This window comes from Bacteroidales bacterium (assembly GCA_013141385.1).
Classification (GTDB): Bacteria; Bacteroidota; Bacteroidia; order Bacteroidales; family Tenuifilaceae; genus UBA8529.
In genome coordinates this window covers 173,015-230,685 of the sequence record JABFRB010000001.1, presented here as the reverse complement: position 1 = coordinate 230,685, position 57,671 = coordinate 173,015, and the positions used below count along the sequence as shown (strand labels likewise).

The 57,671-nt window shown below is 34.8% G+C and carries 51 protein-coding genes (1 of these 51 cut by a window edge); 31 read left to right on the top strand and 20 right to left on the bottom strand.

The window, feature by feature from the left end:
* Positions 1-113: 113 nt before the first annotated feature.
* Complete coding sequence (locus HOO91_00885; protein NOU16100.1) at positions 114-548, bottom strand: response regulator; 435 nt, start codon at positions 546-548, stop codon at positions 114-116.
* Positions 549-803: 255 nt separating this feature from the next.
* Between HOO91_00885 and HOO91_00880 the strand changes: the two genes are divergently transcribed.
* Entirely contained in the window at positions 804-4,070 is a 3,267-nt protein-coding gene (locus HOO91_00880; protein ID NOU16099.1) for a PAS domain S-box protein, read from the top strand.
* Positions 4,071-4,115: 45 nt separating this feature from the next.
* Positions 4,116-4,673 carry a manganese efflux pump gene (locus tag HOO91_00875; GenBank protein ID NOU16098.1) on the top strand — a complete coding sequence of 186 codons (558 nt, stop codon included), beginning with the start codon at positions 4,116-4,118 and terminating at the stop codon, positions 4,671-4,673.
* Between the two features lie 188 nt (positions 4,674-4,861).
* On the opposite strand, the gene HOO91_00870 is transcribed toward HOO91_00875, so the two are convergent.
* The 8 genes from HOO91_00870 to nusB form a co-directional block, all read right to left on the bottom strand.
* Complete coding sequence (locus tag HOO91_00870; GenBank protein NOU16097.1) at positions 4,862-6,565, bottom strand: M3 family oligoendopeptidase; 1,704 nt, start codon at positions 6,563-6,565, stop codon at positions 4,862-4,864.
* A 70-nt stretch (positions 6,566-6,635) separates the two neighbouring features.
* Positions 6,636-7,079, bottom strand: coding sequence for a DUF5606 domain-containing protein (locus HOO91_00865; protein ID NOU16096.1), 444 nt, complete (start codon positions 7,077-7,079; stop codon positions 6,636-6,638).
* Between the two features lie 169 nt (positions 7,080-7,248).
* Positions 7,249-7,968: a DnaJ domain-containing protein gene (locus tag HOO91_00860; protein NOU16095.1), complete on the bottom strand. Its 720-nt coding sequence runs from the start codon at positions 7,966-7,968 to the stop codon at positions 7,249-7,251.
* Between the two features lie 4 nt (positions 7,969-7,972).
* On the bottom strand, positions 7,973-8,560 hold the full coding sequence (locus HOO91_00855) for a dephospho-CoA kinase (protein ID NOU16094.1): 588 nt from the start codon (positions 8,558-8,560) through the stop codon (positions 7,973-7,975).
* Positions 8,560-9,558, bottom strand: a complete 999-nt coding sequence (locus tag HOO91_00850) for a YbbR-like domain-containing protein (GenBank protein ID NOU16093.1) — start codon at positions 9,556-9,558, stop codon at positions 8,560-8,562. The genes HOO91_00855 and HOO91_00850 overlap by 1 nt, the downstream gene beginning before the upstream one ends.
* An 82-nt stretch (positions 9,559-9,640) precedes the next feature.
* Positions 9,641-9,952, bottom strand: a complete 312-nt coding sequence (gene yajC / locus HOO91_00845) for a preprotein translocase subunit YajC (GenBank protein ID NOU16092.1) — start codon at positions 9,950-9,952, stop codon at positions 9,641-9,643.
* Positions 9,953-10,024: 72 nt separating this feature from the next.
* Complete coding sequence (locus tag HOO91_00840; protein ID NOU16091.1) at positions 10,025-10,462, bottom strand: DUF1573 domain-containing protein; 438 nt, start codon at positions 10,460-10,462, stop codon at positions 10,025-10,027.
* 179 nt (positions 10,463-10,641) lie between these two features.
* Positions 10,642-11,628 (bottom strand): transcription antitermination factor NusB, encoded by a 987-nt coding sequence (nusB, locus tag HOO91_00835; protein NOU16090.1) that lies wholly within the window; start codon positions 11,626-11,628, stop codon positions 10,642-10,644.
* A gap of 394 nt (positions 11,629-12,022) precedes the next feature.
* Here nusB and HOO91_00830 point away from each other — a divergent pair, with 394 nt between their 5' ends.
* Positions 12,023-12,394, top strand: a complete 372-nt coding sequence (locus HOO91_00830; GenBank protein NOU16089.1) for a PUR family DNA/RNA-binding protein — start codon at positions 12,023-12,025, stop codon at positions 12,392-12,394.
* Positions 12,395-12,436: 42 nt separating this feature from the next.
* Here the strand turns inward: HOO91_00830 and HOO91_00825 are convergent, their stop codons facing one another.
* Positions 12,437-13,183, bottom strand: a complete 747-nt coding sequence (locus tag HOO91_00825; GenBank protein ID NOU16088.1) for a hypothetical protein — start codon at positions 13,181-13,183, stop codon at positions 12,437-12,439.
* Positions 13,184-13,417: 234 nt separating this feature from the next.
* Here HOO91_00825 and feoB point away from each other — a divergent pair, with 234 nt between their 5' ends.
* Complete coding sequence (feoB, locus tag HOO91_00820) at positions 13,418-15,919, top strand: ferrous iron transport protein B (protein ID NOU16087.1); 2,502 nt, start codon at positions 13,418-13,420, stop codon at positions 15,917-15,919.
* 6 nt (positions 15,920-15,925) lie between these two features.
* The gene (locus tag HOO91_00815) at positions 15,926-16,078 is read left to right on the top strand and encodes a FeoB-associated Cys-rich membrane protein (protein ID NOU16086.1); all 153 of its coding nucleotides are present in this window, start codon (positions 15,926-15,928) and stop codon (positions 16,076-16,078) included.
* Between the two features lie 14 nt (positions 16,079-16,092).
* On the opposite strand, the gene HOO91_00810 is transcribed toward HOO91_00815, so the two are convergent.
* The 4 genes from HOO91_00810 to HOO91_00795 form a co-directional block, all read right to left on the bottom strand.
* Positions 16,093-17,220 carry an ATP-binding protein gene (locus HOO91_00810; GenBank protein NOU16085.1) on the bottom strand — a complete coding sequence of 376 codons (1,128 nt, stop codon included), beginning with the start codon at positions 17,218-17,220 and terminating at the stop codon, positions 16,093-16,095.
* A gap of 264 nt (positions 17,221-17,484) precedes the next feature.
* A complete protein-coding gene (creD, locus tag HOO91_00805) occupies positions 17,485-18,822 on the bottom strand; it encodes a cell envelope integrity protein CreD (GenBank protein NOU16084.1) in 1,338 nt (445 codons plus the stop codon).
* Between the two features lie 66 nt (positions 18,823-18,888).
* The gene (locus HOO91_00800; GenBank protein NOU16083.1) at positions 18,889-19,188 is read right to left on the bottom strand and encodes a transcriptional regulator; all 300 of its coding nucleotides are present in this window, start codon (positions 19,186-19,188) and stop codon (positions 18,889-18,891) included.
* Positions 19,160-19,828 carry a hypothetical protein gene (locus tag HOO91_00795; GenBank protein NOU16082.1) on the bottom strand — a complete coding sequence of 223 codons (669 nt, stop codon included), beginning with the start codon at positions 19,826-19,828 and terminating at the stop codon, positions 19,160-19,162. Before HOO91_00795 ends, HOO91_00800 begins: the two co-directional genes overlap by 29 nt.
* Before the next feature lie 205 nt (positions 19,829-20,033).
* Between HOO91_00795 and HOO91_00790 the strand changes: the two genes are divergently transcribed.
* The 8 genes from HOO91_00790 (at position 20,034) to HOO91_00755 (ending at position 30,445) form a co-directional block, all read left to right on the top strand.
* The gene (locus tag HOO91_00790) at positions 20,034-20,453 is read left to right on the top strand and encodes a hypothetical protein (protein NOU16081.1); all 420 of its coding nucleotides are present in this window, start codon (positions 20,034-20,036) and stop codon (positions 20,451-20,453) included.
* 151 nt (positions 20,454-20,604) lie between these two features.
* The gene (locus HOO91_00785; protein NOU16080.1) at positions 20,605-24,447 is read left to right on the top strand and encodes an efflux RND transporter permease subunit; all 3,843 of its coding nucleotides are present in this window, start codon (positions 20,605-20,607) and stop codon (positions 24,445-24,447) included.
* A gap of 41 nt (positions 24,448-24,488) precedes the next feature.
* A complete protein-coding gene (locus HOO91_00780; protein NOU16079.1) occupies positions 24,489-25,916 on the top strand; it encodes a TolC family protein in 1,428 nt (475 codons plus the stop codon).
* 18 nt (positions 25,917-25,934) lie between these two features.
* The gene (locus tag HOO91_00775; protein NOU16078.1) at positions 25,935-27,548 is read left to right on the top strand and encodes an efflux RND transporter periplasmic adaptor subunit; all 1,614 of its coding nucleotides are present in this window, start codon (positions 25,935-25,937) and stop codon (positions 27,546-27,548) included.
* Between the two features lie 28 nt (positions 27,549-27,576).
* A complete protein-coding gene (locus HOO91_00770; protein ID NOU16077.1) occupies positions 27,577-27,783 on the top strand; it encodes a heavy-metal-associated domain-containing protein in 207 nt (68 codons plus the stop codon).
* Between the two features lie 274 nt (positions 27,784-28,057).
* Positions 28,058-28,282: a hypothetical protein gene (locus HOO91_00765; GenBank protein NOU16076.1), complete on the top strand. Its 225-nt coding sequence runs from the start codon at positions 28,058-28,060 to the stop codon at positions 28,280-28,282.
* Between the two features lie 25 nt (positions 28,283-28,307).
* Positions 28,308-29,285, top strand: a complete 978-nt coding sequence (locus HOO91_00760; protein ID NOU16075.1) for a cysteine synthase family protein — start codon at positions 28,308-28,310, stop codon at positions 29,283-29,285.
* Between the two features lie 14 nt (positions 29,286-29,299).
* Positions 29,300-30,445 (top strand): PLP-dependent transferase, encoded by a 1,146-nt coding sequence (locus HOO91_00755; protein NOU16074.1) that lies wholly within the window; start codon positions 29,300-29,302, stop codon positions 30,443-30,445.
* Positions 30,446-30,645: 200 nt separating this feature from the next.
* On the opposite strand, the gene HOO91_00750 is transcribed toward HOO91_00755, so the two are convergent.
* Together HOO91_00750 and HOO91_00745 are read right to left on the bottom strand one after the other, a co-directional pair.
* Positions 30,646-31,725: a glycosyltransferase family 2 protein gene (locus HOO91_00750; GenBank protein NOU16073.1), complete on the bottom strand. Its 1,080-nt coding sequence runs from the start codon at positions 31,723-31,725 to the stop codon at positions 30,646-30,648.
* 604 nt (positions 31,726-32,329) lie between these two features.
* Positions 32,330-33,370, bottom strand: a complete 1,041-nt coding sequence (locus HOO91_00745) for a nucleoid-associated protein (GenBank protein ID NOU16072.1) — start codon at positions 33,368-33,370, stop codon at positions 32,330-32,332.
* A gap of 232 nt (positions 33,371-33,602) precedes the next feature.
* Between HOO91_00745 and HOO91_00740 the strand changes: the two genes are divergently transcribed.
* The 10 genes from HOO91_00740 to HOO91_00695 all read left to right on the top strand — a co-directional run bounded on the left by HOO91_00740 (position 33,603) and on the right by HOO91_00695 (position 44,722).
* Entirely contained in the window at positions 33,603-34,316 is a 714-nt protein-coding gene (locus tag HOO91_00740) for a 4Fe-4S dicluster domain-containing protein (GenBank protein ID NOU16071.1), read from the top strand.
* Positions 34,313-35,386 carry a heterodisulfide reductase subunit B gene (locus tag HOO91_00735; protein NOU16070.1) on the top strand — a complete coding sequence of 358 codons (1,074 nt, stop codon included), beginning with the start codon at positions 34,313-34,315 and terminating at the stop codon, positions 35,384-35,386. Before HOO91_00740 ends, HOO91_00735 begins: the two co-directional genes overlap by 4 nt.
* Positions 35,387-35,458: 72 nt before the next feature.
* Positions 35,459-36,475: a CoB--CoM heterodisulfide reductase iron-sulfur subunit A family protein gene (locus HOO91_00730; protein NOU16069.1), complete on the top strand. Its 1,017-nt coding sequence runs from the start codon at positions 35,459-35,461 to the stop codon at positions 36,473-36,475.
* A gap of 3 nt (positions 36,476-36,478) precedes the next feature.
* A complete protein-coding gene (locus HOO91_00725; GenBank protein NOU16068.1) occupies positions 36,479-36,808 on the top strand; it encodes a (4Fe-4S)-binding protein in 330 nt (109 codons plus the stop codon).
* A gap of 5 nt (positions 36,809-36,813) precedes the next feature.
* Positions 36,814-38,673, top strand: coding sequence for a (Fe-S)-binding protein (locus HOO91_00720; protein NOU16067.1), 1,860 nt, complete (start codon positions 36,814-36,816; stop codon positions 38,671-38,673).
* A 2-nt stretch (positions 38,674-38,675) separates the two neighbouring features.
* Positions 38,676-39,860 (top strand): PLP-dependent transferase, encoded by a 1,185-nt coding sequence (locus HOO91_00715; protein ID NOU16066.1) that lies wholly within the window; start codon positions 38,676-38,678, stop codon positions 39,858-39,860.
* 486 nt (positions 39,861-40,346) lie between these two features.
* Positions 40,347-41,039 (top strand): hypothetical protein, encoded by a 693-nt coding sequence (locus HOO91_00710; GenBank protein ID NOU16065.1) that lies wholly within the window; start codon positions 40,347-40,349, stop codon positions 41,037-41,039.
* A gap of 3 nt (positions 41,040-41,042) precedes the next feature.
* Complete coding sequence (locus tag HOO91_00705) at positions 41,043-41,777, top strand: DUF3307 domain-containing protein (protein ID NOU16064.1); 735 nt, start codon at positions 41,043-41,045, stop codon at positions 41,775-41,777.
* Between the two features lie 192 nt (positions 41,778-41,969).
* Positions 41,970-42,737, top strand: a complete 768-nt coding sequence (gene mtgA / locus HOO91_00700; protein ID NOU16063.1) for a monofunctional biosynthetic peptidoglycan transglycosylase — start codon at positions 41,970-41,972, stop codon at positions 42,735-42,737.
* 17 nt (positions 42,738-42,754) lie between these two features.
* Positions 42,755-44,722: a tetratricopeptide repeat protein gene (locus HOO91_00695; GenBank protein NOU16062.1), complete on the top strand. Its 1,968-nt coding sequence runs from the start codon at positions 42,755-42,757 to the stop codon at positions 44,720-44,722.
* Between the two features lie 52 nt (positions 44,723-44,774).
* Here HOO91_00695 and HOO91_00690 read toward each other — a convergent pair whose 3' ends face one another.
* On the bottom strand, positions 44,775-46,055 hold the full coding sequence (locus HOO91_00690) for an MATE family efflux transporter (protein NOU16061.1): 1,281 nt from the start codon (positions 46,053-46,055) through the stop codon (positions 44,775-44,777).
* A 501-nt stretch (positions 46,056-46,556) separates the two neighbouring features.
* On the opposite strand from HOO91_00690, the gene HOO91_00685 reads away from it, so the two are divergent.
* The 3 genes from HOO91_00685 to HOO91_00675 all read left to right on the top strand — a co-directional run bounded on the left by HOO91_00685 (position 46,557) and on the right by HOO91_00675 (position 49,860).
* On the top strand, positions 46,557-47,072 hold the full coding sequence (locus HOO91_00685) for a hypothetical protein (protein ID NOU16060.1): 516 nt from the start codon (positions 46,557-46,559) through the stop codon (positions 47,070-47,072).
* Between the two features lie 246 nt (positions 47,073-47,318).
* On the top strand, positions 47,319-49,115 hold the full coding sequence (locus HOO91_00680; protein ID NOU16059.1) for a tetratricopeptide repeat protein: 1,797 nt from the start codon (positions 47,319-47,321) through the stop codon (positions 49,113-49,115).
* A gap of 1 nt (position 49,116) precedes the next feature.
* Positions 49,117-49,860, top strand: coding sequence for a response regulator (locus HOO91_00675; protein NOU16058.1), 744 nt, complete (start codon positions 49,117-49,119; stop codon positions 49,858-49,860).
* A gap of 154 nt (positions 49,861-50,014) precedes the next feature.
* Here HOO91_00675 and HOO91_00670 read toward each other — a convergent pair whose 3' ends face one another.
* A complete protein-coding gene (locus tag HOO91_00670) occupies positions 50,015-50,845 on the bottom strand; it encodes a hypothetical protein (GenBank protein ID NOU16057.1) in 831 nt (276 codons plus the stop codon).
* Positions 50,846-51,330: 485 nt separating this feature from the next.
* Between HOO91_00670 and HOO91_00665 the strand changes: the two genes are divergently transcribed.
* The 5 genes from HOO91_00665 to HOO91_00645 all read left to right on the top strand — a co-directional run bounded on the left by HOO91_00665 (position 51,331) and on the right by HOO91_00645 (position 54,903).
* Positions 51,331-51,684, top strand: a complete 354-nt coding sequence (locus HOO91_00665) for a hypothetical protein (GenBank protein NOU16056.1) — start codon at positions 51,331-51,333, stop codon at positions 51,682-51,684.
* Positions 51,685-51,991: 307 nt separating this feature from the next.
* Positions 51,992-53,308 carry an ATP-binding protein gene (locus HOO91_00660; GenBank protein NOU16055.1) on the top strand — a complete coding sequence of 439 codons (1,317 nt, stop codon included), beginning with the start codon at positions 51,992-51,994 and terminating at the stop codon, positions 53,306-53,308.
* The gene (locus HOO91_00655) at positions 53,286-54,140 is read left to right on the top strand and encodes an RloB domain-containing protein (GenBank protein NOU16054.1); all 855 of its coding nucleotides are present in this window, start codon (positions 53,286-53,288) and stop codon (positions 54,138-54,140) included. Before HOO91_00660 ends, HOO91_00655 begins: the two co-directional genes overlap by 23 nt.
* 248 nt (positions 54,141-54,388) lie before the next feature.
* Entirely contained in the window at positions 54,389-54,643 is a 255-nt protein-coding gene (locus tag HOO91_00650) for a type II toxin-antitoxin system Phd/YefM family antitoxin (GenBank protein NOU16053.1), read from the top strand.
* Positions 54,643-54,903, top strand: a complete 261-nt coding sequence (locus HOO91_00645; protein NOU16052.1) for a Txe/YoeB family addiction module toxin — start codon at positions 54,643-54,645, stop codon at positions 54,901-54,903. The genes HOO91_00650 and HOO91_00645 overlap by 1 nt, the downstream gene beginning before the upstream one ends.
* A 207-nt stretch (positions 54,904-55,110) precedes the next feature.
* Here HOO91_00645 and HOO91_00640 read toward each other — a convergent pair whose 3' ends face one another.
* Positions 55,111-56,142, bottom strand: a complete 1,032-nt coding sequence (locus tag HOO91_00640; protein ID NOU16051.1) for a hypothetical protein — start codon at positions 56,140-56,142, stop codon at positions 55,111-55,113.
* Positions 56,143-56,437: 295 nt separating this feature from the next.
* Positions 56,438-57,671, bottom strand: the final stretch of a protein-coding gene (locus HOO91_00635) for a hypothetical protein (GenBank protein NOU16050.1). It continues 2,738 nt past the right edge of the window; 1,234 of the gene's 3,972 nt are visible here — the last part of the coding sequence; the start codon falls outside the window, past its right edge; the stop codon is at positions 56,438-56,440.

Sequence of the window (57,671 nt, the reverse complement as noted above, 5' to 3'; positions counted from 1 at the left end):
GCTAAAAAACGAGGAGGTTCTCTATACATTCCAAATCCAAATAATAACAAATGAATAAATATTGTTATTTAAACAAAAGGTCTGTACAATAATAGTAAGGTGAACTTTATAAATCAATTTGAATAGAGCTGATCTTTTGTAACTTCTTTTGTAGTAACCTTATTTAGGTGATTATTGATTGTTTCTAAAAGCACCTCGTAATTTATTGGTTTAGGAATATACCCAGAACAACCCGATTCAAAACAACGCTCCTTGTCCCCATAAACAACACAGGCTGTTTGAGCAATAATTGGTATATCTGGGGCAATCTGCTTAATAAAAGTGGTAGCCTGAAATCCACTAATACCTTTCATTTTAATATCCATTAAGATGATATCAATACCTCTGGTCATCTTTACTATTTCTATTGACATCTCGCCACTTTCTGCGAAAAGTAACTTTGCACCAGTTTTGGAAAGTATAATCTCTAAAAGCATTGAACTTGCAGGATCATCCTCAACAATTAAAAAAAGTTTGTCCTTCCAGTTATAATTATTATTACCCGACATAATGATAATATATAGGCACTGAAATTAGAATAAAAAAATCAATTGGCAATCAATATCCTATTGATTTTATATTTTACTACTCAAAATAAATTTAAATTTGACTTCCGCTTTAATTTGATATAAATTACTTAACGTTTCATGTCACTGATTTCTAAAACTTAGCAAAGCGAATATATTACGAATTGTTTAACTTTTATCACGTTAAAAACAAAAGTCATATAGATATGTTTATTTATAAAATAATAATACAACACCATGAACGTTAAAAGTGAATGGCTTAGCATTTCATCAATTAAAGAGTATTTCTTTATAGCTTTACTATTTATTTTTGCATCGATTATTAGTACTCTTGCAGTTAATAAATCATCATTACCTTTTTACTGTGCCCTTACAACAGGTTTAATGGCAGGAGTGATGATTACTAGGGGAGTAAAATCGATAGTTGGTTTCTTTTTAGGTGCAGTTTTCTGGCAATTCATTAGCATTTTTTCAACAATTCCTGTATTACATCTTACACCGGGTTACTCAATTCTTTACATTTTATCTGAGTGCTTAACCTTGCTGATATTTTATAAATCTCTAAATACTAATAACGGTGCTGCTTTTTTAATTGAGAAGAATAACGGACTAAAACGATTTTTCACCTTTGCCCTTTTATCTTCATTACCGCAAGCAATAATACTTTCATTTATACTCTATAATTCGAGTGCTATAAATTCAACCATAACTTATATCAAATTATTACATCTGACTTGGTTAAGTATTACATTGTCCATATTATCGTTAACACCCTTTTTTATTTCATTTCTCAACAAAAACAAAAAGATTACACTTAAAAATCTCCAATTTTCATGGGAGTTTTTGTTATTCCTTATTGTTTTAATTGGTCCTAGTATTCTTGAAGTACTTAAGGTGATCAATCCACCTTACTCATTTCCAATTTATTTTCTAGTATTTCCATCAATATTCATTGTTGCTTTTCGAAAAAATATTAGTGACTTAACATTAAGTTTACTCATCTTCTACCTATTCACAATCTATAATGCAAGTAAAAATAGTGGTATATTTTTTTCACCAGATCCCTACTTGAATGCTTCAAATATTCATTACTTTATACTATTCTTTTTTTTTATTTCTCTCGTTTTAGGGGTTGTTGTTAACGAAAAACGTTTAGCTTTTGAATCGCTAAAAAAAACCTATCATGGTATTGAGGAGGAAATACAATTACAAACAAATAGTTTCCGAGAATTAAATCTTAAGCTTTTCCAAGAAATTGACCATCGAGGAATTATTGAAAAAGAACTAACTGAAAGTCGCAATTTACTTGAAGAATCACAAGAAATAGCCAATATTACAAGTTGGGAACTTAATACTGAAACTGAAGAAATAAAGTGGTCGAAATCAGGTTATAGAGTAATTGGGTACAATCCTAGTTCACCTCCTAGCACCCTAAGTGAGTATAAAAAATATATCTTCTCAGATGATCTTAATTCTTTCAATTTGCTTTTTAATAAATTAAAAAATACTCCATTAAATTTTGAAATAGAATTAAGGCATAATATGCCAAATGGCTTAATAAATTATGTCCTAGTACACGGGAGATCTTTCGAGGAAAAAGGGGAAATTTGTAAAGTTATAGGATTATCTTTAGACATAACAAAACGTAAAGAGGCTGAAAATCAAAGCCATGAAAGAGAACAAAAATACAAGGCACTTTTTGAGTCAAATATTGATGCCGTTAGCGTAATAAACCCTGATAATAAAACATTTATTGATGTTAATAAAGCCTTTGAAAACAGGTATGGTTATACACGGGATGAAATAATAGGACAACCATATTCTTTGATCACAGCTGAGGTTGAAGATACCTATTCTGCTATTGAGAATGCTTTTAGAAAAGGTTCTCACAGAGTTCAAACAAGAATTCATAAAAATAAAAAAGGAGAAGAATTCTTTGCAGAAGGAATTTTTGTAAAATTCTTTGCCTCCAACAAACCACTCATATTTATTATATCACAAGACATTACCAAAAGAAAGATTGCAGAAAGAAGTTTAGCAGAACGAGAATTACAGTATAGGTTATTCTTTGAATCAGATCTTATCGGGATGGCAGAGATCAACCAAAAAAAAGAATGGAAATCATTTAATAATAAACTGTGTATTATACTTGGATACTCTGCCGAAGAGCTAAAACAAAAAACTTGGGATGAAATTACCCATCCCGATGATTTTTTAACAGAATTGAAACTATACAACGATGTAATTGTTCACAAAACAGATGGTTATAGCATTGAAAAAAGATTTATCCGAAAAGATAATTCAACCATCTTTTGCAAGGTTGCTGTTAAAGCAATTTTTAACCCACAAGGTAATATTACCCATTTCATAAAACTTATTGAGGATATCTCATCCCGAAAACAAATAGAGAAAGAACTCCTAGAAAATAGAGCAACACTTCGGAGGGCACAACAAATTGCAAATCTTGGGAGTTTAAGTTGGAAACTTGCCTATAATTACATTACCTTAAACGAAGTAGCCTACCCATTGCTTGGCTGGAAGAAAACTCAAGGACCATTCAATATTAAAAATTTCATGGAATTAATTTCTAATGAAAAAAGAGCGTTCATTGAAAAAACCATTGAAGATTCCAAAAAAGGGATTAAACATGATGAAAGTATCGAAGTTCCCATTCTAATCAATTCAGGGGAAAATCGATATCTACTTTTAAATGTTGGTTTTAATGCTGATAACTCAATTGAAGTATCTGAAATTGTTATTACGATTGCTGATATCACTGATGTTAAAAAGGCTGAAGTAGCATTTCAGGAAGCCAATTCTTTAAAAGATCAACTTTTCTCAATTATAGCTCACGACTTAAGAGGCCCCATCGGTTCATTGAATCAAATGATAACATTTATTGCTGAGAATAATGATAGTTTGGATAATCATAGCCGCAATGATCTAATTTTATCACTAAAAGACTCTACACAGGAAACATATAATTTGCTCGAAAATTTGCTTGAATGGGCGAAAAGTCAAAGACAAATATCCTTTAAGCCTGAAGTAATTCATCTAAAACCTATAGCTGATTATTCGTTGGTTTTACTTTCGGGAATGTCATCATTAAAAAAAATTACTATTAAAAATGATATTGAAGACGAATTATCTGCATACGCAGATTCTTATATGATCCAGACAATATTCAGAAATTTGATTTCTAATGCTATTAAGTTTACGCCTAACGAGGGTAAAATTCAAATCCTCGGATTCCGTGATGGGGCAAATGCTGTTCTTAAATTTATTGATTCTGGCATGGGTATCCCCAAAGATATAATTGGTAGGCTTCTTGACGGTAGTCAAAATTTTACTACTTTAGGAACAAATAATGAACAGGGGACCGGTCTTGGCTTAAAACTAGTTAAAAGATTAATTGAGAAGAATGGCGGAAAAATACTTATTGAATCGAAACCTGACAAGGGTTCCACCTTTACTATTTTTTTACCATTAACTCAACATGCCTAACTGCGATTAGTTATTAAGTTTATATTATTTTTGAAAAAAATAATTATGGACTTAATCACACTGTTTCTCCTTGCAATTGGTCTTTGTTTTGATACTTTCGCAGTATCTGTTTCAAGTGGTCTTATTCGAAAAGAAATTGTATTCTGGCAAGCTGTTCGTATTGCTTTTTTTCTAGCAATTTTTCAAGCAATAATGCCGGTTTTTGGTTGGCTAGGTGGAATTACTATTAGAAATTGGATAGAGCCCTTCGACCACTGGGTGGCTCTTGGCATTCTTACCATACTAGGAGTTAAAATGCTTCTGGAAAGCCAGAAAAATAGCGATGATAAAAACATTGATCCTTTAGACATAAAGGTAATAATCAGTATGGCTCTGGCTACAAGTATTGATGCTTTGGCTGTAGGCATTAGCTTTGCGATTATTGAAGTAAATATGTTTCTGGCTGTTATAATTATTGGTTCAGTTACATTTATTGCATCTATGTTGGGTATACTTTTCGGTAAAAGAACGGGTTCTCACTTTGGGCAAAAAATGGAAATAATTGGGGGAATAATTCTTATAGCAATTGGAATAAAGATAGTTATTGAACATTACTATCTATAGAGGATCTATGCAGATTATACCCACTGTATTAATTAACGTCAGCTCGATGTAAGGTGTCATTGGCTCCGCCGAACTCGCAAGCTCGGTTCTGAGCGAAGCAAAGGATCTAATTATCTAAAGACTAGACACTTCGCTTCGTTCAGCATGACAAAGCAACAATCTATTGTTGTGCTGAAAATCAAATAATTTTAGTAAAGCCTATCCAACTCCTTCTTAATAAATCCTATAAGTTCACCTAGATATTCCTTTGAAAAAGAAAATTCAATACCCGCTTCTTTGTAGATTTCTTGAATAGTTAAAGAGTAACCCTTTTTCATAAAGTTCTTGTATTGATTTAAGGTTAAATCTGGGTTTTCCTTATAGTGCTTCCAAATTGCAATTGCACCAAGCTGTGCAAACGCATATTCAATATAATAGAATGGCATCTCAAAAATATGCAACTGTCGTTGCCAAGAAAAAACAAACGCTTCCTCTACTCCTTCCCAATCGATTATAGGGCTCGAAAATTCTTTGTAAATTCTTGTCCATGCAAGATTACGTTCATGATGAGTATGTTCAGGGTTTGTATAAAGCCAATGCTGAAATTTATCAACGGCAGCAATCCATGGAAGGATTATAATTGCTCCCTCCAAAAGCATACGCTTAGCACGTTTAAGTTCAGATGTATCTTTAAGTACTTGCTCCCAATGCTCCATCGAAATCAGTTCCATCGACATAGATGCTAATTCTGCTACTTCCGCAGGTGTATTCTTGTAATCGATTAAAGGCCAATGTTTACAGTAAAGCGCATGGAATGCATGACCACCCTCATGCATCAATGTTTCAAAATCATCCATACTGCCTGTTGCATTCATGAAAATAAACGAGCGATTGCTCTTATGTAATGGGTAGTTAAATCCTCCAGGTGCTTTACCAATTCTTGAATCAAGATCCAAAAGATTTTCCTTGTCTAGTAGACTAAAAATATCTCCAAAATCGCTACTTATAGAACTAAAGCACTCCTTAGCGTTCTCTTTAAGGATTGTTGTTGTTGTAAAGGGTCGTAAAGGTGCTTTCCCTTCGATATCAACCTGCAAATCCCATGGTTTTAGCCTATCAACGTCAAGTTTACGTTTACGATGTTGCATGATATCATCTACAAGTGGGTTAACCTCAAGTATAATGGCTTGGTGGAAGTCCTGTATATCTTCCACTGTATAATCAAAACGACCAAGATTGTAATGCTGATAATCTCTATAGTTCTTATAGCCAGCATTAACAGCTATCTTATAACGTTTGCGAAGCATGCTCGAAAGGAGTTCATTAAAACTCTCTGATTTCTCCACCCTTTTTGCAAGGATATTTTTGTACACCTGCTCTCTAAAACTCCTATCATTTTCTTGAAGCAACTCAGTAGCTTGCTTTAAAGTATAAACCTTCTCATTAATGATTACGGTCATCTCCGAGATATTTGAGCCATATTCTTGCTCCTCTTTCTGAAGTTCAGCAAAAATCGAAAGGTTTTCCTCACGAAAGATTTCGATATTCTTTTTAAGTGATCGAGCAGGTATAATATGCTTCTTCTCAAAAACTTTCATAGCAGCAGAAACTGCAAGTTTTTTATCAATTTTGTTAAACCAACTTTCAACCTTAGGTTCAATCTCATCAATAAAAAATTCGAAAGCCTTTTTAGCTCCCTCATCCCTAGTGTCAATATTTACATGAATATATCGCCAAGCTTGATCTTCATCAATAGCCGTTTCCAGTTCAGATTTATACAAAAGAAATTTATTTAACTCATCTTCTGTAGTCAAAGGCATTTCATTAAGATGATTGAAATAGGATTCTATGGAGTTCCAATCAGTGATACTAAAATTTGAAGAAAGAAAGGTCATATTTTTTGAGCTGTTCATAATGGCTATTTTAATATGCTAAAAAAAAAGCCGAACCGATGGGTTCGACTTTACAAATTTGTTTGGCAAATTATTTTATTTCTTCTTCAGTAGAAGGTGAATTTTCTTCTGCAGGTTTTTCTTCTTTTTCAAGAATATCAAGCAAGTTAAGTGCTTGAAGTTGATTATACCATGTAATCACTTTTTTAATATCGCTGGTATAAACCCTTTCGCGATCGTACTCGGGTAAAATCTTCTCAAAATATTTCTTTAACTCCTTATCATCCGATTTTTGGCTAATTGCCTGAGCACCATTTTCTGTATCCTTAATCTTCTTAAGTACTTCTTTAAAAGGTACTTCAGTATCGTTAGTAAATATTGCTATATCGCTAAGCGAACTTACTTTAGCAGAAGCAGAGATGTTTGTTCGTTTTCCATCGGATAACGATTCTACAATAATACCATGGCGTCCTTGAGAGATAAACTTGAAGAGGCCTGAATGCCCCGAAATTGCCATTATGTCTTTTAGTTCCATACAAATTGATTTCTTCGATTATTGTTACAAAGTTAATAAAATCCTATTAACATTATTCAAAATTCAAATTCCAAGTAATAAATTACTGTTTTACGGTATGACTGATCTGCAATGTCGTTGCTTTTTAACTTTTGCCTTCTGATTTCCGTCTTCTAACTTCCAACTTCAACTAATTAAATCCTCTCTCCTTTTTTATCTTTTCGTAAGCTTCATTAATCTTTTTAAATTTTTGTTCGGCATTCTTCCTAAGATCTTCTCCTAAATAACCAACCTTATCTGGATGGTGTTTTATAGCCATACTACGATAGGCTTTCTTTATTTCCTCGTTTGTAGAAGTGGGCTCAACTTCAAGAATTGTATAGTAGCTATTAATGTTAACAACAAACATCGCTTTAATGGATTCAAAATCTTGTGACGAAATGCCCAAGAATCCAGAAATATCGCTAATTACATCCTGCTCTGCTTTACTTACAATTCCATCGGCATAAGCTACACCAAAAAGAAGATGAATTAACTGAAGTCTTGATGAATAGTCAACATTATCACGAATCTGTGTACAAACATCTTTTAAAGGTACCTGTTGTTTAAGGATATCGCGTAGAAGTATCATTGCTTCACGAGCCGCATCAGCACCAAAATTATCGTAAAAGTATTTTTTAACAAAATCGAGTTCTGACTTGAATACTTTACCATCAGCCTTCATTACCGCTGATACCAATACCAAAAGACTAACAATAAATCCATTTCGGCTTGATTCACCAGTATAAACTTTTGTTGAAATCTCTGCGCTGTCGAAAATAGAACCGATTGCAAAACCCAGAATACCGCCTATTGGACCAAATATTGCCCAACCTAATCCGCCAGTAATCCATTTTCCATACTTTCCCATCTTACTATGAATCTTTTAATAAATCATTTATAATAACTACAATTTGGGGCAAAATTAATTGAACCCCATCATTTTCTATAATATAATCACCTCTTTTTATTAATTCGTCTTGAGAAAATTGACTGTTAATCCTATTTAAAATAGCCTCTCTACTCACACCATCTCGTTCTTTCACCCTATTAATTCTTAGTTCAAGAGGTGCAGTAACAACTACTATTTTATCCAAATTTTTATAAGTACCACTCTCAAATAGGATAGCTGCTTCTTCTACTACTAATGATCTTGATTGATAATTTAATACCCAACTATTAAAATACTCTTTAACCGCAGGATGAACAATAGAATTGAGCGTTTCAAGTAAATTAGGGTTAGAAAAAACGAGTTCAGCAACTCTTCTTCTATTTAGTAAGTTATTCACATAGATATCATCACCAAAAACTTCCTTTATGCACAAAATGATTTTTGAATCCTCTTCAACAATCCGTCTTGCCACTGAATCAGCATTAAAAACTGGGTAACCCATTGCTGAAATGATAGAACAAACCAGTGTCTTACCACTTCCAATTCCACCGGTAATACCTAATTTAAGCATCAACGATTCTCGATTATAAACTCTACATACTTTGGATCAAAATCCACCAGATTGACATACTCTGGAATTGTGATTAACTTAACTTTCAATTTTTTGTTTATTGACTTACTTATTAAGTTATAATCTACAACCGCTTTGAACATCCTTGGTTTAAGTGTGAAATACTTACTAAGAGCAACATTACACTTTACACTGATGCTTTTGGGTATGAACATCATTTTAACACTATCTGGTTGATTTTCAACCTCAATTGGTACTTGAACTAAAAGTTCAGTATATTTCTCAACAGGGATATTAACTATAACGCTTCTAGATGAAAAACTAACCTGATGAATGGGAAGGATGGAAATCTTTTTAGAAACCTTTTGATTAAGTTTTGTTAGCTTTAATAATTTCGTCTGAACTTTTGAGATTGTATCCAAAATTGACTTTGGTCCACTTAGCACTATGCTTTCAGGATCATAAGTAATACTACCACTTTGCATGTATTGCCGTTCGTAATCCGTTTCAATTAAAGGCTGAACTGGAACTTTTTTTTCAACCATCTCCGCAAGTTCTACAAAAAGTGTATCGGGTTCAATTCCTTCCAAAAGAATATCACTTCCCAGCTGTTTTGCCACACTATTACGTATTCTGTATGTTAGTATAAAATACTTTGGTTTTGAACCTTCATAGGACTGGCTTAAATGCTTATTGAGATCGAGTTCAATTGGAGAAAGTGCTGCGCTCATTTTACATTTTAAAAGCGTATACCCAAAGGCTTTCACTTTCAATTGCATCTTCCTTAAAGGTTCGCCTACTAAAACCTTACCATGGGGTAAACTTTCGTAGCGAATTGGATAAGAAAGATTTGTAGAATACTCGTGGCTTAATTTACTTAAATACCAGATTATTGTGGATACAATCAAGAAAAAAAGGAAGATTACAAGACGCTGATTGAACTTTGCCCTGCTCTTTCCAAACATCTGCCCAAATTGACGTAATAATGACGAATCCAATTTTTTGAATTTGATAATAAACAAAACAGAGTTCCAGCAATTTAAACATTGCACAGAACTCTGTAAAGATATGAATTATTTATTATTTCTGTGGCTGTAAATCGGAGGAATCACGAACAACAGCGCTCTTAATAACCTTTACCTTTGCATTTTCGTCGATTTCTACAACAACGTATTCTTCCTTAACTTCGGTAATTTTACCATATATTCCTCCAGCAATAATCACTTTATCACCTTTTGAAAGTGATTCTTGGAATTTTCGCAACTCTTTTTGGCGTTTCATCTGTGGGCGAATCATGAAGAAATAGAAGACTACTATGATCAGTACCAAAGGTAAAAAAGTAGTCAATGGATTAGCCTGCTGTTGTAATGTTACAAAAAGTAAATTGTTCATTTTTAAATTGTTTTTATGGTTAATACTTATTTTGGTCGTTCATTCTATATTAAAATTCGTTAAATTCTCCAATCAATTCTGAGGAACTACATTTGCTTTAATTGTAACTGACTTCTCTCTAATTATTGAATTAGTTCTAAGCGTAACCGATTTGTATTGGGATCCTTGCCAGCCTTTACTATCAAAGATTACCTCAACAACTCCTTCCTCGCCAGGTTTAAGAACTTTTTTATCAATTTTAGGTTGTGTACATCCACAGTCTGGTATTAATTCTTTAATAATTAGATCCTCTGTGCCTATGTTACGAAAGTAAAAGGTATGTGTAACAACTTCACCTTGAATAATTGAACCAAAATCGAAAAAATCTTCAGTATACTGAAGTTCAGCATATTTTTCTTTATTCGTTTGAGTCGAAACATTGTGATTTGCATTTTCTCTAGGTGAATTTGCACAACCAGTAAAAATTGAAAGAATAATTATAGAAACAAAGGTGAATAAAACACGATGCATACAATTCTATTTAAAGCAACAAAATTAAACATAATTAATAAAAGTTGCTAGTAACTGATAATGGTTTCTATTTCAATGCTTAGATGACTCTACACACCTTTAATATTAAACTTTTAACAAAAATAGGTTACAATAAACTTCCTTAATTGCATAAGTACTAGCATATTACAATTAGGGTTTTACTCTATTTCGTCATCAGATAAAACTAAACGATCATCTTCTTCCCCGATTAAACCTCGCCCCTGTTTTACAAATAGATTTTTTTTGCGAAGCGATATAATAATTTTATCCAAAACTCCGTTAATAAATGTACTACTTTGATCGGTACTATAATACTTAGCAATTTCGATATACTCATTAAAACTAACCTTAACTGGTATTGAAGGAAATTCTTTTATTTCAGTTAATGCAAGTTCCATGATTAGAATATCCATACTTGCAATACGATCCACCTCCCAATTTTGTGTATACTCTTCAATCAGGTTAACATTTTCCTCATGGTTGGAAATCACCTTTTTGAGCAACCTCTTTATATAATCCTCGTCATCATCACTTCTATACATTGGGAAAAGAGATGTTGAGGCGGGTTGACCTTCACTAAACTTCTTTAATGTTTTAATAACCATGCTCAGCATGAACTCTAAATCATCGTTCCAATAAATACTCTGCTCTTCCAGAAATTGATAAAACTCATCAGAATCCTCAAGTTCTTTTGATAAAATATTTATTACTAGTTGCTTATCTTCATTGAACGTAGAATTTTCTCCATCCATATAGGCCTGAAAATATTCAGTTGCCGAAAGTTGCTGATAAAGATTACGAATCAACTCAGGGTAATTCCCCCATCCAATTTTATGCTTTGTTACATGCTCGTTCAAAGCTTCATTTTCGCGAATAAGTTTTACTAAACCATTTTCGACAAATCTTGTATTGGGATTCAAATCCTCATGAGAAGCAATATGTTTTTGCTTGGCTAACTGAATTTTACTATCAGCAAAATCAACAAGTTCAATTGGTAAAAGAAGTAGATAATGGTATAAATCAAATGCTTTATTAATACTATGCAGGAGTTCCTTTTCAACATTGTTGAGTGAATCATTTTCGCTTTTGAAATATGCAAAAAGAATCTGCAAAATTTTAACTCGTAGTAGTCGTCTGCTAATCATTGTGTTTAAGAACGGATTCGAACAATTAATTGAAATTAAAGTTTGCAAAGATAAAGTCATTTTTATAAATGAAAAATTAAAAACTCTTAAAAATTAAAGATTTATGAAGTAATGAGTGTTTTTATACAGGCAAAACTTCATGAAGTGATGATTTATATTTGAATATTCAAAAATTACGTCTAAAAACCTTGAATGTTAATATATTTCTCTCCCATAATATTTTCTTAAGCAATCATCAACTTAAAAAACTAATATTTATCCATGCAAGCAGCTTCTTTTTATGTTTATAGATTTTCTCTTATTATGAATTTGTTTAAAAAAATTGATGATTATTAAAATATTTTTCTATTTTTGAATTGCATATAAGTTTCTAACCTAATAATTTTTAGAAATGATGACAGAAGGATTTGATAACCTTGAAGAAGTTGAAAGAGTTGATAAAGAAGATATTTACTCTAAAATAGTAAGAGCAGGCAAAAGAACCTACTTTTTCGATGTTAAAGCTACCCGTCGTAACGATTTTTACCTCACCATCACTGAAAGCAAAAAACGCATTGGTCGTGAAGGAAAATTTTTCTTCGAAAAACATAAAATTTTCCTTTACAAGGAAGATTTTGAAAAATTTGCTGATGGATTAAGTGATGTAGTAGAGTACATCAGATCTCAACAAACTGATTTTGTTAATACCGATGAATTAGTTGAGGAGGGGGTTGGTGCAATACAAAATGAATACACAAGTATAGAGTTTGATGATCTAGAAAAATAAATTTCTACTATTAATAAAAAAATCGGTTAATTACCGGTTTTTTTATTCCTTTAAGAATAAATCCTCTGGGGGTGTATTATTTAATAGGCTTTCGATTTCGAATGAAGTCAAAATTTTAACATTTGTTATCAAAAATCCCTGCTTGATAAAATTACCTAAGTTATTACACTCATCGATTGCGCTTTTAATGGGATCCTTAACAGGAATATTTAATGGAATCAAAGCAACGATTGTTGCATAGTTGGAAAAAAAATCCACCTTTTCGACTTCAGCTTTGAATTTTGGGAAGATGTAATCAAACTCACTCTTAATAAGATTCCGTTGAATATCCGAAAAATTACTATTCGATTCGGAGAAAAGCGCAATAAAATACCTTAATTTTCCCCTTAATCCACCCAAACCAGTTGATATAAACACCTGATTTTCCTCAAGAAGTTTACTTTCTAATAGTAACCGACTTTCCTGTAACGATAGAATTGCCCAATCTTTTAACTCATTAGGGGCAACTTTAACAAATCGTTCAATAATTCTATAGGCTTCAGGCTTATCAATTGATGCTAATGAAACAAGAAGTTCCCTCTTAGATTCTAGGCTAACTTCATCGGTATATAACTCATGCTCCCTTTTAAGTACAAACTCGGGATCAAAATCTCTTCGAATGTTTCTGGAGAAATCAAAGTATTCCATCTGTAATCTGACATCAACCTGATGCTCAAGAATACTGAAGTTCACATTAAAATTACCCAGAATCGACTGAATCTTCTCAAATATGTTTTCCTGATTTTCCAAGTTAACTTAAACTTCAAATTATTATGCAAAGATATTACAAAAGGTAATCATTTCAACTATTAGAATATCAACGTAAACAAATAATTTCAATACGAATAACGGTGTATCAAGCAGATCCGATGTGAATAAAAGTCTAAATTTTATATTTAATTAATCTTAATAAGATTATTTTTGCTCCACCATAAAACAATAATTATTTAATCGGGTTAATGTAGAAAGATAAGGTTAAAGTAGATGAGATTATCAGAACTACAAAACGGCGAATACGGAATTATATCAAAGGTAAGAGGACGTGGAGCTTTTCGTAAGCGTATTACAGAAATGGGCTTTGTTAAAGGGCAAAAAGTTACAGTTATCAAAAACGCACCACTTAAAGACCCCATTGAATATAAGGTTATGGGTTACGAGGTTTCTCTCCGAAGAAAGGAATCATCACTGGTAGAGGTTGTTACACCTAATGAAGCAAAAGAATTACTAAAATCCAACTACAGTGGAGTTTTGCCACCAGAGCCTGAATCAGAAATTCTTGAGACAGGTGCTAAAGCACAAAGTAAAGTAATAAACATCGCGCTGGTTGGGAATCCCAATGCTGGAAAAACAACTCTTTTTAATTATGCATCAGGTTCGCACGAACATGTTGGTAATTATGGTGGTGTTACCGTAGATTCAAAGAATGCCAAATTCACATATAAGGGTTACACTTTTAATATTACAGATTTACCAGGTACATACTCCTTAACAGCATATACTCCTGAGGAGGTTTATGTTCGGCGATATATACACGAAAACACCCCAGATGTAGTTGTAAATGTTGTTGATGCATCTAACCTTGAGCGCAATCTATACCTTACCACTCAGCTAATTGATATGGATATCAAGGTGGTAGTGGCACTCAACATGTATGATGAACTTTTACAACAAGGTGATAGTTTCGATTTTAAGTCGCTAGGCAAAATGATTGGAATTCCTTTTGTACCCACAGTAAGTTCAAAAGGTAAAGGGATAACAAGCGTTTTCGATACTGTAATTAATGTATTTGCCGATAAGGATAAAACCATACGCCATGTCCATATCAACTATGGTGAACATATTGAACGTTCGATACAGGTCATTCAGCAGAGGGTAAAAGAGAATTGCAATATCACCATAGATTATTCAAGTAGATATTTATCCATTAAACTTCTTGAAAAGGATAAGTTGGTTCACAAACTACTAGCGAAATCCGAAAACTATGAGGAAATAAAAAAGTTGACCGAGCAGGAGATCAAAACACTTGAATCAATATTTAATGAGGATTCCGAAACTCTCATCACCGATGCTAAATATGGATTTATTGCTGGTGCTTTGAAGGAGACTCTTCATGAAGGGACAGAAAAAAGGCATAAAACAACTGAGATTGTCGATACCCTTATGACTCATAAGGTCTTCGGGTTTCCAATTTTTATCTTCTTCATGTGGTTTACCTTTTTTACCACTTTTACGCTTGGTGATTACCCTATGCATTGGATCGAAAGTGGTGTACAACTTTTTAGTAATGCACTTAGCAATCTTTTGGCAGATGGCCCTCTAAAGGATCTTTTAATTGGAGGAATAATAAACGGCGTTGGAAGTGTAATCGTATTTCTTCCGAATATTTTGATACTCTTTTTCTTTATCTCAATACTTGAGGATACAGGATACATGGCACGTGCAGCATTTATAATGGATAAACTGATGCACAAAATAGGCTTACACGGAAAATCATTTATTCCACTCGTTATGGGTTTTGGTTGTAATGTACCTGCAATTATGGCAACCCGTACTATAGAGAATAGGAATAATAGGATTCTTACCATGCTCATAACTCCATTCATGAGCTGTAGTGCACGACTACCTGTTTACATCCTAATCATAGGTGCATTTTTCCCTAACCATGCAAGCACCATGCTCTTTGCCATTTATATGACAGGTATTCTGCTAGCCATAGGGACTGCCTTAGTCTTCAAACGCACATATTTTCGCACCGATGATATTCCGTTTGTAATGGAACTCCCACCCTACCGCATACCAACACTTCGTTCAACGATAAGGCATATGTGGAATAAAGGTTCACAATATCTTAGAAAAATGGGAGGTGTTATTCTAATTGCGGTTATTTTCATTTGGGCACTCGGATATTATCCTAGAGATGTTAAGTATTCAAAGGATTATGATGCTCAGATATCAAAAAAAGTATCATTAATTGAAAATACAAAAAATGATTCTGTTGCAACAGCAAAAATAACAGAACAAATTAAAATATTAGCAACCGATAAAGAATCGGAACGACAGGCACAATCGTATCTTGGAAGAGTTGGTAAGTTTATAGAACCAGCCATAGCACCTCTGGGTTTCGATTGGAAAATGGGCGTTAGTCTACTATCGGGTATTGCCGCTAAAGAGATAGTTGTTAGCACTCTTGGCGTTCTCTATCAGGCAGATAAAGATGCGGATGAACACTCATCAACCTTAATAGGAAAACTTAAGAACGAAACCTACAAATCAGGCTCTAAGGTTGGAACGAAAGTGTTCAATCCCTTAAATGCCTTTACTTTCCTTCTATTCATTCTGATATATTTTCCATGCGTTGCAGTGATTGCAGCAATCAAAAAAGAATCGGGAAGCTGGAAATGGGCAGCATTTACAATTATCTCGACCACTCTAATGGCTTGGTTAGTGGCCTTTAGCGTTTACCAGATTGGAAGTTTATTTATATAAATAATTATGATACAGGAAATTATTACATTACTTATAATAGCAGGTGCAGTAGGATACTTTGTTTACTCAATGTATAGGACTTTTGTACCAAAAAAAGGGAAAGTAAAAACAATGGGGTGTCCTGGATGCAGTTCAGAATGTAATCTTCATAAGGGTTAAATGTATTTTGAAAACTAATGAGACAAAAATTCCTCAATATTTTTTGGGCTAATAGTCGCTAACTCCGTTACATTATAAGCATCCCCAAATGTTTTTGACAGTTTAATCTTAACTTTCGGATTAATTTTAAACTCAAATGCTTTTAATATTCCATTATCATCTTCAATAAAATCGATCTCCTGTTGTTGATTTGTACGCCAGAAGTAACAAGCAACATTCCGCTGTAAATACTGGTTTTGCTTCATTCGTTCACTTACCAAAAAATTTTCCCATAGAACTCCTGCATCAGTCCTTGAACTAATGGGATTGTAATTCGAAATCACAGCATTACGTATCCCATTATCCCAAAAATAGATTTTCTTACCCTTCTTTATTTCATTTCGAACATTACGATTCAACGCCGGTAACTTGATGATGATATATGCCTTTTCTAATAAATTGATGTATTTCTCAACAGTCTTGCTATCTGTTCCAACTAGCTGTGCAATTTCGTTATATGAAACTTCACTTCCAATTTGTAAAGCAAGGGCTTTTAAGATTTTTTCTAGGAGTGATGAGCGTTTAATATTTTCGAGTGCTAACAAATCCTTATATAAATAACTATTAGCAATTAATCGTAAGAACTTCTCCTCCTTACCAGAATTAGTGACAACTTCGGGATAATAACCAAACACCAAACGATTTTCAATTAATCGAGTTTCATTGATTAATCCATGGTGGTTAACCATTTCGCCAAATGATAATGGGTAAACATAAAACTCGAATTTTCTTCCAGTTAAAGGCTCATTTAGCCGATTTGCTAGTTCAAACGCCGATGAACCTGTGGCAATAACCTGAATTTGTTTTAGTTTATCGGTAATTAACTTTATAGTTGTACCTATGTTTGGTATTTGTTGTGCTTCATCTATAACAACTACTGTATTATCAACAAAATAGGATTGCAAACGGGTAGATGTTGCATTCGTAAGCATTTCTCGAACATCGGCTTCATCACCTGTTAGGAATAGAGTTTTAACATCTTTAAGGCAGTTCAGGTTTTCGAGTAGAGTTGTTTTACCAACCTGTCGAGCACCAAAGAGCAGAATTGCCTTCTTCTGAAAAAGGTGTTCACAAATAAGTTTTTCTATATTACGACCTATCATAACTCCAAAATTTACATTACAAATATATGTATTTTTTGGATTACAATCCAAAATTAATATGTTTTTTTTGGATTACAATCCAAAATTGATATGTATTTTTTGGATTAGAATGATGGATTATTAAATTTATTATAAATAAAAACCTTCCAAAATCGCTAGAATTCGGAAGGTTTTTTATTTTTTTAACTACTTATATCAACCATAGGGAGAACTAGAATAGATCTTTAGAGATGCATTGACGCCATGAAATCATCAAAATTGTGATTATTCGTTTGTATTTTTAGCCATTCCTCCAATTGCATACCAATCTATTTTTCGTGATAGGTACATTACCGAAGCTAATATTACGAATAAACCTACGCTTCCCATTAGTAATGCAAAATCTTGCAATTGTAATAAAATGTATAGGAAACCATAGAGCAAAACCAGAATGGAAATCAAAATAATTGTAAGTCGATTGCTTTTAAAAATGCCTCTTGAATAACTGGCAATCATTATAACTATTCCAGCACTTGCAATTAAGTAAGCAAGTCCAAAGCCAATCTGCTCCGACAATGATAGAAGTAATAGATAGAACAAGCATAAGCTGAATCCAACTAGTACATATTGAATTGGGTGAACTTTTAACTTCCGCATTATTTCAACAAAAAAGAATACAGTGAAAGTTAGTGCAATAAACAAAATTGCATATTTTATCGACCTTTCTGTTAATTGGTAAGTTTCCCCAGGAAGAAGTAAACTTACACCAAAGGTTGAATCTTCTATTTTGAAATTACTATCAATCCATTTCTGAGGGAAGTTTCGGTTTAATTCCAAAACCTTCCAATCAGCTTTGAAACCATCCGATTTAATTTTACTATCCTCGGGTAGGAATGAACCATCAAAACTAGGGTTTGTCCATGAGGAATTAAGAGTTACGCCGGTTTCCTTCCCTATTGGTACAAAACTTAACCTTTTAGAACCATTCAGCGATAAATTGAATGAGAATTGATACTCTTTGATTGATGAATCAGTTTGCAACGGTTTATTAATTGTTACTCCAGATTCAATCATGTTTTCGATTCTCACTCCTGGTTCGCAAATCATCTCATTGCTATTCCATTTGAATTTGATATCCTCCTTAATACCACGTAAATCGGAAATTCCAATGGTAAGAAAAGCGTCCTGCCAGTTGATTTCGAAATTTTTATCGCTAATGTTAATCTGGGGTGATTTGAAAAATCCGTCGACCTTCAGATTTGTAGTATAAAGTGCAACTTGGAATATCCCTCGCTTTTTTACTTCAGGGTTCATAGTGCCAATGATTTTGAGACTTTCGGGAAGGAAATAGGCCATGTGTCTCGCAATATTTACCCTTTTTGAATCTTTATCTAAATCATAGGTTACAAAGGGAATAGTAAGAATAGGCCCAACTAGTCTCTGCTCAAAGCCCCACTTAGAACTAATCTCAGTCGTGGCTTCCATCTGCCTTGTTTGCCGCTCCATAACCAATGAACGAATCATTGATATTGGGATTAGAAGCATCAATGTTAGAAATGAAATAGCCATAACCTTAATAAGTACAGCATTTCTTTCGGTGAATGATTGGGTTTCTTGTGTCATAATCTTCAATTTTAAGTTTAATTCATTAAAAGTACTTTGTATTTCAAAGTTTATAGATAAAAAAAATTATCGTCCTGCGTTTATTAACTTTTCTAATGCTGATAAATGATCATTAAAGGCTTTTCTCCCGCCAATTGTAGCCCTATAGGTAGTGTTAGGTTTTTTATTTAGAAACTGCTTTTTAATTTCAACATAAACCTCATTTTCAAGTGCTTTCATATGGCTTGCTAAATTACCATCGGTGATATCTAAAGTCTCCTTCAAGGTATTAAAATCTACCCAATCGTTAACCATAAGCATCGACATGATACCTAACCTAATACGGTTCTCGAAATGCCTATTTAGATTTGTTATCAAATCTTTCATACTTCCAGTACATTGTTGAACCGTAAATAATATGTAGAACACCAAACCCAATCGCCCAAAAGATCAAACCGTATCCTATGTATAGCGATGCTATCAAACCAAGAACAATCTCACATATTCCAAGATATCGAATATCATCAATGGTATATTTACTTGCATTGATAAGTGCTAAACCATAAAAAATCAGCGTCACAGGAGCAATTAAATATATCTGCTTGTGATAAAGTAGTACTAAACAAAATAACCCTCCAGCAACTAAGGGAATAAATAGGTTGATGACCATTCTTTTGCCAGAGTTGTCCCAATAAGGTAAACCTTTTCTTTTGGCATTGCGCGCTGTGAAAAATACACCAGCAGATAATGCAAGTAGTAAAGTAATAGAACCGTCCAATAAAATAAAGGTTAGAAACTTCGAAAATTCAACTCCACTGATTAATTCTTCTCGCAGAAAGATACCATGATTGTAGTAACGACCCCAAAAGAAATCCTTCTGATATAAAAAGACAGCCAAAGCAGCCAGTAAAGCAAAGCTACCAGCAAAAACTCCAGAAAGTCCACTAAGCGAAACAAATCGTGACGAACGCTCCATGATAGACCTTATCTCCTGCAGATCTTTTAAATGCTCATCTTTTTGAACCATTTTACTATGTATTAAAGTTCTTTGTGATGCAAAGTTAAATTGTTATTTTTAATTTCAAAATTTTATTTCCTTAAAATTATTTAACAAAACTATAACAACACTTATTTGCTTCATCCAAAAGAACGATATAACTTTGAACTTTCTAAGTTTTAGGTTTAGTTGTAAACAATCGAACTTATTCTCCAAAATTGCGTTATAGTCATTAATGAAAAGGATACTATCCATACTATTCGCTTCGCTTATTCTTGTTTCGGGAATGCATCTTACTATTGCAACACATTTCTGTGGTGGTGTATATGCTGCAACAAAGGCTTCTTTTTCTGGCGAATTGGCTTCTTGCGGTATGGAGCAATCTGATAAGTCAACTCCTTTTTCGAGTAATCATTTTGACACAAAATGCTGCGATGATGAAGTTATAAACTACTCAGTCGACAACAATTTTGCACCATCAAATTCAATCGTTTTAGAATTAATTAAAAACATATCGCATGTTTATTATTTACCTGTAGATATTTCTTGTAAATCACTTTCAACCAATAATTCATTTCTTGCAAATGTCTTTCCTCCTGGGAATTTCATAACTAATGCTGTTAGCATAGTCGACATTTGTGTTTTCCGTATTTGAAATTTACTCTCTTCTCTCTTCTTAATCAAGAGTATAGTTACTTGATTGTTTTATCATTTAACTATCTCATAAGTAGAAACATAAATCTCATAGAAGAGTTAACTTACAGTAATTTTCAAATTCATTCATTATTAAATTTTATACTGATATCATGTTTAACAGACTTGTTAAATACTTTCTCGAAAACAGGTTAGTTACCTTTATCTTTCTAATATCCTTTGTGGTTTTTGGTATTGTATATACACCATTTAACTGGCAAACAGGAGCATTACCACGTGACCCTATTCCTGTTGATGCCATCCCAGATATTGGTGACAATCAGCAAATCGTAGCAACCGAATGGATGGGTCGCTCACCCAAGGATATTCAAGACCAAATAACATACCCATTAACCACGGCATTACTCGGTATTTCAGGTGTAAATACCGTTCGCAGTACCTCAATGTTTGGGATGTCGTTTATATATGTTATCTTCAAGGATAAGGTGGAATTTTATTGGAGTCGCTCTAGAATTTTGGAAAAACTGAACTCCTTGCCAACAGGCACATTACCAGCAGGGGTGACTCCTACCCTTGGTCCTGATGCAACTGCTCTTGGGCAGATTTTCTGGTATACACTGGAAGGTAGAAATCCAAAAACTGGCAAACCGAATGGCGGATGGGATCCACAAGAGTTAAGAACAATTCAGGACTTTTACGTCAAATATGGGCTATCCACCGCCGAAGGTGTTTCGGAAGTAGCATCGGTTGGTGGGTTTATTAAGGAATATCAGGTCGACATTAATCCAGAAGCCCTTAAAGCATTCAATGTTTCAGTTATGGACGTAATGAATGCAGTCCGCAAAAGCAACCTTGATATTGGAGCAGAAACCGTTGAACTTAATAACGTTGAATACATTATAAGAGGTTTAGGCTATGTAAAGAGTTTGGAAGACCTAGAAATTTCTGTGGTTGCTGTACGTAACAATGTACCTGTTCGAATAAAGGATGTTGCTTTCACATCTTATGGCCCAGCAACACGTAGGGGTGGATTAGACAAATCAGGGTCTGAAGCAGTGGGTGCAGTGGTGGTTGCCCGCTATGGTTCAAATCCCATGGAGGTCATCAATAATGTAAAGGATAAAATCAAGGAAATTGATGCTGGATTACCACAAAAAACTTTAGCAGACAGAACTGTTTCAAAAGTTACTGTTGTTCCATTCTACGATAGAACTAGCTTGATAAAAGAGACCATTGGTACTCTTGAGTCGGCCTTATCTCATGAAATTCTAATTAGTATAATTGTAATTATAGTTCTAGTTCTTAACCTGAGAGCATCATTAATTGTAGCAGGTCTTCTGCCAATTGGAGTGCTTATGACCTTTATCCTAATGCACTTTTTTGGGGTTGATGCAAATATTGTAGCATTATCGGGAATTGCCATTGCAATTGGAGTGATGGTAGATATTGGGATTGTAGATGTGGAGAACATTCTGCGACATCTTGAAATGCCTGAAAACCATGGAATAAAAGGTAAAAAGTTGATGTCAGTAATATATCTCGCAACAACCGAGGTAAGAGCCGCAGTGGTTACCTCAATTGCTACCACTATTGTTAGCTTTCTACCTGTGTTTGCAATGCAGGCATCAGAAGGGAAGTTATTCCATCCACTTGCCTTCACCAAAACATTTGCCCTGCTATCAGCATTTATACTAGGGATTGTTGTGTTGCCTACATTGGTGCATATCTTCTTTAATATCCAATTTGATACCAAGAAGATTCGAAAGTTCTTTAACGGATTATTAATTGCTGCAGGAATAATATTCGTAATCTTCTGGCAATCATGGACTGCCCTTGCGCTTATTGCATTAGGAGTTAATAATCTGCTAGAGTATCGTTGGTCGGAAAAACGTAAGGAGTTTCCAAACTATATCAACATCGCCATTACCGTTCTTGTTGCAATTTACTATCTTTCAATTGAGTGGCTACCCTTGGGGGCACATAACAGTGTACTCGTAAACTTCCTTTTTGTATCTGGTATAGTGGGGGTAATCCTAACAGTGCTGATGATAATGGTTCACTTCTACGAACCTATTCTACGCTGGGGTTTACGCAATAAATGGAAATTCTTGCTTCTTCCGGCATTCACTCTTTTCTTCGGATTCCTTGTTTGGCAAGGTTTCGATAAATTATTTGGATTTGCTGCAACTGGTATGGAAAAGATAGGTTGGAATAGCTTTAGGCAAACATCCGTTTGGCAAAGTGCAACAAAAACTTTTCCCGGCACTGGAAAAGAGTTCATGCCATCACTAAATGAGGGTTCATTCCTACTAATGCCCACGAGTATGCCCCACTCAAGTATTGAAAAAAATCTTGAGTACATAGAACTGCTTGATAAAAGGCTTTCTACTATTCCTGAGGTTGAAGTAGCTGTGGGTAAATGGGGGCGTGTCAACTCAGCATTAGACCCTGCTCCTGTTCAGATGTTTGAGAATACCATTAACTATCGTTCGGAGTATATCCTTGATGAAAATGGACATCGAATGCAATTCAAGGTTGATGGTAAGGGTGGTTATCTATTAAAAAATGGTTCAACCTATAATCCGACGAATGAATCATTCAGGGCAATACCTGCTGATAGCCTAATTCCAGATGAGAGTGGCGATTATTTTCGTCAATGGAGGCCACATATTAAAAAACCTAATGATATCTGGAATGAGATTGTTAAGGTTACCAATATTCCTGGGTTGACCTCTGCTCCAAAGCTACAACCTATTGAAACTCGTTTGGTAATGCTTTCTACAGGAATGCGGGCTCCTATGGGGTTAAAGGTATATGGACCTGACTTAGCAACCATCGAGAAGGCCGGAATGATGTTCGAAAACACATTAAAGGATGTACGCTCAGTTAAAACCTCATCCGTGTTCTACGACCGTGCAGTAGGTGCTCCATACATTGAGATTAAGCTGAACCGTGAAGCAATGGCCAGATACGGTATGAGCATTAGTGATGTGCAAGAAATCCTCCAAGTTGCTGTTGGCGGTATGGCTCTAAGCTACTCTGTCGAAGGTCGTGAACGGTTTCCAATGCGAGTTCGTTATGCTAGGGAATTGAGGGATAACCCAGAAGCCCTAAAACGAATACTCGTACCAGCTATGAATGGTGTTCAAATCCCATTAAGTGAGATTGCAGATATTGACTACACCAAAGGCACTCAGATGATTCGAAGTGAGAATACTTTCCTAGTAGGATATGTTATCTTCGATATGATTGAAGGGAAAGCGGAGGTTGATGTGGTTGAAGATGCTGCTAAAATTTTGCAAGCTAAGATTACATCTGGAGAACTATCAATTCCTGCAGGTGTCACTTACAAATTTGCTGGAAACTACGAACATCAAATCAGAGCAACTAAAAGGCTTTCGATAGTAATACCGCTAAGTTTAATTATGATATTCTTGCTTTTATATTTTCAGTTTAAAACGATTACAGCATCTTTCATCCATTTCTCAGGGGTATTCGTTGCATTTGCGGGTGGATTCATTATGCTATGGCTATACGGTCAGGATTGGTTCATGAACTTTGCTGTTGCTGGAATAAATCTTCGAGATATGTTCCAGATGCACCCGATAAATTTGAGTGTGGCGGTCTGGGTCGGGTTCATTGCGCTGTTTGGCATCGCCACGAATGATGGAGTTATAATGGGTACATATATTCATCAGGTGTTTGAAGAGAAACATCCTTCCACCGTTCATGGCGTCCGAGAAGCAGTGGTTCTTGCAGGTAAAAAAAGAGTTCGACCAGCCATGATGACAACAGCAGTTGCGGTTATCGCACTTTTACCAGTTCTTACATCAACAGGAAAAGGTGCTGATATTATGATTCCGATGGCTATTCCTGCTTTTGGTGGAATGATAATTCAAGTGATGACAATTTTTGTAGTGCCTCTATTTCAGGCTATGTGGAGAGAAAATAGAATTAAACGCAAAGACACGAAGACGCCAGTCCAATACCAATAATTCGTTGCGCCTTAGCGGTTTCGCGTTCAAAAAAAGAAAATATGAAAACACTTTATTTATACATTACATTATTTCTGATCAGTTTTTCCTCATTTGCGCAGGATTCATTGCTCAATTACCTCGAAATAGCAGCAAATAATAACCCAGCTTTACTGCAAAAGTTTAACGAGTACCAAGCAGCGTTGCAGAAAGTTCCGCAGGTGGGTAGTTTACCAGACCCTGAACTAAGTATAGGGGTATTTCTTAAACCGATGGAACTTATCGGCGGTAATCAGGTTGCTGATATTCGCTTGATGCAGATGTTTCCTTGGTTTGGTGTACTAAAGAATGCAAAGGATGAAATGAGCCTAATGGCAAAAGCCAAGTTTGAATCGTTCCGGGATGCTAAACTCCAGGTGTTTTACGATATACAACGCACTTGGAATGAACTCCAAAAGGTTGAACAGGATATTCGAATATCAGAGAAGAATGTCGAAATACTTCGTACCATTGAAAGACTCGCCATTGTTAAGTTCAAAGCGATTTCTACTGGAGCAAGTGGCTCATCCTCATTATCCTCTTCAATATCGAGTAACAATTCCCAAGGTGCATCTTCCAACTCATCGGGAATGAATAGTATGGGAGGAGGCTCAGGGAATACTTTAAATTCTAATAGTTTGCAACAACCATCATCTATGCAGAGTAGTTCAATGGGCTCACAGGCTGGAGGTTCGGGGCTGGCAGATTTATACAGAATTCAAATGGAAATTGGAGAACTTGACAATAATATTTCATTGCTTAAAAATCAACAAAGCACTATTGTTGCTAGGTTTAACGCTTACTTGAATCGTCCAGTAAAATCAACAGTTACAATACCTAAAACCCTTATTGCTGATTCGCTAGTCACCTCAATAGAATCAGTATCGGATAGCATGTTGGTTAATAATCCAATGCTGGTTATGCTGAATTTCGAGAAGCAATCGCTAGATGCTCGCCAAAAGATGGTTACGCAAATGGGTTATCCTATGGTTGGCCTGGGTTTGAACTATTCACTTATCAATAAAAATCCAATGTCAACCTCCTCAATGAATGGTAAGGATATGATTATGCCAATGGTAACGGTTACTTTACCTATTTATAGGAAAAAGTACAACGCTATGAAATCTGAGGCAAATTTGCTAAAAACTGCCTCGGAGGAAAACTATCAAGCAACCGTTAATGCTCTGCAAGTTGAGTATTACCAAGCAATCCAACTCTATCAGGATGCAGAACGTAGAATTAAACTATACGAAAATCAAAGCCAACTCGCTCACAAAACGCTTGATATCATGATAAAGAGTTTCTCGGCTTCAGGTTCTGGGCTATCTGATATCTTAAGAATTCGTCAGCTGGTACTCGATTATGAAACTCGGAAGGTTGAAGCCATTACCGATTTTAACACCTCAATTGCTTGGTTGAACCGCTTAATGGCATCATCACAGGGAAAATAAACTCGAAAATTAAAAACAATGAAAAAGATATTCTCAAATAAATACCTAATATACAGCCTGTTTGTCATAGGTGGTCTGTTTTTAGGTTGGCTATTTTTCCACACATCTTCAAAAATTGAAGATAAACATACCCAAACAACCCATGAAACTAAAGCAAGTATTTGGACATGCGCTATGCATCCCCAGATACGAATGGATGCACCCGGTAAATGTCCGATTTGTGGAATGGAATTAATTCCGCTTAACCAGAGTACGGTTAAAGTTGACGAAAATTCAATTCATCTTTCAAAGGAAGCAATAGCACTCGCAAATGTGCAAACATCGGTTGTTACAAAGCAAAAACCAGTGAAAGAGGTTCGTCTTTATGGCAAGGTTCAGGCCGATGAACGATTGCTTCAAAGCCAAGTTGCACATCTTCCCGGTCGTATTGAAAAGTTGATGGTCAATTTTACTGGGGAACGGATTGAGAGAGGTCAAGCGCTTGCTGTGATTTACTCGGCTGAACTGGTTACAGCTCAACAAGAACTTTTAGAATCTGCTAAAACAAAACAATCGCAAAATGAGATATATGAGGCTGCTAAGGAGAAACTACGTCAATGGAAACTAACCGATTCCCAGATAAACAATATTGAAAATTCTGGTATTGTTAAGAATGAATTTGAGATTGTTTCAAACACCACTGGCATTGTAACCTCAAAACGTGTAAATAATGGCGACTATATCTCCCAAGGAGCTATCCTGTTCGAAATATCAGATCTTTCAAAGGTTTGGGTGATGTTTGATGCCTACGAGAGTGATTTATCACTTTTAAATACTGGAGATATTGTATCATTCACGGTACAAGCAATTCCTGGCAAGAATTTTAGTGGCAAGATTATTTTTATCGATCCAGTAATAGATCCAACTACTCGTGTCTCGAAGGTGAGGGTTGAGATTGATAATCAATCTGGAAAACTAAAACCCGAAATGTTTGTAACTGGCTTTGTCAATGCAAATCTTTCAGAATTTAAGGATAAGATGATTATCCCAAGTTCAGCAGTTCTATGGACTGGGAAACGGTCAATCGTTTATGTAAAGCAGCCCAAATCAGATGAACCAATATTTAAGATTCGTGAAATTGAACTTGGTCCAAATTTGGGTAACAGCTATGTTGTTATGAATGGGCTAAATGAGGGCGAAGAAATTGTTACTCAAGGCACTTTCAGCGTAGATGCTGCCGCTCAACTCGAAGGTAAATCTAGCATGATGAATTCCGATGGAGGCAAAACATCAACCATGCCCGAAATGAATATGCCAAATGATTCTCAGTCCAAAAAGGATGAAAGCATGTCGGGGATGGATATGTCAGGTGATACTTCTACAAAATCAATTCAACATTCTTCCTTTATAGTATCAGGTAGTTGTGAGATGTGTAAAGATCGTATCGAGACAGCCGCAAAATCTGTTAATGGCGTGTCAAGGGCGATTTGGGATGATAAAACGAAAAAACTGCAATTAGATTTCGACAATTCGAAGACAAATATTGATGAAATTCAAAAAACTATTGCTAAAATTGGGCACGATACCGAGAAGTATAAAGCAAGTGATGAAACATATGCTGCTTTACCAGAATGTTGTAAATACAGGAACTAGATTAATAATCAATTAAAAATAAAAAACCATGAAAACAGAGCGTTTTATTGTTACCAATATGAAATGTTCGGGGTGTGTTAATACGATTAAAACCGAATTAAGTCTGATGGATGGCATTTCTGAGGTATATATTGACCTTTCGAAAATGGAAGTTACCGTTAACTATTCAACTGAAAAATTAAGTAGTAATGATATTATTAGAAAGTTAACAAACATTGGTTATCCACTAAAATAATCGAATCCAATCTTAGAAATTTAAAAGGTGGCAATTATTTGCCACTTTTTGTTTTTATAAACCGAACAACCGTATATAAAAAACAATGTGATGAAGGGTGATTTTCCATAAAGCATGGCAAAAAACTACTGAAAATAGGTATAGAAAAACGATGAAAGGAAAGCCAAGCATGATTAGCAAACCAATCAAATATCTAATAAAAAATATATGGGTAAGTCTTTAAACTCAAAAACAAATTCAACGCTCTTCATTTATTATATCTGGCAATTGCGAAATGTATAAAAATCGTATTGAGAATACGGCAAAATCTATAAAAGTAGCATCAAATGCTGTTTGGGACGATAAAACCAAGAAGGTGAAAATTGATTTTAAAAATTCAATGACAAATCTTGATGAAATTCAAAAAACAATTACTAAAATTGGGCACAATAATGAGAAGTATAAGGTAGGCAATGAATCATACGCCTCTTTACCAAAATATTGTAATTATAGAATATAGATTAATTCAAAAAAAACTTAAAAATATGACAAACAATATTATTTTAAATACTATTGGTAATACGCCTTTAGTAAAATTGCAGAAAATCAATAAAAATAGTAATGTAGAAATCTACGTTAAGTTAGAATACTTTAATCCCAGCGGAAGCATAAAAGATCGAATCGTAAAGCATATTATTGAACACGCAGAAGCGGAAGGTTTGCTAAAAAAGGGAGGTACAATAGTTGAAAATACTTCGGGGAATACAGGAGCGGCGGTTGCTATGATGGCGGCAATTAAAGGTTACAAAGCAATTTTAACAATGCCGGACAAAGTAAGTGTAGAAAAACAAAACAGCCTTAAGGCTTATGGAGCCGAAATAGTTGTTACTCCAACTTCAGCATCACCCGATTCGCCGGATCATTATGTTAATACGGCCAAAAGAATTGCCAAAGAAACTCCTAATAGTTTTCGTGTTAACCAGTACGATAATCCCAAAAACCCTGAAGCACATTATCTAACAACAGGTCCCGAAATATGGAAACAAACAGATGGTAAGATTACTCACTTTGTTGCTGCCGGAAGTACAGGAGGAACTATAAGCGGTATTGGAAAATTTTTAAAAGAAAAAAATAAAAACATAAAAATTGTAATGCCCGACCCGATTGGTTCAATATACTATGATTACTTTAAGACAGGAAAAATAGAGGCTCATGGAAATTGTAGCTATCAGGTTGAAGGCGTTGGTGAGGATCATCTTGCTCTGGCTATGGACTTTTCTATTGTAGATGATATGTATAGATTTACCGATCAAGATGCTTTCAGTACTGCTCGCTTGCTCGCAAAAGAAGAAGGAATATTCGGGGGAGGAACAGGAGGTGCGAATGTTTGGGCCGCTCTAAAACTTGCAAGTACCCTAACTGAACCATCTGTAATTGTTACAGTTATTCCCGATAATGGGGTAAAATATTTGAGTAAGTTTTATAACGACCGATGGATGAAAGATAATAAGTATTCACTCTAATAAACTAATAGAACATGCATTTTTCAACTAAAGCAATTCATATTGGGCAAAGTCCAGATTTAACTACTGGTGCAGTGACTCCGCCAATTTACATGACTTCAACTTATGTGCAGGAAGCACCAAACCAAACTAAAGGATACGATTATACAAGGGCTGGAAACCCCAATTTCACAAATTTGGAAGAAACACTTGCTGCATTAGAACAGGGAAATTACGCAACCGTTTTTGCATCAGGTTCATCGGCAATAACAGCCCTAATTTCAACTTTAAAAACGGGTAGTAAAGTAATTGGTTCTAATGATTTATATGGGGGTACATATCGTTTATTTAATCAGGTTTTCAATCATTTTGGTGTTGAGTTCATGGCCGTTGACACGCAAGATTTAGATGCTGTAAAAAAGGCTCTTTCTACTAAACCAGATTTTATTTTTCTAGAATCTCCAACAAATCCATTACTAAAAATTTCAGATATATCTGCTATAGCAGCATTAGCAAAACAGGCTGGAGCTATTACAGTTGTTGACAATACTTTTGCATCGCCCTATTTTCAAAATCCTTTATTGTTGGGGGCAGATGTTGTTGTACATAGTTCCACTAAATATCTTGGAGGGCACTCTGATATTATTGGTGGAGTGGTAATTACCAACAATAAAAGTTTAAAAGAGAAAGTTGATTTTGCTAGAAAAGCAATCGGATTAAACCCCAGTCCTTTTGATGTATGGCTAATTAGCCGAGGCTTAAAGACGCTTGCTGTTCGTATGAAGCAGCATGAAAAAAATGCGATTGCTATTGCAAAGTATTTGCAAAAACATCCTTTGGTAAAGAAAGTTTATTACCCTGGTTTAGCAGACCATGCTAATCATGAAATCGCAAAGAAACAAATGAGTGGCTTTAGCGGAATTGTTTCCGTAGAATTTAATTTAAACTTAGAGCAAGCCAAAGAGTTAATTTCTTCTTTTCATCTCTTTTCATTAGCAGAAAGTTTAGGTGGTGTGGAATCTTTGGTTGATCACCCAGCAAGTATGACACATGCATCTATACCTAAGGCAGAAAGAGAAAAAATTGGACTCGATGATGGATTAGTAAGATTTTCTGTAGGAATAGAAGATGAAGATGATTTAATAAATGATATTGAATCAGTTTTAAATAGGTATAAATAAATGATTAACAATATGAATTAATTGTTTTGTAGTTTATTTATATATTACTAATCGCAATTTCGAAATATTATTGGCTGTAGTTTATAATTGGGTTGTAATCTGTTTTAGTGATTCTTTGTGTCTTTGCATCTCAATGGCAAGTTTTATTTAGCCACTAAGGCTCTAAAACACTAATGAATCATTAAAATTTACTCGCTATTCTAAACTACAGCCATACTATTTTTTACCACATTGCCTTTTGTTTTTATAAACCTAACAACCGTGTATACAAAAACAATATGATGAATTGGTAGCAGTAGCAATGTAATAATGGTCGATTTTCCATAAAGCATGGCAAACATCAGCCTAGCAAAAATTATTGAAAATAGGTATAGAAAAACGAGAGGAAAGGGCAAAAGGAATATGGCAAATAAGAATCCAAGTGTAGTAAATATGGTAAATGTTATAAGTCGATTTTTGTTTCTGCCAAAAAAGTTAAAGAAAAACAATGATGGATTTTCTAAGGAATCATTTGAAGGAGTGAAAACAATTTCGTTATTACATAAAAGCGCAGCAATTTTGAGTTGTGATTTTTTCAGATATCTACCAATAACAAAATCAATACCCTGAAATCCTTTATATTTTTCGTGCCATCTCTTGGATTTATAGGATGATGCTTCAAACATCATAAAACGTTTATCATTTATAGATAAAGAACCCTTTTTACTGCTCATTATTATCTTCAAAGGAGTCATTGACAAAAGTGTCCAATACTTGGTGTAATCTAACGCTTTATCCCATTGACTAGCAGACACTTGTTTCGGAAACATCGTTAACAGCGAAAGATCGTTTAACTGCATGTATGATAGGGCATTCGCAACAATCTCTTTTTCAACAACAATATCAGCATCAACAAAAATAATATATTGTCCTTTAAATAATTGCGAAACAAAATCATAAATATAATTCTTGGCAATCCATCCTTCGGGTATTGTTGAGGCCTCAACAAACTTAACCCTACCATCAGCCTTCGAAAAATCTTGTATAATTTCAAATGAGATGCTATTAACTTTATCGCAATAAACCAAGATTTCGAGATTCCGATAGGTTTGGTTACACAAGCCAAGCAGTAAATTTTTTACATTATTATCAGGATTTACCGGAACTACAATTGAAACTAATGGGTTGTCCTTAGGTACTCCAACAGGTAAAAAGGGGCGGGTAAAATAGTTATAAAGTACAATAAACAGCCTGTAAAGCGCAAAAAGTAGAAAGGGCAATGAAATGTAAAAACCAAACATCAACGAATACTTTTCTATTAATAAAATCGATTTACCACCTTTTTGTTAATGGTCGAAGATAAGTAAAATTTGAAATTCTTGGATATCAATTTAAAAGTCAAATGCAAAATACTCAACGTTTGACTTTTTATATATCTGATTCGACGTGAAGTTTCATCAATATAATCCCGAAGGGATTGAAAGTGAATAGCCCCGTATGCAATGCGGGGTGAGGTATAAGAAAAACCAACCATGAAATGGTTGAATGTTATTGGTATAATGAGTCCAGCAAAAGAAAAGCTTAATATTATTTTGAATTAGTGCAGTCAAAGACCTCTATTTACTTACGACGAAGATACGCTTCGCTAACCGAGCATATTTTGCGAGTTCGCTGAAAGCAATCTACGACGAACGGGGGAAGTACTTTATTCGTATTTGTTAATGGTTTAGAGTTCCAAATCAAATTGAATATCGAACAAGGATCAACGAATGTAGATTTTAGAAGATTTTGGGAAACAAGTTGATTACATATACATCAAATATCATAAATCGTTGATCCTTGTTCTTAAATCAAATATAATCACTTTACAGACAGATATTACTATTCGAATGGTGCAAGAATCTCCTAGTTCTCCTTCTCGTAGAACATCTTATAAAACTTCATATTCTTATCCTTGTCGTATCCCGATTCTATTAAAGCCCTATCCCCATGAATGTACACGCTGAAGTTTTTATCGAGCTTAAGGATGCTCTTGAAGAATTTTTGTGCCTGCTTTGTGGCATCCACTGAAATGGTAAATTCGCTGGGTATATTATATCCCAATTCAGTTTCGTAGCTTTTCTTGTACTCCTGAAATGCTTCAATCACCTCGGGTTGTTTAATCACTGTGGCTTCGAACTCATCCTGCTCAAAGGTTTCGTTATTCTTAAAGAAATCACGAGTTTTAGTAAGCATTTCGGCCTGTTGCAGCTTGGGAAAGTTATTCTGAGGATTAATCACATCCTGCACAAAACCCTTACAAAGATCAATTGTTGCTTTGGTTTTGTAAAAATTAACATCGCGCATGGTTACTTGTAAAAATCTATCGACCCAATACTTAGCTTCCTCCTTATTTGTATTGTCAATTACGCAGACCTTATAGCCCAAATCCTTTTCGGTGTTGAAAATTAAACAACCCTTATCGAGATGTTTTGTGTTTGTACCAAACTCACAGCTTAAGTTGATTGAGGAACCGCTTCGGTTAACCTTTAAAAACTTATCTTTTGTTTCCGTTTTAAATATTCCAATGGCATCGGCTAGTTCATCCTCAACCACACACCCACGGAAAGAGACAATGTACAACTCCCCTTCCTTAATATTCGGGCGATTTGTAACATGCTTTAAATGATGGGCAATATCGCATGATGCTTCAAGTAGAGTCTTCTTATCATCAAAGAGATCAGAAACAAAACTAAATATTTCGTTTAAATTCAGCGAACTTTCATGGCTAAATGAATAGAAACTAGGTTTTTTAAAATGAAATGTAAAGTACTCCTTTAATAGGTTTGAGAGCAATTCATTCGATAAATCAATGGGTTTATCGGATAAAATCATCTCGTTGGCATCAACAGATCCAATAAAATGGACAATTGCCTCATCGATTGTTGCATCGCTAAACTCTAGCATAATAAATTTATTTTACTTCAAATATGACAACAATTATCGAATCAGCAATTGAATATGTTTTAAAATAGTAATTAAATAAATGGCTTTTTATCAGAGGTTTTTATCTTTGCTTTTTATTAAGAGGTGTGATAGCGATTTATCGGAACCAAATTTCTTAATATTTTAATAAATTGATAACGGTTCAATAAATTATTAAGTATTTTATAATTAAACGGTTACCAACAATTAGTGAATGGGAAAATTATTCGATAGGCTAAATAGCGATGTTCGATTTATTGAAGGAATAAAAGCCTGTATTAATTGCGGAACTTGTACCGCAATCTGCCCTGCCGCAGAGGTTTATGATTATCATCCTCGAAATCTTGTTGATCAGGTTCAATCACGCGATGATGAAGTTATAGAAGAACTTCTAAAAGGTGATACTATTTGGTACTGCGGTGAATGCATGAGTTGCAAAACTCGATGCCCTCGACAAAATGCCCCCGGTTTGGTGATTCAAGCCTTACGAAAACTTTCGATGGAAACTGGTTTATTCGTTGAATCAGAAAAAGGGAGGCAACAACTTATAGTGAAAAGGATTATTGGTGAAACTATTCTTGAAACAGGATATTGCGTACATTTCGATCACATGAATTTAGATGTATTTCCTGAGCAGGGTCCTGTATGGCAATGGGTAAGAGATAACCGTAATGAAGTTTTAGCAAAGGTTGGAGCGAATTATAAAGGAAATGGACCAGGTGCATTACGAACTATGCCTAAAGAAGATCTTGACGAACTTCACCGTATTTTTGAGGTAACTGGTGGAAATAAGTGGTTCGATAAGATAGAAGAGTATTCTGCAAAAAAAGCTAAAGAGATGGGTCTTGGTTATGAGGATGGCAATCAAAGTCCATATTTTAAGGAAGTTTTCACCATAAACAACCAGGAAAAACATACACGATCATGAAGTTTGATGGAAAGCGAAAGGTATGGAGCGATTACCAAAAGGAAATTGCTGATGATAAGTTCTACTACGTTCGAAGTTGTATTCGTCAAAATATATGGCCTGGTAGTGAAAATACTTACTTAAGGGTTATGCGTGATGTTCTTGGAAAAGATGTATATGAAAGCGAACATCATACAACCTGCACAGGTATTGGATATCATACTGAGGTTGTTCCTCTTGATACCCTACAAACCGTTGTGGCTCGTAATTTCTCGTTGATGAAAGATTCGGGCTACGAAAATTACAACCCTTCCTGCGTTACATCTTTTGGGATTTATACCGAGATATTTGATACTTGGCATCATTTTCCAGAGGAAAAGGAGAAGGCTCGTAAGTTTCTTAAGGAAGCAACAGGAAGAGAGTTCGAAGAGCCTAAAAATCTTGCTCATACTAGCGATGTAATCTATAAATTCCGACATGAGATTGCTGCAAAAGCAAAGTATAAACTTATTAATAAAGCAACTGGTAAGCCCTTGAAGGTAGTTGACCATATTGGGTGTCACTATGCCAAGATGTTCCCTGCAAAGGGCATTGGTGGTGCTGAATACCCTTATGTTCTTGCTGGTTTAGTTGATGCATGGGGTGGTGAGGTAATTGATTACCCTGAGCGTAGGCATTGCTGCGGTTTTGGTTTTAGACAATATCTCGTTAAGGCAAATAGAGGATACTCAATTGCCGCTTCAAAAAAGAAGTTCGAGTCGATGGAGCCATTCAAACCCGATTTTATTATTACAAATTGCCCTGGATGCAACTATTTTCTTGACAGATGGCAGTATGCAATTGCCGAGATGGAAAATAAAACATACGGTGGCGAAGGTTATGGAATTCCCGTTTTAACATATGAAGAGGCTGCTGGTCTTGTTTCGGGCTTTGATCCTTGGGAAATGGGCATGCAAATGCATCAGGTTTCAGTTGAACCCTTGCTAGATAAGATTGGTGTTGAGTATGATAAATCAAAGAAATTTAAAGGCAAGAATGGTGAAGATTTAGGAAAACCAGAGTTGCCAAAAAATTTGAAGTTTTGTGAGTAGGGAAAAGACGGAAGACAGAATCGTAACAAAATAATTAAATAGCAATAAAGCATCTCAGTATAAAAACATCTTATGAGTAAAACAGTTGCAATTATTGGAGGTGGAATAGCAGGACTTGAAGCATCTATTCAACTTGAAAACCTCGGCTACAATGTACATCTTTACGAAAAGGACTCACAATTGGGTGGTCATGCAGGAAAATGGGATAGATTATTTCCAAATAAAAGACATGCTTCAGAAGTTATAGATTCTTTAAAGAATAGGATTAATAATAATGTTCAAGTCAATCTTGCAACTCAAGTAAGCGAAATCAAACGTGAGAATGGTGCTTTCCTTGTTGCGTCCAATGGAAAAAGTCAAAAGGTTGATGCTATAGTGCTTACTACAGGGTTTGAACTATTTCCTGCCAATAAAAAGGAGGAGTACGGTTACGGCATTTTCGAGAATGTAATCACATCGGCAGAACTCGAAAACATGTTTTCATCCAATGGTAAGCCTCAAATGGTTGATGGGAAAACTCCTGCTAAAGTTGCTTTTATACACTGTGTTGGTAGCCGCGATGAGAAAGTAAATCGCCCATACTGCTCAAAAGTTTGCTGTGTTACAGCAGTAAAGCAAGCTATTGAGGTAAAAGAGGCACTCCCCACATCTGAGGTATACTGTTTATACATGGATTTAAGAATGTTTGGACCAGGATACGAAGATCTTTACAAGGAGGCTCAAGTTAAAGGTGTGACCTTTATTCGGGGACGTTTATCAGAAACTAGCGAGCTTGAAGGGGGTCGTGTTCTAATCAAAGCAGAGGATACTCTTTCTTCTAAACCCTTAAAAATATCTGTGGATATGGTAGTTCTGATGGTAGGCATGTCTCCTCTACCATCAACCGAAAAACTTCTTAAGAATTTAGAATTAACGCCAAATAACGACGGTTTTGTTCAGGTAAAAGACTATCATCTTGAGCCCACTCACACTAAGGCCGAAGGGGTTTTTGTAGCAGGTGCCTGTACTGGACCAAACAACATCACCGATTCAGTAAATGCTGCGTATTCAGCTGCACTTGAAGTGCATAAATACTTAACATCTAAGTAGGCTATGGTAAACTTCGGATACACTATATTACCTGTACATATCCTCGAACTTGATAAGGCAGACCTCAAACTAGCTAATAGTATTACATTTGATGAGCCTAGTTTCAAACTTTGCATTGCATGTGGAAGCTGCACCGCAACATGTACTGCTGGTACATTTACAAATTTTAGCTTTAGGCAAATGTGTCATCAAATTAAACTTGGAGAAAGCACCCAAGCTATTGAAGAATCTGAAAAGTGCATGTTATGTGGAAAATGTACGCTTACATGTCCCAGGAATGTTAATACACGAAATATAATTCGTCTTGTTCGCAAGGCAAAACAAACCCTTTAAGTCATATGGATTTACACGCAATGCACTTTCCATACCATCCATTTGTTCTCCCTTTCACCATTGGGCTAGTGTTTGTGTTTTTTTATATCGTAGGAAAATGGATCTACTGGATTTCTAGGCTTGGCAAAGACGATAGATTTAAAATACTTAAAAATATCTTCACTCTAAAAACGCCTCAAGCAATCTATGAAGTATTTATGGAGTGCCTTCTTCATAGAAAGGTTTTTAAAAAGAATGCTCTTTTGGGTTACATGCACATGAGCTTAGCACTAGGATGGTTTTTGTTGATTATTCTAGGAAACCTCGAAACACGCTACTTCACTCATGGAAGGATTAACCCTCCATATTTCCCTATTTTTTTCGAATTTTTCGAACATGATTTAATATCTCTTAACTACGGTAGGTTTTTCACAGTTGCTATGGATTTTCTCCTCCTTTTTATTCTGACAGGAGTAGGATTAGCATATTTTAAACGTTTTAAAAGTAAACCATTGGGCATGCAAAGAACAACCAAGCATGTACCAATCGATCGATGGGCATTAACAGCGCTCTGGCTCATCTTCCCATTAAGGTTATTCGCTCAAGGTGTAACCGCTGGTCTTTACGATGCGGGTAGCTTTTTAACCAATCCTGTAGGTAATTTACTAGCATCATTTCTACCAATCCATTACCTATACTATCCAAGTTGGTGGGCATATTCTTTTGCTTTAGGGTCATTCTTTGTTCTGCTCCCCTTCAGCAGATATATGCACATTCCAACAGAAATATTGCTGATATTCCTTCGTAAATACGGAGTTGCCGAGAAGAATATTCACTCAACTTACACAAAAGTAGAACTTAGCTCATGCTCAAGGTGTGGGATTTGTATTGATGCATGTCAACTCGGTTCAGATCTTGGAATTGTAAGTACCCAATCCACCTATTTCATCAAATCTCTTAGGTACGATAAGCCTTCTGATTTGCTTATTGACTCATGTATGGTTTGCAAAAGATGCGATCAGGTCTGCCCCGTTGGAATTGATATCGCATCCATTAGGGCTAATGAGCGAAAAGAACTTCATCTATTCGATGAAAACAGCTACAAATACATCAATGGATACCGTTATAAGTCTGCTAAAATCGCCTATTTTGCAGGATGTATGGGACATTTAACCCCATCAGTATATAAGGCAACCCTTGCATTATTTGATAAGGCTGGTGTTGATTACAATTTCATAGATAAGGATGGAAGTATATGCTGCGGTAGACCACTACAACTTACTGGTCAGGAAGATGCAGCCATGCAATTGATTGAAAAAAATATCAAATTGATTGAGAATTGTGGAGCAACCGTTTTAGTTACCTCCTGCCCTATTTGTGCAAAGGTATTTAACGATAGCTACAATCTTAAAATTCCAATCTATCATCACAGCCAATATTTACTCAAACTGGCAAAAGAACAGAAACTCACTTTCAATAAAACCGATATTAAAATTACATATCATGATCCGTGCGAACTTGGACGAGGATTGGGAGTATATGAAGAACCTAGGGAATTACTAAAACTTGCAGGAAATCTTATTGAATCAAGTAATAGTAGGGAAAATTCGCTATGCTGTGGGGGTAGTTTAGGAATAACAAATATATCGCAGGAACAACGTCATACAATTGCAACGATCACCCTAGATGAACTTTCGGCCAATAAGGCTGACATTGTTGCAACAGCCTGTCCTTTGTGTAAAAAAACATTTAAATCTGCATCTGAAAATACAATGATTGCAGATATTTCGGAGATAATGCTTGATTCGATTAATGATAGGGGAATCAAACATAACCCGAAAACTGTTAGTAAAGAAGTAGTAAAATCAATTAATATAAATCGATAATAATGGAACATAACGAAAATTTAGGTTTTAATAGCCTTTTAATTCATGGTGGAATGGGTGTTGATCCAATGGGAAGTGCCACCGTACCCATTTACCAAACATCAACCTTTGCTTTCGAGAATGTAGATGAAGGTGCACGTTGCTTTGCTGGCGAGAGCAAGGGATATATGTATACAAGGATTGGAAATCCAACCATATCTGCGCTTGAGCGCCAAATTGCACTACTTGAAAAAGGGTTCGGTGCAGTTGCCGTTTCATCAGGGATGGCCGCAGTTTCAACCATTTACATGTCTTTCCTAAAATCAGGCGATCATATTGTTAGTACCGATGCGGTTTATGGTCCATCAAGGGGTATAATGGAAACCTACTTCAAGAAATTTGGTGTTGAAAGTACCTATATCAACACTGGAAATCTTGATGCTGTTCGTCAGGCTATTAAACCAAACACAAAAATGCTTTTCATTGAGACTCCAACCAATCCAACAATGGAGATTTCCGATATTAAAGCATGTTGCGATATCGCCCATCAGCATAATTTAATTGTAGTTGTTGACAATACTTTTTGCAGTCCTTACCTTCAACGTCCAATTGAATTTGGAGCTGATGTGGTATTTCACTCAATGACAAAGTTCATCAATGGACATGCTGATATCGTTGCAGGTATCATTATTACCAAGAATGAAGAGCTTTACAAAATAGTTCGCCCAACAATGGTTGGAATGGGTTGCAACATGGATCCACATCAAGCATACATGGTACTTAGAGGAGTTAAGACCCTTTCAATCAGAATGGATAGAGCCCAAGAGAATGCAATTAAGATTGCAGAATATCTTGAGAAACACCCAAAGGTTGAGTGGATTAAATTCCCCGGATTAAAATCGCATCCACAATACGAATTGGCAAAGAAACAGATGGCTGGACCTGGCGCAATGATTAGCTTTGGTCTTAAGGGTGGATTAGACGCTGGTAAGATATTGATGAATAACGTGAAACTGGCTCTACTAGCAGTATCATTGGGTGGTATCGAAACCCTTATTCAACACCCAGCCTCAATGACTCACTCCAAAATGTCTAAAGAGAATCGTGAGAAGGCTGGTATTACCGATGGACTTGTACGCTTCTCAGTTGGTATTGAAGATTTAAAGGATATCATTGCTGATCTTGACCAAGCACTGGCTAAGATCTAATTCAATATTGAACATCTTCTAAAAATCTCAACTCTATAAAAAGTTGAGATTTTTTAGTTTAGTTGCAATGATTGTAAATTCAAATGAGATAAGTAGTTATTGCATTTGATAATCTGACAATTTAGACTATTTTTGGTATAGATATATTAAACCATAAATGGTACATATTGGTTTCTATATAACATAGAATGTTACATAGAAACGAGTTAGCCTTCATTCAAAAACGAAGATGATGTTGAAATTAATAGAATAACATTAAGAAGTAGAAATAATGAAGATATAAACTATGCAGGTTATAATAGTGATTTATAACCTGATTGAGTTATAATTATTGATTATTATTGACATAGTAATTTAAGAAATGAATCAAATAGAAATAATGCATAAAATGAACTACATGTTGCCAATATAACTTATGCAAGTTATATTTGTGCTTTATAACCTAAAGAGGTTATAGTTTTTTATGACAATAATAATGATAATAGTATGGATAAAGTTGCAGTACTTACAGGAGATCTTGTTAAATCTAGAACTATAAAAGATGGAGATATTGAAACAGTAATTAATTCTCTAAAAGAAACTTTTGATGAACTTAATAAGAAGATTTTATCCAATAGAGCTTCATTTCAGATTTTTAGAGGAGATAGTTTTCAAGCAATAATACCAAATCTTGAATTAGCTCTAGTAACAGCTATAATAATAAGAGCTCGCTTACGTACTTTTGAGTCAGGATATAGAGTAATAGGCACAAAAAAATCAGATAAACCAATAAATTACGCATATACTGATGCACGAATTGCAATAGGAATAGGTGAAGTAAGTTATTTTGGTAGTAAAATATCCGAATCACAAGGCGAAGCTTTTCAAAAATCAGGTCATTTACTTGATAAATTAAAAAAAGAAAATGAAAGATTAGGAGTGGATACCCCATGGGAAAAGATAAATAAAGAATTTCATGTGGAATCTAAACTTGCTGATGCTGTTATCAGTCGTTGGACAGCTAATACTGCCATGTCTGTTTTTCTACATCTATTAAACAAAAAAAATCAAAGTGAATTAGCAAGTGTATTAAATATTACTCAACCAGCTTTACATAAAAGATTAGTTACTTATGGAAATATCGGATGCATAAATGCTTTTATAGAAAGATATTTCGAATTAATTACTACAGCTCAATAATTTATGGATGCATTAAACGCAGACTTATTACTAAGAATTCTAGTCGCACATTTTTTATCTGATTTTATTTTTCAACCTACTAAATGGGCAACAGATAAAGATGAGAATGGTTTTAAATCAAGGCATTTATACATACATATAATAATAACTGCAGCCACTTTATTCATTTTCTTATGGAATCTAAAATTATGGAATCTTATATTAATAATTACTTTACTTCATTTCATAATAGATTCAACTAAAAGTGTTATTAAAAAAACACATATCTGGGTGTTTATTGCTGACCAGATTTTACATCTTTTTGTGATTATTATCACTTGGTTGATGTATACAGGCCAATATAATGAATTCCTTAAGTTATTTTATTCCATTACGAATAGTTCTAAATTTTGGTGGTTGCTATTAGCCTACATAATATTAACAATTCCGACATCCATATTAATTGGTAAAATAACAAATAAGTGGAGCAATGAATTAAATGGCTCAACTCAAACGAAAGGTTTAGAAAATGCAGGAAAGTGGATTGGTATTATAGAACGGATACTCATATTCACATTCATGGTTATAAATCAATTGAGTGTGATTGGTTTTTTACTTGCTGCAAAATCGGTTTTCCGTTTTGGAGACTTAAAAGATTCAACTGATCAAAAGAAAACAGAATATATTATTATAGGAACATTTATAAGCTTTTCATTAGCAATTTTAATGGGATTAGTCACACAATTAGTTCTAAAATAATTCTTGACTTGAAAAAGGTTCATTAAGTTGATTTTGCATAAATGCAAAATTAAGGCAATGTGGTAAAGATTTTATAGAATTCGGGTTAACTAGGACTCACAACCCATCTTTATAAAGATTTTAGTTTTGTTAACACAATTATCCAACAACCTAATTCAAAAAACCTTATTTTAGCCTTTCTATAAAAGGTAGATGTCAATAATAAACCGAAAACAAAAACCAATCACGGAGTACACCAAAAAATCATTGATTTTCAATGGAATAACTCTATTCATTTTTTCTTTTATTTTTACAAGCATATTTGGAGTTCTTATATACCGATGGGCTAACCCCAACATCACAATGCTTATGGTTAAAAGGCATTATGAATCTTTATTTGATGGTAAGAGTTCAAGTATCCAAAAAGATTGGGTAAGTATTGACAATATTTCACGAAATATGGTTTTAGCCGCTGTTTCCGCCGAGGATAGCAAATTCCTCACCCACTGGGGTTTTGATTTTGAACTGATTAAAGAGGCTATGAAACACAACCAACGGAGTAGGAGAATTAAAGGAGCAAGCACAATATCGCAGCAAACAGCAAAGAATATCTTCCTTTGGCCTAAAAGATCGTGGGTACGTAAAGGGTTTGAGGCCTACTTTACATTATTAATGGAGGGTATGTGGCCAAAAAAACGAATTATGGAGGTTTATCTCAACATTGTTGAATTTGGCAAAGGGGTGTATGGGGTTGAAGAAGCAGCCCAAAAATTCTATAAGAAACCAGCATCCAAGCTTAATCGATTCGAGGCTTCGATGCTAACCACTGTACTACCGAGCCCCTCAAAACGTAACCCTTCAAATCCAAGCGGTTATATGTATCGGTATCAGGAAAGGGTACTTTGGAGCATGAGCAGCATAGTTTCGGTTGACTTTGATTCGCCTAGCAACGAAAGTAACAATTCAAGAAAGAAAAAATAAATCTAATCGTTAATAACTTGAAAAATATAACTAGAGTTATTTTCGTGGTTGTTTTAATGATATTCTCAATATCAGCAACTGCGCAGCTTAATAAAGCATATTTCTACTATCAGGGACAAAAACTAATTTCACAAAATAAATTTACCGAAGCAATTAGCTATCTAAACACCCTAATTGAGGTAGATTCAACTATTGCCGAGGGTTGGTTTCTTCGTGGTGTAGCAAAATACTACCTAAACGATTTGCAGGGATCTATTGTGGATTTCAGCAAATCAATCTCAAAAAATCAGCTATTTACTCAAGCCTATCACTATAGAGCAATTGTTGAAAATCGATTAAAGAATTATAACAGAGCACTAAAAGATCTTGAGTTTGCTTTAGAATTAAGACCCGAAGATGCAGAGATCCTATTCACCAGAGGAGGAACATACATTGAAACATCTCAGTTTAGCAAAGCAATACAAGATTATAATCGGGTAATTCGTTACACCCCAAACAATACCGAATCGTGGATAAATAGAGGTTTAGCGCGGCTTTTCTCTAACGATACCCTCGGAGCAATTAATGATTTAAGCCAAGCTATCAAGCTAAACCCATTCTATTCAGATTCCTATGCCAGACGAGGCAGGATTTATCTCGATAAAAAGGAACTTGATGTGGCACTTAGCGATATGAATCAAGCTGTATACTTAGATTCAACATCAACAATGAACTACTTTTTAAGAGGATTAATTAAGAATGCAATGAAGAGCTATAAAGGCGCATTAGAAGATTTTGATAAAGTTATATCTATCGATCCTTCAAACTCCCTTTCACTATACAATAGAGCACTTATAAAATCACAAACAGGAGCATTAAATTCTGCTCTGGATGATTATGATAGGCTAGTTAAGCTAAATCCTAAGAATGTATTGGTTTTTTACAATAGAGCATCCGTAAACTTTGAATTAGGCAAGTTCAATGATGCTATTAATGATTACACATCGGCAATAACCCTGTTCCCAGATTTTGCAAACGCATACATCAACCGATCTGTTGCCAAATCGAGAATTGGTAATTTAAAGGAAGCCGAGCAGGATTACAGAATTGCCACCGAAAAGATTCAAAAATACAAAGCCACATCACAGGAAGCCTACATTGCAATGGCTGATACAAGCAAAAAATTTAATAGTCTTCTTTCATTCAATGCTGACTTTAGCGAAGGTTTTTCAAAAATCAACTTAAAGAATGATATTAGCTTACCAACAGGTTTTCTGCCATTCTTTAAGCTTCAACTAGTTGATGAGAAATCAAAATCATCGTTTAATGATTATAAAAAACCATTCATCGAAAAACTAAATAGTTTAACCTCAAATGGCTATCATTTTACATTTACCCAATCGAATAATCAAAATGATCCAACAGAAGGAATAGCACATTGCATTGATACAATATCAGCATTGGATAACGTTAAGCACTTCTATAAAGCGCTTCAATACTCATCGATGAATAAATATAATCAGGCCGTTCGTGAGTATCAAAATGCCCTGAAAAGTGATCCAAATAATTTGATAATTGCTTTGAACTTAGCCGTTGAACAAATAGAAATGGTTAAGTTCATCAATCAATTCGAGAACGAAGTTGGTACTATTTCATTTAAAATGGGAAACCCAGCTAACTCTCAAAAAGAAAAAATCATATCAGCAAATAACTCCTACAATGAGTCCATTTCAAACCTTAAAACTCTAGAAAATAATCTACCTGATTTAGCAATAATTCCCTATAACATTGGGAACACCTATCTCCTAACCGATGAGCTAAGTTCAGCAATTGATGAGTATAACAAAGCCATTTTTATTGAACCTCGTTTTTCCGAAGCCTGGTTTAATCGTGGTTTGGTAAAACTAATTAAAGGCGAGAAACAGAATGGTTGTTTGGATATCAGTAAAGCTGGTGAACTCGGACTAAATCAAGCCTACTCAATCATCCAAAGATTCTGTAAGTAATTTTGGTTTTTCATTTTTCATTTTTCACTTTTCATTTTTCATTTTTCATTTTTTATATCTCCTTCCCCACCCAATGATTAGATTTAAGGTATATAAATGAGATAAGTGATAACATGACCCCATAAAGCAATTCAATAGTCCATACAATCGTTAGCGATTGTTTAAGAACAATGGCAAAAACAAAAGTTAATAAAACATAAATTACTAGAATACAAATCTCAAGGATTAATGAGATATTTGTTTTCCCCGTTCCAGAAACCCCATTAAACAACACCAAAGCTATGGCTAAAATAATTGATGCGATAGAAATTATATGCATAATGGGTAATGCCATGCGTACTATCAACAAATCTGTAGTATAAGCTTGCAGGATAAGATTTGGAAACAAAGTACATATTAATGATAGAACTGCGGAGAAACCTCCTGCAACAATTGCTATGCGCCAAGTCAAAGAAAGAACCTCTTTTGATCTTCCCTGTCCAATAATAAAGCTAACAAGACTATTTGCAGCCGTTGAAAAACCCATTATTGGTATTAGTAGCACAACATAAATACTCCTAATAATATTGGATACGGCTAGTTCAAGTTCTCCCATCTTTTCAATGATAAGGAAGAAAACAAACCAGATTGAAAATGAGAAGAAGTTTTGAAGCATCAATGGGAGTGATATTTTAAATAATCTCGACATCAACTCCGGGTCATATTTTGCAAAACGAAATAGATTATACGATTTAACTTTCTTATTAAGCAGAGTATAAACAACAAAAGCACTAGCTCCTGAGAATTCGGCTATAACCGATGCAAGTCCTGCTCCACTCACCCCCATTTTTGGGAAACCAAAATGCCCGAAGATAAGCGAATACCCAAAGAAAACATTTACTATAACCATAGTAAGCGTTGTATAGGTTATCACCTTCGTTTTGCCTATACCAACATAAAATGCCCGGAAGGAAAAGTATGTGAATGCAAAGAACAAACCCCAAATTCTATATCGTAGGAAAGCGAAACTTGCATTTAAAATGCTTTCCGATTGCACTACATGGTTTAGTATTGTTTTCCCGAAAAGTTCGAATAGGATAACAAGAAGAATAGCCAAAACAAATAAAAAGTACTGAGTATGCGCAATAATGCTACCTATCTGCTTATGTTCACCCTCGCCATATCTTCGGGCAACCATTATTTGAGCACCAATTCCTACCCCCCACCCTAGCATTATTATAGATAAATAAAAAAGCCCTCCAATGGCACCGCTACCCAGAGCTACATCACTAAGCCTTCCAAGGAAAGCGGTATCAGTAACGTTTATCACATTCTGTGCAACGCTACCAATCATTATTGGGAAAGCAATATCCCAAACACGTTTATATGAAATTGATGTTTTCAGTCTTTTCTAATAAAAATGAGGGCACAAATGTAGCGCAAAAAAACGAACCACGAGAATTGCTCCTAAGGATAACTTGGTAAATCAATTGTTGCGATCAAATAGAATCGATATAACTGTTTATGAATCTACTAGAGACAACAAATAATAACTCTGAAATCCTTCATATATGCCTAAAGGCATCCAGAATGCTCAATATAGATCTTTATTGTGCAAAAAGATATAATTCCAACACATTTTTCTCTTTTTTATAGGTATTTGCTATACTTTTATAGGCATATTTTATTTTGTTGTTAGAAAAGAAAAAGCCATTAGATTTATTTGCTATTTGCTATAAATTAAAACGCGAAAACGCCAGATAGTATATTTAGCACAATTAGCGTGTTTCTATAAATTAGTAACTTTACATGCTTGTTAAATGATTTTAATCTAACCTATTAATTTGTTTGAAAAATGGAAAATGTATTAATCACTGTTGACACCGAAAAGCTAATAAACTTTTTTAAAAAAGATAATGGTTATGGTTTGCGAGATAAACCTCTGAATGCTGATTGCTTTTGCCTGATTGAAAGCCCTAAAACTACTTCATTTCCCTATATATTAAATCTAAAAAAAAGCACCAAATATAAATTTATTATTAAATGCGATTCTAAATCAGATTCATCCTATATAATCGATCCTAATTCCGCAACCCTTATTTTTTCAATGATTCAAACCGATATACCTACTCTGAGCGATTGGGAAAAGATATTCAAACTAAACCCTGATTATAGTATAATTACTGATGGTAGGCTTCTTTACCCACGTAAGAACCTTAGCATCTGTAGCTTTGAGTTTGAAACCGTCGAAAAAATCAGTCTACACCATAACCTTCAATATCATTTTGCATTCAAAATAGTGAATGTTAACACTAAAAAGGTTCTGCTAACCGTGGTTGATCCTTTAATTGCCAACACATCCGATGACTGATTGTAACAGTTGATTTAGCATTATTTCGCTGTAATAAACAATATATTAACCTATATATCAATCAATTTAATTTATTCATACTAATGGAATATTGGAATGATGGAGAAATGGAAGATACAAGCAAGAATCTAACCTCTTGTTTTCCATTATTCCAATATTCCACCATTCCATCCACAATTATTGTGTTTATAAGTATTTGATTATTAAATTTTTAATAAAATTATTGTATCGAACTCACGTTAATTTATGAAGCTCCGTATTGTTACAATCTTATTGATAGTTTGTAATTTAAACTATGCACTTTGGGCTCAGAATAGGCCCAAGGCTGATAGTCTTAAAAAACTTTTAGTTATTTCGCAGTGCGATAGCGACAGGTTTAATCTGCTTCTTAATTTATCAAAGTTTGATGAGCCTCTTGAGGGTTTAACGTATGCAAAAGAGGCGCTAGAAATAGCCACAGGAGAAAATCTCAAAAAAAAGCAGGCTTTAGCTTTCGAACATTTGAGTATTTGTCAGCGAAAACTAGGCAATTATCCAGAAGCAATAAAAGCCTCCTTTGAGGCTCTGCGAATATATGATGGGTTAGGTCTCGAAAAAAAAACAGCGTCCCTACTTTTACAGATCGGTTCACATTTTACTAACGATAAAAACTATACAAGCGCAACTCAATATATAAAACAAGCGTTAACCATTTTCCGAAAAAGACACGACATTGCAAACACCACATTTGCATTGATTAATCTAGGAGAAACCTATCGTTTGCTGGAAAAATACGATAGCGCTTCTTATTGTTTGAATGAATGCTTGCAATTGAATCAACATTTAAAACATTCAAAAAAAGAATTAATACAAGGGTATGCTTTAGGTAATCTGGGTCTGGTACATATAAAATTAAACCAGATAGATATGGCAAAGCAGGAACTCATAAATTCAATTAGTATACTGGACAAATTAGGAGATTTGTATTCCATTTCGGTATATCAAAGTCAACTGGCTAAAATATATATTGATGAGGGAAGGACTGTATCGGGCGAGCAGTTATTGTTAGCAAGTCTGAATATGGCAGAAAAGGGTACGCTCAAAGAACAAATTCGCGACATCAGCAATGATTTATCTCTTTTTTATGAAAAACAGCATCGGTTTGATAAGTCGCTTTTCTATCGTAAAAAATATGAAGTATATCATGATAGTCTGGTTAATATCAATAATGTAAGAAAGGTAGAACAATTACATAGCCAGTATTGGTTAGATAAGAAGGAGGCCAGTATTCAATTCCTCAAAAAGGAGGACAATAACAAGCGTAAACTGCTGCTTATTCTTTCTTCGGGAACAATTCTGCTTATTACTCTTTTAATCTTCCTACAACTTGCTTATCGACAGCGTAAAAAGGCATTTAAGAGAGTGTCAGAGCAAAATGTAATTATCGAAAAAAGGGAAAGGGAAAAGGCTGTATTGCTAAGAGAGCTTAACCATAGGGTGAAAAACAATTTACAAATGGTGGCCAGCCTTATCAACATACAGGCAAGGCAATCAACAGAACCAGCCTTGTCAAGCGCCTTGGAAGCAACACGACATCGTATCGATACGCTTATACTGATCCATCAGAAGCTTTATAGGGATAATGAGGATATGCAGGTGAATCTCAAGAGTTATATCGGGGAGCTGGTCGATAATCTGATATATAGCTTTGGCGAAAAAGTTAGCATCTCCATGAATCTTGCTCCGGTTTACCTTCATATTGATTGGGTAATCCCTCTTGGGCTAATTATCAATGAATTAATCACAAATACATTAAAATATGCAAAACCCGAGGATAAGCCCCTTGAGCTGATTGTTGAATTATCCGAAGAAAATAAAAAAGTATATTTAAATATAGCCGATAATGGAAATGGGCTGCCAGAAGGGTTTGAAAAATCTAACGGTTTTGGTCTAAAATTAGTTCACTCGCTTACTAAACAGCTAAAAGGAGAAATTTCATACTCCTATAATCAAGGATGCCTTTGGAGGATTACGTTAAACCTTGAAAACTATCAAAAAAACTAGCATGAGCAAGGTGAAAATACTCATTGTTGAAGATGAAATAATAATTGCCGAGGATATTGCTTTCCGCTTGCAGAAAATGGGGTATGCAGTGGTAAAGGTTGTTGATAATGTTGATATGGCAATCGAGTGTCTTAACGGTAATGAGGTTGATATTGTATTAATTGATATTGCTTTATATGGTAGTAAAACTGGTATCGATTTGGCTCAGGAGATCAACAAAAAATTTCACCTACCATTTATATTCCTAACCTCTTTGAGCGATGAAAGTACTATCGAAAAGGTTAGCAAAACTAAGCCTTCAGCATACCTATTGAAGCCTTTCAACGATAATCAGGTTCGTATTTCAATTGAGATGGCACTGTTTAATTTTTATGAGAATGAGAGGGAGATATCAAAAGAACAGACCGAGAATTTAGAATTGCCTGTAAAAACACCTAGCGCACTTTTCTTAAAGAAGGATACTCATTATAATAAGGTTGAATTACAAGATATCCTTTGGCTTGAGGCGGATAGCAACTATACATTTATACATACAAAAACAGATAAATATATTTACTCCAGTGTCCTGAGAAATTTCGAAGACAAACTCCCCCATGATATGTTTATAAGGGTTCATCGCTCCTACATTGTAAATATATCATGTGTTACAGGTTTTATGGGTAACATGCTCATTATTGGCAACAAACAAATTCCTGTAAACAAAGAGAACCGCGATGAAATCTTTAAAAGATTTAATGTGATATAAAGCGAGTTCAACGTAAGAAACAGTGGAATACTGGAATAATGGATAACAAGAGGTAAGATTCTTGCTTATATCTTCCAGTATTCCAGTACTCTATTATTCCACCGCTCCATCACTCCATCATCATGCCAAATAGCTATACATATTACTACATTTCCTATAACAAACTTAAACTACTTACTTCTGCTATAAGCCCATAATGATCCGAGGCATAAATATTATCTTTATTTGGAACAGTACCAACGAGATCTATTGATTTAAAACCATCAAAGTTTGCCCATATATAATCGATCCTTTGAGGTGCGGTTCGGTCTGTAAAGCCATCCTCACCTGGTCTAAGTTTTTTCCAAACATCGTAAAACCTATTGTTCCTTAATAGGTCAAATGCATCTTTCTCATCGGTTTGGTTCATATCACCCATGAGCATGCATGGATATTGCATAAAAGGCTTCATATATTCAACCGTTTCTTCCATGTTCTTATTAAAACTTTTAAGGTCGTATGAAAAATGGCAGTTGAAAATGTACAACGTTTCTCCCGATGAGGTTGTTAGTGTAATATACTTAACGCTTCTTTTGTTAGGATCGCTTTTATTCACAATGGAAAGGAAGCGGGTGCCAGTTATTATAGGAGTGGCTTTGGAAACTATGGAAAGCCCTTCCCAATCGCATATCGGTGTGGAACCTGGATTGGGAGATTTTACAGGGTATGAATAATAGGTACCCTCGGGGTAGAACATCACGGGCTGACTTAGAATACTGCTTCCCATATAAATTCCTCGTTGGTTCAGTTCATAAAGAATTTGTTCGCCCATATTCTGATATGACTTTTGGGTAGTCTCATTGTTTGGGTTGAATCTCACCTCCTGAAAAGAGCTGATATCAGGTTGATTCTCGGCAATAATGTCTGCAAACATTTTTAAGCGAGTGGGCCAATCACCATGATTATCGTAATTAGCCAGATTGAATGTCATTACTTTTAGTGTCATTGTTTGAAGTATTTATTTTCCCTACTCTTAAGGCTTTTCGGTTTGCTCCTCCCGTTATTGAATGAACGGGAACAACTTGATATTTTTTTATTTTGAAGGTTATTCCTTTAAATTCTATCTATCAAATTTGCATCTACATACTGCCATTTCATAATTAAATGAGTGGGCTGCATTAAAAACCGAGTTAGCAAACCGATAAATTGAGTGAATGGAAAAATTGGAGAGTAGTGAGAAAAATACCCCAAAGTTTGAACTAAGGCAACCAAAGCAATTAGATGGATAGAAGTTCTTTGGGTAATTTGTAAAAATGATTAACTTTGAATATAGGAAATACTAAAAGGTGTACATATCCATTAAAATTTAATGTGTATATATACTTTTGGTATATGTATAAATAAGTTAGGGGCAAGTGTACTTTGAACTTAACTTTATGAATAGTGTATTTAATGATAAGAAAACAAAAAAGACATTTTTACTGCGATACGATGAAAAATATAACATTGATTCTTTTGATTTCTTGGTTTCTTTATTCTTGTATGAACGACAAGAATACTTCAAATGTAATTGTAAAGACAAGTAAAGACACAGTATCATTGAATGAAGACATAAGAATAAGTCTTTATTTAAAAAACTATGATGAATCTAGATTCCCAGATTTCTTTTTTATAGACAAGAATGACACTCTTTGGATAAACTTTGACAAAGACTTGAAATGTGGGATAATTGATGTTGCTTGCAGAAAAAGAGGTAAGATTCAATATAATTGGAATGTAAGTTATTTAGATAAAACAAAAAAAATGAAAGAAGAGAAATTCACATTTTCTTTCTTTGTGAAATAGTTTTGAAGATAACAATTATTATAGATGAAATATAAACACCAGTCCCTAACAGCCGCTAAACCCAATCAGGGCTTGATTTGCAGATACGAAAGTTATTCCTAACTTAGCATAACCGTTAACGATGGATAAGGAATCGGTTTTTAACTCCCTGTCTGTGCTTAGCGGCAAACGTTACCGCCAATGTACCCAGATTGCCAAATCTGAAGATATCTACAAAATATCTACAACAAAAACCACATCAAGTTTGTTTTGTATCTTTAAAGTATGTATTTTTACATAATAATTGAACCAAGTAAAACTTAAAGGTATGATTTTAGAATTTTCAATCTCGAATTTTCGTTCAATTCGTAAAAAGCAATTATTTACAATGATTGCAAGTAGTGCACGAAGCAAGTCTACTAATATATTCAATGTTAATCTAGCAAACGGTAGTTCAATAAAACTCATAAAGTCTGTTGGAATTTATGGAGCAAATGCTTCAGGAAAATCAAATATTATTCATGCACTTTTTGAATTAAGAAAACTCATAATAGATACAAAAGAAATCTCAATTGATAAACCTATTCCTGCTTATGACCCATATTTGTTTAATATAAATTCATCAAATAAACCTGTTGAATTCGAAGTCATATTCTTAACCAAAGAGAAACATAAATACCAATATAGGATTGTATTCAACCAAAATGAGATAATTGAAGAGTCTTTGCATCATTTCCCCTTTAAAAAACCACAAGAAATCTTCAAAAGAGGGAAAGAAAAATCTGAAAAAGACGAAAACATTCACATAATTAAATTAGGAAAGAACTTCAATTACAAAAAGTATGAAATTTATAAAAAAATACCTCTGCTTTCAATTTTTGGGAAAGCAGAAAATTATCATACTACTATTTCTCCAGTATATACTTATTTCAATGAGTTAGAAATCTGGAATGTTACTGAAAGTAGTTGGGTTAGACGTTTATCTGATTACATTAAAGAGGAATTACAAAATCCCGAAAACAAACTTTTAGTAAAACAAATAGAAAAGCTAATTTATGAAGCAGATACTCAAATTCAATCTCTAATTATTGACCCGAACAAAAAAATAAACGAAACGGAGACTATTTTAATTGATGACAAAAAATCAATTAATAGAGTACGAAGGAATGAAGTACTATTTGGTGAACATAATGTTTATGAGAATCAAAATATTGTAACTACACATGCTTTGCCATTTATTCACGAATCATTCGGAACTAATAAGTTATTTGCTCTAGGTGGGTTAATTGTAAAAGTGCTTAATAAAGGAGGCGTAATATTTTTTGATGAACTAGATAGTAGTTTACATCCATTATTATCAAGTTTATTAATTCGATTTTTTCAAATTAATCATCAAAGTAATGCACAACTTATATTCACTACTCATGAAACTTATTTATTAAATAAAGAATTTCGCTCAGACCAAATCTGGTTTACTCAAAAAAATACATTTGGTGAAACTGAGTTATTTTCAGCTCAAGATTTTGATGGTGTCAGAGAAGATATTCCTTTTGAAAAATGGTATTTAGGAGGTAAATTTGGTGCTATTCCTTATGTCAATAATTTAAACTCAATAGTTAAAAATGGCAAAAAGGAAATTGGGTAGGAGCATTCTCATTGTTTGCGAAGGCACCAAAACAGAACATGATTACTTTCAATATAATGCCTTAAATATTTCTTATAGTAAAGGTATTTGGGATAGAATAGATATTTCAGACAATGAAACAATTCCTAATGACATTTCACTTCCATCTTCCACTGAATTAGGAAAAAGAAAAAAGCGGCCATTCATCAATCCCAATAAACGTAAAATTAGGGAGCAAAATGTGCTAATGGAGTTATGTAAATATCTATATGGCGATGAATCTGGATTTGAAAAATATCAAACAATAAAGGCAGTTCCTTTAAGGTATGTTGCACAAGCTCAACTTATAGAAAAAGAACAAGAACTTTATGAGGAGCTTTGGGCTGTATTTGACAAAAATGGTCACTCTCATCATAAAGAGGCATATGTAAAAGCAAATGAATTAGTAAATAATAAAAAAGTTCAAATCGGGTTCACAAGTCGTTCATTTGAGCACTGGATTTTATTGCACTTCGAGAAAAATAAGTCCCCTTTTAAATCAAGTGAATGTAAGAATAATAAAGGAATTCCCTTAGATTGTAATTCCGAAAATGGATGCAAAGGTCTTGATTGTTTATCAGGCTATATTAGAGTTAATACTCCTTTAAAAAACTACAAGAAAAGTAACAGCAGTGAAGACCTATTAAGCATGATGAATATTTTATTAAAACCAGAGAACCTAAAGAGAGCATTTGAAAACGCCAAATGGCTTCGTGAAGAAATAAAGAATGACCCAAATCTAAAAAGTAAAAAATGCTATGAATTGAATCCATATACTGATGTTGATATATTAGTTAAAAAGTTGATAGAATAAAGATTACCAAATAAATACACTGGCGGTAACACACGCTAAATTTCAGTTGGGCAGATATGCGGATATCAATGTTTTTAGTATCTTAGGTTGCTTTTTATCGAGGGACAAAGAAGCGGTTCTTTGCTCCCAACCGAAACTTAGCGTGGAAACGTTTCATCTCTTTTTTAAAAAAAACATTAGATTTTTTTGTAGGTTACTATTTAAGTACTTATATTTGTACTTAATGAATAACTTAAAGACGATTGATTATGATGGCAGCTAATTTTACAGAGTTCAGAACAGATCTCAAGAAATTTCTGGACAATGTGGAGAATAATAATGAAACACTCATTATCAAGAGGGGAACAGGAAAAGGTGCGGTTATGATGTCGTTGGATGAATACAACTCCATCATGGAAACACTTCATTTGTTGAGTTCAAAAGCAAATGCGGATAGGCTTTATGATTCAATAAAACAAATGAAAAATGGAAAAATAGTTCGAGAAAAACTCATTAAAGAATGATGCGAATTGTATTTTCTAAGAACGCTTGGGAGGAATATACATCATGGCAAAGCGAGGACAAACAAATGCTCAAAAAGATAAATGAGCTAATCAAAGACATTCAAAGACACCCTAATGAAGGTATAGGGAAGCCAGAACCTTTAAAGTATGATTTGGCAGGTTTTTGGTCAAGACATATCGACCGAGAACATCGACTAGTATACCAAGTCATTGATCAAGAAATTTTAATTTATAGCTGTAGATACCATTACAATAAATAAAAATACTAAGCATAGCTGCTAAATTCAAACTGGGTTGAAACGAAGATTAGAAAGTAATTCCAATCTTCGTTTTTGTGGTAGTATAAAAAATCAAGTAAATAAGGGGGAACTTCACCCCCTTACTTCCAAGTTACTCTTCCATTTGTGAAATACTATATTCATCGGTTATTCATACCACGATCTACGGTATAAATTCATTTACTCACGTTAATTATAATAACTTAAATCACCGTCTTCGCAAAAGCTTATGCTATAGCCGTTAGGGATATCATAGCTCGATGAATCTGGCCAAGGCGACATCATGTAGCAGGTAACCGATTCCACAGGCATTCCAGCAGTTATATTATTGGCTTTGATATCCGAACCTGAAAGGGATGCATACCAACTCCTATAGCTTCCAGTCCACCACTTAGTTGGGCTTACCTCTAATGGTACATTAAGGCCTGCAGACATATAACTGTTGATTGCTGCATTAACATCGCTATAGCCCAATGCGGTTAGCGTTATCCATAGGTTGAAAAGAAACCATGTGGCGGCTGTAGCACTATCTCCACCTATAGATAATGCCTGATTGATGTTTGCAGTAAACTCACCTTCGAGAATTGCTTTGTTTAGTGCTGTGCATGCGGCTGCAAGGTCATTAGCCGCGATTATTGCATTAAGCGCGTTGCTAGTTGGTGAGTAGCCCGATTCAAAAACAACAAGAAAACTTGCTGATAAGGATGGCATAAGCAAATTATTGTAATTGGAAAGGTCTGTTGTTACTTTAGAATTATTAATATCTACATCTACCTTAGGTGTATTCCGAATTGCATCTGTGAGAAGAGCCACGGCATATTTGTTCCAATTCTCTGTTACAAATTGCGGATTAGTTGTTCCAAACCACTGCTTAAGGCTCAATGCCATACTGATTAGCGAAATACTGCCATAAAAAACATCCCTGTATTTTTTGTACTTTCCTTGGTACTGGTAGGTGGTAACATACCCAAAACCCTTGTCGGGTGAAGGTGCGGCAACTGACTTATCGGGAAGGTAGTATTCAAAGAAATTTACAAGTGGTGCTCGATGAGCCGTTTTCCAGTCCGGGTTTCCATAGTAAGGTAAGGAATCTATCAACGCCACTAGCTCGTTGATAACCTTATCGGGTATTGATTTATCCTTTGCCTCAACATTTGAGTTCTTTACTGAATTTTTAAGGCTTTGGGCAAAATTAGCTTGATATTGTTGGTACGTTGTCATAAGTTTATCTTCTAAGTAATTTATGAATTAATGTGAGTTCGATATAAGTATAACATATTGATCCTAAACATAGTATTAGATTATTGCTTTGTCATGCTGAACGAAGTGAAGTATCTGCTTTATAGACCGTTAGATCCTTCGCTTTGCTCAGAACCGAGCTTGCGAACCGAACGTAGTGAGCTCAGCGCAGCTAATTCGGCGTAGCCAATAACATCTTACATCGAACTAACGTGAATTAATAAAGTTGAATTTTCCCCGGTAGAAGCATGTGCATTTACCGGGGAAACATATATCATCAACTCTGCTGAATAGTTTTTGCAATTACGATATTGAAATCAACGGATTCGTTACCTAGTGTATTCTTTGCACTTATCGTGTTTTTAGTTGTCCCTTCGGGAGTTGCCTTATCATGACCATTTGGGGTGTAGCACCCTGTTTGGGTTGAAAAGGTTAGGAACGCTGGAAGGGGATCGCCGCTGTTGGCATAGGTCATAGGTGTGCTTGGCATAACTCCAAACATAGGCCCATAAGTCTCCTGTGCAGATGGAATTGTTCCCGTAATAAAGTTTACACTGTGCATAGTCATAAAATTTGGGGCAATTCCAGACATCGAGAGACAAAACAGAGTGCTATTATCTGTTGTTTTAGATACCCATTGTACCCCATTGCCATTGAAACTCATATATCCGAATGCGTTTTTGGGATCGTAAACTCCGTTTGCATCTGGTTTAACTGGCTGGAGAGTGATGTTGAGAGAGGCAAGATAGTTTTTATCGCTTGTAAGGTCTGCATCGTCCTTGGGTGTGGATAACCATGTTTGGCTTACAATGATAGGTGCATCCTGTGATTGTGTATCGGATGTTGACATCTTAGCCTGAAAGCTGATTGAGTTATCGCTCATAAAGCTTAGGTATAGCGGAACTGGCATAGTGTCACCCTCAGGCATTGCAACCGTTTGTATCTGGCTCATTCCAAGGCCATCTGTGGTAACCTGCCATACACACTCGGGTAGGTCAGTAGCACTTTTGCCTCCAATGCTTCCACTGGGATTACAGCATAGGCTGAGTGCTTCTTTGAGACATGTGGTAATTTTAATTCCCATCATCATCAGGTTGGATTTATCCGGGTTGGCATAGTGAAAAGCATAATCAATGGCGCTGCATTTTGATTTCACAGCAAACCCTGCGGGGTCAGCATACTCATCCACAAACTCCTCAACGGGATCTGGTTTTTTAATAAACATTGTTGCTATCATAAGAGCAACACCAGCCAAAGCCGCAATTATGGCTAAAGGTCCCGCTGCCGCAATAAAGTAGGACATAATCCCTTCAGCAGCAATAATACCGCCTGAAATAGCCCACTGACCAACCATAGCAAAAAGCATCAAAGCACCTGCAATAATATTGGCTATATCGGAGAAAAGGGATATTACTGAATCGGCTTGAGTGGCAAAGTAGATGCTCAACCCAATAGATGCAAGTATCAGAACAGGTCCGATTCTGGTAGAAACAAACTCATCCAAGTTTTTC

Excerpts from the sequence above, each read along its gene's own strand:
- HOO91_00885 (NOU16100.1), bottom strand. The coding sequence starts at position 548 with ATGTCGGGTAATAATAATTATAACTGGAAGGACAAACTTTTTTTAATT.
- HOO91_00880 (NOU16099.1), top strand. The coding sequence starts at position 804 with ATGAACGTTAAAAGTGAATGGCTTAGCATTTCATCAATTAAAGAGTAT.
- HOO91_00875 (NOU16098.1), top strand. The coding sequence starts at position 4,116 with ATGGACTTAATCACACTGTTTCTCCTTGCAATTGGTCTTTGTTTTGAT.
- HOO91_00870 (NOU16097.1), bottom strand. The coding sequence starts at position 6,565 with ATGAACAGCTCAAAAAATATGACCTTTCTTTCTTCAAATTTTAGTATC.
- HOO91_00865 (NOU16096.1), bottom strand. The coding sequence starts at position 7,079 with ATGGAACTAAAAGACATAATGGCAATTTCGGGGCATTCAGGCCTCTTC.
- HOO91_00860 (NOU16095.1), bottom strand. The coding sequence starts at position 7,968 with ATGGGAAAGTATGGAAAATGGATTACTGGCGGATTAGGTTGGGCAATA.
- HOO91_00855 (NOU16094.1), bottom strand. The coding sequence starts at position 8,560 with ATGCTTAAATTAGGTATTACCGGTGGAATTGGAAGTGGTAAGACACTG.
- yajC (NOU16092.1), bottom strand. The coding sequence starts at position 9,952 with ATGAACAATTTACTTTTTGTAACATTACAACAGCAGGCTAATCCATTG.
- HOO91_00840 (NOU16091.1), bottom strand. The coding sequence starts at position 10,462 with ATGCATCGTGTTTTATTCACCTTTGTTTCTATAATTATTCTTTCAATT.
- nusB (NOU16090.1), bottom strand. The coding sequence starts at position 11,628 with ATGATTAGCAGACGACTACTACGAGTTAAAATTTTGCAGATTCTTTTT.
- HOO91_00830 (NOU16089.1), top strand. The coding sequence starts at position 12,023 with ATGACAGAAGGATTTGATAACCTTGAAGAAGTTGAAAGAGTTGATAAA.
- feoB (NOU16087.1), top strand. The coding sequence starts at position 13,418 with ATGAGATTATCAGAACTACAAAACGGCGAATACGGAATTATATCAAAG.
- HOO91_00815 (NOU16086.1), top strand. The coding sequence starts at position 15,926 with ATGATACAGGAAATTATTACATTACTTATAATAGCAGGTGCAGTAGGA.
- HOO91_00810 (NOU16085.1), bottom strand. The coding sequence starts at position 17,220 with ATGATAGGTCGTAATATAGAAAAACTTATTTGTGAACACCTTTTTCAG.
- creD (NOU16084.1), bottom strand. The coding sequence starts at position 18,822 with ATGACACAAGAAACCCAATCATTCACCGAAAGAAATGCTGTACTTATT.
- HOO91_00800 (NOU16083.1), bottom strand. The coding sequence starts at position 19,188 with ATGAAAGATTTGATAACAAATCTAAATAGGCATTTCGAGAACCGTATT.
- HOO91_00795 (NOU16082.1), bottom strand. The coding sequence starts at position 19,828 with ATGGTTCAAAAAGATGAGCATTTAAAAGATCTGCAGGAGATAAGGTCT.
- HOO91_00790 (NOU16081.1), top strand. The coding sequence starts at position 20,034 with ATGAAAAGGATACTATCCATACTATTCGCTTCGCTTATTCTTGTTTCG.
- HOO91_00785 (NOU16080.1), top strand. The coding sequence starts at position 20,605 with ATGTTTAACAGACTTGTTAAATACTTTCTCGAAAACAGGTTAGTTACC.
- HOO91_00780 (NOU16079.1), top strand. The coding sequence starts at position 24,489 with ATGAAAACACTTTATTTATACATTACATTATTTCTGATCAGTTTTTCC.
- HOO91_00775 (NOU16078.1), top strand. The coding sequence starts at position 25,935 with ATGAAAAAGATATTCTCAAATAAATACCTAATATACAGCCTGTTTGTC.
- HOO91_00770 (NOU16077.1), top strand. The coding sequence starts at position 27,577 with ATGAAAACAGAGCGTTTTATTGTTACCAATATGAAATGTTCGGGGTGT.
- HOO91_00765 (NOU16076.1), top strand. The coding sequence starts at position 28,058 with ATGTATAAAAATCGTATTGAGAATACGGCAAAATCTATAAAAGTAGCA.
- HOO91_00760 (NOU16075.1), top strand. The coding sequence starts at position 28,308 with ATGACAAACAATATTATTTTAAATACTATTGGTAATACGCCTTTAGTA.
- HOO91_00755 (NOU16074.1), top strand. The coding sequence starts at position 29,300 with ATGCATTTTTCAACTAAAGCAATTCATATTGGGCAAAGTCCAGATTTA.
- HOO91_00750 (NOU16073.1), bottom strand. The coding sequence starts at position 31,725 with ATGTTTGGTTTTTACATTTCATTGCCCTTTCTACTTTTTGCGCTTTAC.
- HOO91_00745 (NOU16072.1), bottom strand. The coding sequence starts at position 33,370 with ATGCTAGAGTTTAGCGATGCAACAATCGATGAGGCAATTGTCCATTTT.
- HOO91_00740 (NOU16071.1), top strand. The coding sequence starts at position 33,603 with ATGGGAAAATTATTCGATAGGCTAAATAGCGATGTTCGATTTATTGAA.
- HOO91_00735 (NOU16070.1), top strand. The coding sequence starts at position 34,313 with ATGAAGTTTGATGGAAAGCGAAAGGTATGGAGCGATTACCAAAAGGAA.
- HOO91_00730 (NOU16069.1), top strand. The coding sequence starts at position 35,459 with ATGAGTAAAACAGTTGCAATTATTGGAGGTGGAATAGCAGGACTTGAA.
- HOO91_00725 (NOU16068.1), top strand. The coding sequence starts at position 36,479 with ATGGTAAACTTCGGATACACTATATTACCTGTACATATCCTCGAACTT.
- HOO91_00720 (NOU16067.1), top strand. The coding sequence starts at position 36,814 with ATGGATTTACACGCAATGCACTTTCCATACCATCCATTTGTTCTCCCT.
- HOO91_00715 (NOU16066.1), top strand. The coding sequence starts at position 38,676 with ATGGAACATAACGAAAATTTAGGTTTTAATAGCCTTTTAATTCATGGT.
- HOO91_00710 (NOU16065.1), top strand. The coding sequence starts at position 40,347 with ATGGATAAAGTTGCAGTACTTACAGGAGATCTTGTTAAATCTAGAACT.
- HOO91_00705 (NOU16064.1), top strand. The coding sequence starts at position 41,043 with ATGGATGCATTAAACGCAGACTTATTACTAAGAATTCTAGTCGCACAT.
- mtgA (NOU16063.1), top strand. The coding sequence starts at position 41,970 with ATGTCAATAATAAACCGAAAACAAAAACCAATCACGGAGTACACCAAA.
- HOO91_00690 (NOU16061.1), bottom strand. The coding sequence starts at position 46,055 with ATGATTGGTAGCGTTGCACAGAATGTGATAAACGTTACTGATACCGCT.
- HOO91_00685 (NOU16060.1), top strand. The coding sequence starts at position 46,557 with ATGGAAAATGTATTAATCACTGTTGACACCGAAAAGCTAATAAACTTT.
- HOO91_00680 (NOU16059.1), top strand. The coding sequence starts at position 47,319 with ATGAAGCTCCGTATTGTTACAATCTTATTGATAGTTTGTAATTTAAAC.
- HOO91_00675 (NOU16058.1), top strand. The coding sequence starts at position 49,117 with ATGAGCAAGGTGAAAATACTCATTGTTGAAGATGAAATAATAATTGCC.
- HOO91_00670 (NOU16057.1), bottom strand. The coding sequence starts at position 50,845 with ATGACACTAAAAGTAATGACATTCAATCTGGCTAATTACGATAATCAT.
- HOO91_00665 (NOU16056.1), top strand. The coding sequence starts at position 51,331 with ATGAAAAATATAACATTGATTCTTTTGATTTCTTGGTTTCTTTATTCT.
- HOO91_00660 (NOU16055.1), top strand. The coding sequence starts at position 51,992 with ATGATTTTAGAATTTTCAATCTCGAATTTTCGTTCAATTCGTAAAAAG.
- HOO91_00655 (NOU16054.1), top strand. The coding sequence starts at position 53,286 with ATGGCAAAAAGGAAATTGGGTAGGAGCATTCTCATTGTTTGCGAAGGC.
- HOO91_00650 (NOU16053.1), top strand. The coding sequence starts at position 54,389 with ATGATGGCAGCTAATTTTACAGAGTTCAGAACAGATCTCAAGAAATTT.
- HOO91_00645 (NOU16052.1), top strand. The coding sequence starts at position 54,643 with ATGCGAATTGTATTTTCTAAGAACGCTTGGGAGGAATATACATCATGG.
- HOO91_00640 (NOU16051.1), bottom strand. The coding sequence starts at position 56,142 with ATGACAACGTACCAACAATATCAAGCTAATTTTGCCCAAAGCCTTAAA.